Genomic DNA, 57671 nt, shown 5'->3' with positions numbered 1-57671 from the left:
GCTCTACGCCTAGATGAACAAAATCGGGCTCGGGTTTTGACCCTGCCAGTGCGCCAAGTTCTAGCTCTATAAGTTGGCCGACCCAGCCTTTATGGCGTTTAAGGTCTTTAGGCGTTTCAATTTGATGGTGGTTAGCCAATTGTCCGAGTGTTAGTCCTGCCATGGCTTCAGCACGAGACATGAGCTCTTCGAGAGTATCTGGAGGTAGTGTTGATTTTTTCATAGCGCAGATTTTACTTAAGTTTTACCGTTTGGTAAATGTGATTAAAATTTAGTCGGTAGTTTCTAGTTGATCGCGATAGCGCTTAAGCTTGCTGTAACGCAATGAAAATAAAAGGTAAAATGGTTTTACCTGTTACATTGCCATGTAGGTTGTTCAACTTACACCTGTAGTTTCCCTATTTTTCCAACATAGTTATCCACAGATTTATTGGATAACTTCTATTTTTCTCGTGACTACTGCAATGAATGTGATCTGTCAATGCTATTTGATGGCGATTATTTGCTTTTTTTTGGCTCTATATACTTGCACTTGTGAATAACATCATTATCAAACCATGTAAGTTTTACAATTTAAATAGGCTGGTCAAATAGTGTGCAATCGTGACTGGTGGCTAGTTACTTATTAACTTGTTGGTTTTTATCTTGTTGTTTTTAAAGTGTTATCTGTCTGGTTTTAATCTGTGGTTTGAATTTGTTATTGAGACTCATATTGCCGATTTCGAGAGTTTTATTGAGTTTCTAACAGAGATATCCACAGATTCTGTGGATATGATCGCGTTTATAATTATGTGCCTGTTGATAAAGTTTGAGTTTTCTTTGATTTATCCAACGCATATGCGAAACAGAGATTTGCTGCGGCGCAAGCTTTATGAAACAATCAATTCATTAATATTTAATAGTTTGGAGTCCATGTGATTGATAGTGACGGCTTTCGCGCAAATGTGGGCATCATTATCTGTAATCGCTCTGGGCAGGTTATGTGGGCTAGAAGGTTTGGCCAACATTCCTGGCAATTTCCTCAAGGTGGCGTTGACGAAGGTGAGTCAGCGGAAGAAGCCATGTATCGTGAATTATACGAAGAAGTAGGATTAAGGCCAGAACACGTGCAAATCCTCGCATCAACACGGTCTTGGCTTCGATATAGGTTACCAAAGCGATTGATCAGACAAGATAGTAAACCCGTTTGTATTGGGCAAAAACAGAAATGGTTTTTGTTGCAGTTAAAAAGTAGTGAGAACGCCATTGATCTCAACGCGTGTGGTCATCCTGAATTTGATGATTGGCGTTGGGTCAGCTATTGGTATCCAGTGAGGCAGGTGGTTTCATTTAAACGAGATGTTTACCGTAAAGTCATGAAAGAGTTTGCGCCGACAACGTTGCCTTTACAGGTAAAAGAGTCGAACCATAAAAGAAGAGGAATGCGCAGAAACTAGTTAAGAGAGGTTTGCGTTAGTGCTAAAAACACTTAGGGACATCACACAAGTTGTTGCTTCAGCTCGCGATCTTGAATACGCACTGGAGCAACTGGTCACGCAAACAAAACAAGCTATGGCGACAGAATGTTGCTCTGTCTATGTTTTAGAAGAGCAACAACTTATCCTATCAGCGACCGATGGATTGGAACCTAGCGCTGTAAATCGAGTTAAATTACCACTGACCCAAGGATTGGTAGGCTTAGTTGCCCAGCGCGAGGAAGCCGTCAACCTTGCTGATGCATCATCTCACCCCCGCTTTAAGTTAATCCCTGAAGTGTCTGAAGAAGCCTATAATGCTTTTCTCGCCGTACCTATTGTTTACCAAAAGACAGTGATTGGTGTCATCGTTGTGCAGCAAACCCGCGCTCGACAATTTAGTGAAGGTGAAGAAGCTTTTTTAATGACCTTAGCTGCACAGCTAGCTATGGCAATTAAGGGACTTAAGCGTCGGGCGTTAGTTAATCATGGTGCGCTACAGCCTCTTTACTATGAAGGTAAATCGGCATCTAAAGGTATTGCTATCGCTAAAGCACTATTGCTTGGTGGGCAGTTATCTTTTGCGCTAGAAGAGCGTAAAAGTGTCAGCATAGCCCAAGAGGAAGTTCGTCTTCAATTGGCGGTGAATCGATGTAAGGATACCTTAGGTAACTTATCGCAGCGTTTTAATAGAGAAAAGGATGAAGAAGCTGCTTCTATCTTTACCGCACTATTATTGTTGCTTGAAAAAGCAAGCTTAGCTGGAGAGTACATTAAGGAAGTCCGTCTCGGCTGGAGTGCTGAAACCGCAGTATGTAGAGTCTCTAAGCGTTATATCGCTCATTTTAATGATATGGAAGATCTCTATTTAAAAGAGCGCGCAAGTGACATTAAAGATGTTGGTTTGCGTGTCCTTAGGCAGCTTATTGAGCCTGAAAAGATCTTCTTAGAGCCTGAAACGCCCGTAATTTTGATTGTGCGAGAAGCCAGCACGACCTTACTTGCTGAGTTCCCGAGGCAAAAACTTGCTGGAGTTGTGACTGAGCTTGGTGGGGTAAACTCCCATGCTGCTATTTTGGCAAGGGCACTAGGCGTGCCAGCAATTATTGGGGTTAACGGTATTTTGAATGCCAACCTTGATAAGTGCCAAGTGGTTATCAACGCAAATCGAGGCCAGCTATTAGTTGAACCTTCATCGACTATTTTATCTGAATATAGAAGCCTAATCGCGGCAGAGAAAGCCTTGCAACGCCGTTATGCTGCCGAGTTATCGTTGTCAACGGTGACGCTCGATAGCCATCGAGTCTATCTGTATATCAATAGTGGCTTAATCAGTAGTATCGACTCTGATACTGGTTGCGATTCAGATGGTATCGGATTGTACCGCACAGAGATCCTGTTTATGTTAAAACAGTGTTTTCCTGGAGAGGCTGAGCAATTAGAAGTTTATCGAAAGGTATTGAATGCAGCGAATGGTAAACCTGTAGTCATGCGCACGTTAGATGTTGGTGGTGACAAACCACTCGATTATTTTCCGATTGTCGAAGATAACCCCTTTCTTGGTTGGCGCGGAATACGATTGAGCCTAGATCATCCTGAACTTTTTTTAGTGCAGTTAAGGGCGATGTTACAAGCGGCTAGTGATAGTGACCAGTTGCATGTTTTATTGCCGATGGTCAGTAATCTAGAAGAGATCGATCTTGCGTTGGTATACTTTGACCAAGCTCACCAGGAGCTCACTGCCGAACTTGGAAGGTCAATTTTAATGCCTAAAGTAGGCATCATGTTAGAAGTTCCTGTACTGCTATATCAATTAGATGAAGTTGCTAAGCGGGTCGACTTTGTCTCTGTGGGTTCAAATGACCTTACTCAGTATCTGCTGGCTGTTGATCGCAATAACCCTAGTGTGAATGCACTTTTTGATAGCTTTCACCCTGGAGTGCTAAGGGCGCTTAAGTTCGCTATTGAGCGCTGTGATGCGAATCAGTTACCTATCAGTGTATGTGGTGAATTCGCTGGTGAACCTGCGGGGGCGTTGTTACTCGTCGCGATGGGCTATAACCAGCTTAGTATGAACCAAGCGAGTTTATCGCGAATTAACTATTTGCTTAGGCGAGTGTCTAAGAAAGAACTAAGTGTGCTGTTAGATGATGTGCTTAAGCTGACGTCTGCTGAAGAGGTAAAAGCTTTGGTGGCTGAGTATTGCCAAGAGCGTGGCTTAACGGCGCTGCTTAACTAATTTGTTAGTTGCGAATATGCAATACGCCAATTAGCTGTTCTCTAACGCTGTCGATTGCTTTAAGCTTTGGGCAATAACAGACAAAATTAAGGGTGTTGGCGTGGAAACTTGGCTGGTAGTATTTAGCATATGTTTGGCGCTTGGTGCTGTTATTGGCTTTATGGCGGGGTTATTAGGCATTGGCGGTGGACTCATTGCCGTGCCCGCGCTATTACATATCTTACCGGGTGTAGGCATTCCGGCGGAGCACCTACCTCATGTTGCTATTGCGACCTCACTCGCCGCGATTATTCTTACCTCTTTATCTTCTGCACGTGCTCACCACAAACGTGAAAACATTCCGTGGGAGCTTTTTAGATCCATGATGCCGGGTTTTGTTCTCGGGGCTATCTGTTCTGGATTTATCTCTGAGCTAATTGAAGCCAGCTTTTTACAACAGATTTTTGCAATATTTGTTATCTTAATGGCCATTCAAATGGCTTTTCCATTTCGTCCTAACAGCAATCGCTCAATGCCTAGCACTGTGAGTCTATTTTTTGCGGCCGTCATTATTGCTATTATTGCGGGCATGATGGGTATTGGCGGTGGTGTATTGCTTATACCATTCCTGACATGGTGCGGATTACAAATGCGCTATGCGATTGGTTTCTCATCCGCGACAGGTTTGCTGATCGCGTTATTTGGTAGTATTGGCTATACGTTGGCTGGTTGGAATGTTGACACGTTACCTGAAGGAACCATCGGCTTTATTTACTTACCAGCATTAGTGGGGATCGCTACCACATCAATACTTATTGCGCCGTTAGGTGCCAAGGCCGCGACGAATTGGCCTACGGCTAAGTTGAAAAAAATATTTGCAGTTTTCCTCGCCTTTGTTGGTTTGAAGCTGGTATTAACATAAGGCTGCAACAACAATAGAGTCATTTTTATCATCCTTAAACTAACATTCATACGGTTTAAGTTTTAATTTTTATAGGTAATAGTAATGAAACAGTATTTAGAACTTTGTCAACGGATCATTGATGAAGGCACATGGGTTGAGAATAGTCGTACCGGTAAACGCTGCTTGACTGTGATTAATGCTGACTTGGTTTACCATGTAGATAAAAATGAGTTTCCACTGATCACAACCCGTAAAAGCTTCTGGAAAGCTGCGATTGCTGAGATGCTTGGCTATATCCGCGGTTACGATAATGCTGCCGATTTTCGTAACATTGGTGCTAAGACATGGGATGCTAATGCTAACGACAACCAAGCTTGGCTCAATAACCCTCATCGCAAGGGTGCTGATGATATGGGACGGGTTTATGGTGTACAGGGCCGTGGCTGGAGTAAGCCTGACGGTGGTTCGATTGACCAATTACGTAAAATTGTAGATAACCTTTCCAAAGGGATTGATGACAGAGGAGAAATCCTGAGCTTTTATAACCCTGGTGAATTCCATATGGGCTGTTTAAGACCTTGTATGCATACTCATAATTTTTCATTGTTGGGTGATACTTTGCACCTGACTAGTTTTCAACGCTCCTGTGATGTGCCGCTAGGCCTTAATTTTAATCAAGTGCAGGTCTTTACCTTGCTAGCATTAATCGCTCAGATAACGGGTCACAAAGCAGGAACTGCTTATCATAAAATCGTAAATGCCCATATTTACGAAGATCAGCTAGAACTGATGCAAAGCGTGCAATTAAAACGCAGTCCATTTCCATCGCCTCAGTTATCTATTAATCCAGACATCAAGTCATTAGAAGACTTAGAAACTTGGGTGACAATGGATGACTTTGAAGTGACAGGATATGAGCACCATGAAGGGATCCGCTACCCGTTCTCTGTCTAGTTAATCCAGTTTATGACTCGCTTTGGTCGAGATATTCGAAGCGAGTCATTTTTATTAATTGAATAATTACTCACCTATTATAACTGCTCTTTGACCGTTCATAGTCAGCCAGTTCAAATGCTGGCTAAAAATTAGACTTTAACCAACGATTAAACCAAGATTCTGTCCTCATTTTTATTTATGCTCTTTTTTGATTGATATTTAGTCATCTCAAGCTCATACTGGAAACCTCGGATATTCCGATGTTTAACGCTGATGCAAACGATTATTCAGGTTGAGAGTAATCGGCTACACTCGTTACATTGAGATTTTATGGAGCGTAATATGGAACGGGCAATTAGAAATTTTCTAAGCCAGGAGTCAGCAGGCGGCATTCTATTAATGATTGCTGTTGTGCTAGCAATGATTTTAGCAAATTCACCATTATCAGGAATGTATCAAGGTTTCCTCGAGACTGAGATGCAAGTTCGTGTTGGTGGTTTAGATATAGATAAGACATTAATTCATTGGATTAATGATGGGTTGATGGCGCTCTTTTTCATGCTCATCGGTCTTGAAGTAAAACGAGAACTGTTGGAAGGGGCATTGTCGAGCAGAGCACAAGCATCTTTGCCAACTTTTGCTGCTATCGGTGGCATGTTATTCCCAGCAGGTGTGTATTTACTCTTTAACTACTCTGACCCGATTACTCAAGTGGGTTGGGCGATCCCAGCGGCAACAGATATTGCATTTGCTTTAGGCATCATGGCGCTGCTTGGTAGCCGTGTGCCAGTCGCGCTAAAAGTCTTCTTACTTGCGTTAGCAATTATTGATGATTTGGGCGTCGTGGTGATTATCGCACTATTTTATAGCACTGATTTATCGACCATCAGCTTGGTGATTGCAGCTGCGGCTATTGTTGGTTTAATAGGTTTGAACCGCAAAGGTGTTACTGCGCTCGGGCCTTATGGTGTGTTAGGTCTAATCCTATGGATTGCTGTACTTAAATCAGGTGTTCATGCAACGTTAGCGGGTGTGATTATCGCCTTCTGCATACCGTTACGCGCTAAAGATGGATCATCGCCTTCTGAAAGCTTAGAGCATAGCCTGCATCCTTGGAGCACGTTTATTATCTTACCTATCTTTGCTTTCGCAAATGCGGGTGTTGATTTGAGCGGAATGAGCTTAAGCTCGTTGTTATCGCCTGTTCCTTTGGGGATCGCTTTAGGACTATTAATAGGTAAGCCTTTAGGTATTATGTTATTTAGCTTCGTTGCGGTGAAGCTTAAGCTTGCTGTATTGCCTGACGGAGTGGGTTGGAAGCAGATTTTCCCTGTCTCTGTGATGTGTGGTATTGGGTTCACCATGTCGATGTTTATCTCATCACTCGCGTTTCTTGGTGAAGGGGCAATGTATGGTGACTATGCACGACTAGGGATCTTATTAGGCTCTATAGCATCAGCGGTCATTGGTTACTTCTGGTTGTCTAAAGTATTGCCTGAGAAAGGAGGTAATGGATGAGAATAGCCTTATTAATATTGGTATTAGGATTTGGTTTTAGCGCAACGACTTTGGCTTCGCAAATCGAAATTTGCAATGAAGATGTAAAAGATGCACATTGCCAAAACTATCTTGAAGGTGTTGTTGATGGCGCACTGATGTATAAAGGCGCCGCCGTCGGTGAACGTTTAGAGTCGAATGATTATGAGTCTCGGGCGCTGAAATACCGAGGTGGTAAGCGTTTTCAAGAGGCAAATCGCACTTTTTGTCAGAGCCGAATTCCTGATAGAGACGTTTTAGTCGCAGGACTTGCTGAAGCCTTTTCTGTGGGCAAGATTGACAATACAGATGAGCTATCAGCGGCAATGTTCGAGCTTATGGATTGCCAACGTTTAAAGTAGGTAAAAGCCGCATGGGGTGACACTTTTGTCACCCTTTTTTTGTTTTAATAATGGCATATTTCGATGGTAAATCTTAATTATAATCACCTGTACTATTTTTGGATGATCCAAAAAAAAGGCTCGGTAGCTAAGGCGGCAGAAGCCTTGTGCCTGACGCCTCAAACTGTAACGGGTCAGATCCGCGTGTTAGAAGGCAGCCTGAAGGGCAGCTTGTTTAAACGAGTTGGTCGTTCATTAGAGCCTACAGAACTAGGTGAGTTAGTATTTCGTTATGCTGACAAGATGTTTTGCCTTAGCTATGAAATGCTTGATCTACTTAACTACCAGCAAGATGAGAATATTCTTTTTGAAGTGGGGATTGCTGCTGCACTTTCAAAGGCATTAACGAGTCGGGTGTTATTATCTGTGGTACCCAGCGATGGTTCGATGCATCTGGCTTGTTATGAGGCGACGCATGAAAGTTTGATGGAGCGGCTTCGCGGGCATAAGTTAGACATGATCCTGTCGGATTGTGCTGGCGAAAGCTTGAAGTATCCTGAAATTTTATCAAAACAGTTAGGTGAAAGTGGAGTGGCTTTTTTTTCATCGGAAACCTATTCCAAACCTTTTCCCCAATGCTTAGAGCAAGGGAAGCTATTAATTCCGAGCCGAGGGACTTCGTTGGGGCAGCAGTTGGTGCGATGGTTTGATGAGAAAAACCTCAACATCAGTATTCTTGGTGAGTTTGACGATGCTGCAATGATGAAGTCATTTGGTTTTTTTAAGCAGGGGATATTTGTAGCACCGTCTATTTATAAGCAAGATATTTTAGACCGTGGAATGATGTTGCTTGGAGAAACGACCGAGGTAAAAGAGGTTTATCATGTGATGTTTGCTGAACGAATGATCCAGCATCCTGCGGTTAAGCGTTTATTGAACACTGACTTCTCTGAACTCTTTGCGGGTAATGACGTAAAAGTTAAGCAGCTATAATCACATGTTTTGGAAGTAAAGCTCATTTGGGTATACACTAGCCGCACTGTAAAAGATTGGAGTAATAAACTTGTCGGAATCAATGCCAGAACCCATGAAAATTGCAAGAGTACGATGGGCTTGTCGCCGAGGCATGTTGGAGCTTGATGTATTGTTTCAGCCTTTTGTTGAAAAGCACTATGAAGCGATGTCAAATGCGGACAAAACCGTTTTTGTTAAGCTACTTGAATGTGAAGACCCTGAATTGTTTGCCTGGTTTATGGGGCATGAAGTCTGTAAAAATCCTGAATTTGCAGAGATGATAATAAGAGTTCGTGGCCGTCCAGCCGCATAGCTTTAGCCTTTATAGCTCTTTCGGTCAACGGCTATCGTTGACCGTTGTTGCTGCAATCTGTTTTACTTCCTTTTTGATTTGGCCTTATTCCGAATCGCTCCTCTATCTCGTGAGTAAAGCACTCACCTTTTCATTATGTTGTTGTTTTTTTGTTAGGCAGTTTTGGCTGCTTCGACATTGGTCTTGTCAGTTCATACTATCTGCTGATGGCAGTGTGCGGATAGAGCAGCAGTGCTTTGCGCTCAAAGGAAGACCGATAGTGACACCTTTTATGGTGGTTTTTGATATTCACTGTGGCAGTGATGAAAAAAGATTGGTGGTTTGGGCTGATATGTTAAACGACACAAATTATCGCCATTTGTGTCGTTTACTACTGTTATCTTATCGAAATAGGCTTAACTCTGACAGCTAAAAGCAATCATTTCGGTTGTAATATTGTCGGCTTCGGTGATGCTTCTTTCTCTGGGTGATCAATATTGTAATGCAGCCCGCGACTCTCTTTACGCTCCATAGCACAACGAATAATGAGCTCTGCGACTTGCACTAAGTTACGTAGTTCTAACAGATTATTACTGACTCTAAAGTTACTGTAATATTCTTGGATCTCTTGCTGTAACATCACGCAGCGTCTTAGGGCACGCTCTAAACGTTTATCAGAACGAACAATACCTACATAGTCCCACATAAATAGGCGTAACTCGTGCCAGTTATGAGCGATAACCACCTCTTCATCTGAGTTTGAAACTTGGCTTTCATCCCAAGCCGGCAATGTTCCTGGCATTGGAATTTTACCGAGTTGGCTTTCAATATCTTCTGCAGCAGCTCGAGCAAATACTAAACACTCCAGCAGTGAATTACTGGCTAAACGGTTAGCACCATGAAGTCCGGTGTATGCGACTTCGCCTATAGCGTACAAGCCATTGAGGTCGGTTTGTCCATGCAAATCCGTCATTACTCCACCACAGGTATAGTGGGCAGCTGGCACTACAGGGATTGGATCAGTGGTGATATCAATACCGAACTCTAAACAGCGTTTATGAATGGTAGGGAAATGCTTGATGATAAAATCTGCAGGTTTGTGAGCAATATCCAAATAGACACAGTCAGAACCTAAACGCTTCATCTCATAATCAATTGCTCGAGCGACAATATCACGAGGTGCCAGTTCTGCTCTGTCATCAAACTCTGGCATAAAACGACTGCCATCAGGGCGACGTAAAAATGCGCCTTCGCCTCTGAGTGCTTCGGTCAGCAAAAAATTACGCGCATCAGCATGATATAGGCAGGTTGGGTGAAATTGATTAAACTCCATATTGGCAACCCGGCAGCCTGAACGCCAAGCCATGGCGATACCATCGCCAGAAGCAACATCTGGATTGGATGTGTACTGATAAACCTTTGAGCTACCACCTGTTGCTAACGCCACAAAGCGTGCCTTTACTGTTTCGACTTGCTCTAAATCTCGATTCCAAACATAGGCACCTTGTACACGGTTACCAGGTCTGTCTAATTTACGAGTCGTAATCAGGTCGATAGCATTGTAACGTTCTAGCACTTGGATATTAGGGTGGCGGCTGGCTCGCTCTTGTAGGGTTACTTGTACCTCTTTACCCGTTGCATCAGCTGCATGCAAAATTCTTCGATGACTATGGCCACCTTCACGTGTTAAGTGATAAGGCGCCTCTTCAACGCTGCCATCAGCAGTTTCTTCTTTGTCGAAAGCAACGCCACAATCAATCAGCCATTGCATAGATGCACGCGCATTTTCGGCAGTAAACTTGACCACCGGCTCGTCACAAAGCCCTGCTCCAGCGACTAATGTATCGGCGACATGGGACTCAATGGTGTCCTCTTCATCGAAAACTGAGGCTATACCACCCTGAGCGTAATAGGTTGAACCCTCGCTTAAAGGACCTTTGGAAAGTAAAATAACTTTCGATTTTTCAGCGAGATGCAGTGCAAGGGTTAGCCCCGCAGCACCACTGCCAATAACCAAAATATCAGATTGGTGTTCAACTACTTGTTTCATCAGGTATCATAGAGTCATCTGGGAATTCGGACTATGTTAAACCAAGATGCTGTTTATGGATACTTATCAAGTTCGCATATTGCTTGTTGGATCTATTTTTGCTTTAAATATTGTGCAGCGCTATTGGTAAACGCTGCAGTCCCTAAGCCTGCTTTTATTGTGAAATACAACGTGATAAAAGAGGGGGGATTCAGGGATTTTTTGTTCTGATTAAATCAACGAGCAAAAATTAGCACAGGTGAACAGTGTTTTGGTGTGTTATATAAGTATGTTTTCAGGTGAACAGCTTTTTAAAGTTTGTCTCCAAAAAAAAGAAAATGACATATTTGCACATTTTTATAGAACTTTTTTGAAACTCGCTAGTCTACATAAGTGAATATGATTCGAGCGGCTGAGAAATCAGTATTAGATTTAGGAGTAGTCGGCTCGGATGAGTGGACAAATAAGTGATCAACAATTAGTTGAGCGCGTACAGCGTGGTGATAAGAACGCTTTTAACCTTTTAGTGCAAAAATATCAAAACAAGGTCGCGAATCTGATATCGCGTTATGTACGAAATCAGGCCGACGTTGCAGATGTGTCGCAAGAAGCTTTTATAAAAGCATATCGAGCGTTACCGAACTTTAGGGGCGAAAGTGCGTTTTACACATGGTTGTATCGCATTGCAGTTAATACTGCAAAGAATCATCTGGTCGCACAAGGGCGTAGAGCGCCCGCGAATGATGTCGATGCTGAAGAAGCTGAATACTATGATGGCAGCGATGCGTTAAAGGAGTTTGCATCTCCGGAGCGTCTCGTGTTGTCAGAAGAGATTCAAAAGGTCGTTTTTGACACTTTAGACACATTGCCAGAAGAATTGAAGATGGCAATCTCACTAAGAGAACTTGATGGTATGAGTTACGAAGAGATTGCTAATGTCATGGATTGCCCCGTAGGTACTGTAAGATCCCGGATCTTCAGAGCACGTGAGGCGATTGATAAAAAGCTTAAGCCGTTGCTAGAACGCTAGCACCCTTGAACAAAGATAGGTGAACAATGGATAAATTAGGTCAGGAATGGGTATCTGCAGCTGTCGATGGTGAACTCGACGAGCAAACGTTAGCTGAATTAGCAGCTGATGCAGATTCACATGAGCAGTGGCGTGATTATCATATGATTGGTGATGCAATGCGTGGTGAATTACCGCAGACAGTATCTATCGATCTGAGTGCCAGCATCATGGCTGCGATTGATGAAGAACCCGCTATTATTGCGCCTAAGCAAACCACGGTTAAAACCGCCACAATGCCTACTTCCAATAAAGTTGTGCCTCTGTTTAAGCAATTTGGGCAGTATGCTATTGCAGCGACCGTTGCTATGGTTGCAGTGGTTGGTGTGCAAAATTATAACCAAGAAACATTGCTAGACAACTCGCCTTTACCCGTTTTGAACACTAGACCACTCATTGGTAGTGCATCACCGGTAAGCTTGCAGACTGGCGCAGTACAGCAGAATCAAAGCTATACTAATGAACAAGTCGTTGATCAGCGTCGTCGTATTAACTCCTATATTCAAGATCATATGTTACAACAAAGATTGAATAATGGTGTGGTTATAGAGGACAATAGAGAGGTAGATACGATACCTGTCAATCAGTAACAAGGAGTTAGCTTGCGTCTAATCCTACTGGCTATTCTAGCCATGAGTTTTCCCGCGATGGCGCGGGAAGATATGCCCGCCAAAGCTTGGCTTGAAAATATGAGCCAAGCACTGCGCGAACAAGAATTCAAAATTTCCCTAATACAAATTCAAGCCGATCATATTCGTCCTTTGGTTTATATTCATGGCAAGGTTCAAGATCAAGAGGTGGCATTTCTAGAGCACCTTAATGGGCCGCCTAAGAATGCGGTTCGAGTCGGTAATACAGTTACCTTCATAGAGCATGACCAACCTGCCTATAGTGTTCACGCCAAACGTATTCAAGGGGTCATTCCTGCCGCTTTCGCTGATGATATCTCTAATCTAGAAGCGGGATACCAGTTTGTATTAGGTGGTCGAAGCAGAATTGCAGGGCGACCAGGACAATTGGTTCGCATCATTCCCAATGATGATAATCGATATGGTTATCAAGTTTGGCTTGATATGGATACTTTTTTACCGCTACGCTTCGATATGATTAATAACGATAAGCAGCTGTTAGAGCAGCTTATGGTCGTCGAGCTCTTAGTTTTAGAAGAGGTGCCGTCTATCCTGAAAGAGGCGCACAAGCAAGAGTGGCCGGCAGTCATGGCGCAATCTGAACGCGCAGCAGGTGAAGACTGGAAATTTGGTTGGTTACCGGAAGGTTTTAAGGTGCTGGTAAAAGACCAGCACCGTTTAATCGGTAGCAAAGAAGCTGTTGAGTACATTGCGATTAGCGATGGCCTAGCTAGCATCTCTGTTTATGTGGCTAAAGCAGGAGACTCGCCGCTTCCAGATGAATTAGTTACCCGTAACGGTTTATCACTTGCTACAGAGCGTGTTGGTAATGCAGAGGTTGTTGCTGTCGGTAAAGTGCCTGCTGAAACGTTAAGTCGCATAGCTCAAAGCATTATGTTGCAGTAAAAGGTTTATTACCATGATGGAAGAGGTTGCCAAAGTTGTTGCTAACAGCAACTCTGGTTGGGTCGTTGTAGAAGTTGAGATGAAGAGTGCTTGTAATCACTGCGACAGCAGTGATTCATGCGGTACCTCAGCCGTTGCAAAAGCCTTTTCACCAAAGGTTCAGCGTTTTTCTATTCAAACTGAACGTGCTTTTGCAACTGGAGAGCGCTTAAAGCTCGGTCTTCCTGAAAGCGTTATTCTAAAAGCCGCTATGTTGGTATATATCCTGCCGCTAGCCGGTTTTTTCATCGGTGCTTTTAGTGGTAATTTACTAGCAGCAAATATAGACGTGAATCAAGATTTGTTGGCTATTGCCTTTGCATTAGTTGGTGGTGTCGGTTTTTGGGCCTTAGGAAAGAAATTTGCTAAGGCGCTAGAGGAAAAGGCGCAACCAATCATCATAAAATCTCTTGGTAAGCCTATAGATATAGCGCAGTAACCGTAGATACTTGGCCTCTAGAGTAACTTTCCAATTCAAAAGCATGATAAAAATTGGTATTAAAGCCGCAATCGGGTACAATTCTGCACCTTAAAAATTCTTTTCAACTTCGAGTTAAGTCATCCCAGCATAATGAAGCATATTAGAAACTTTTCAATTATTGCCCATATTGACCACGGCAAATCAACACTCTCAGATCGCCTTATTCATGAATGCGGTGGCTTAACCGATCGCGAAATGGCCGCACAGGTTCTCGACTCAATGGATATTGAGCGTGAGCGCGGTATTACGATTAAAGCGCAAAGTGTTACTTTGGACTATAAAGCTAATGATGGTGAGACTTACCAACTTAACTTTATTGATACACCTGGCCACGTCGATTTTTCCTATGAGGTATCACGTTCTTTAGCAGCTTGTGAAGGTGCGCTATTGGTGGTTGACGCGGGTCAAGGCGTCGAAGCGCAAACCCTAGCAAACTGTTACACCGCGCTTGAGATGGATATGGACGTGGTTCCCGTTCTGAACAAGATCGATCTCCCTCAGGCTGATCCCGACCGTGTAGCAGAAGAGATTGAAGATATTGTCGGAATTGAAGCGGCTGATGCTGTGCGTTGCTCCGCTAAAACCGGTGTAGGCATTAAAGATGTGCTGGAAGTGATTGTTGAGCAGATCCCGCCACCAGAAGGTGACGAAGAAGGCCCACTGCAGGCGCTAATTATTGACTCTTGGTTTGATAGTTACTTAGGCGTTGTATCTTTAGTACGTATTAAAAATGGCGTATTAAAGAAAGGCGATAAATTTAAAGTTATGTCTACCGGTCAGAATCATACCGCTGATCGTGTCGGTATCTTTACCCCTAAGCAAACTGATACTCCTGAGCTAAAGACTGGCGAAGTGGGTTTTGTAATTGCGGGCATTAAAGAGATCCACGGCGCACCAGTTGGTGATACGTTGACTCATGCAAAGCATGGTGCACTTGAGCCACTGCCTGGTTTTAAGAAAGTGAAGCCACAGGTATATGCTGGTTTATTCCCTATTTCTACTGATGATTATGAAAGCTTTCGCGATGCGCTTAACAAGCTTAGCTTGAATGATGCTTCATTGTTTTTCGAACCTGAAACCTCATCAGCACTCGGTTTTGGTTTCCGCATTGGATTCTTGGGTCTACTCCACATGGAGATTATTCAAGAGCGTCTAGAGCGTGAATACAACCTTGAGCTTATTACTACTGCGCCTACCGTAGTGTATGAGATCGTCCAGACCAATGGCGAGACTATTTATGTCGATAACCCATCGGACTTGCCTGCGATTAACAATATTGAAGAGATGCGTGAGCCTATCGTTGAGACCAATATTCTGGTACCAAAAGAGTATTTAGGTAACGTGATCACTCTTTGTGTTGAAAAACGTGGTGTACAAACTAATCTGGTTTACCATGGTAATCAAGTTGCATTGACCTACGAATTGCCGATGGCAGAAGTGGTGATGGACTTCTTTGACCGTTTAAAATCAACCAGTCGTGGTTATGCCTCACTTGAGTATAACTTTGTCCGCTTTGAACCTGCAGACATGGTGCGCCTCGATATTCTTATTAACGGTGACAGAGTCGATGCGTTAGCGATGATTATTCATAAAGGGTTGATCCGCTCTAAGGGTCTAGCATTAGTGAATAAGATGAAAGAGCTCATCCCACGTCAGATGTTTGATATTGCAGTTCAAGCAGCAGTAGGTAGCCAGATTATTGCGCGTTCTTCGATTAAGGCGATGCGTAAAGACGTAACCGCTAAGTGTTACGGCGGTGATGTGTCACGTAAGAAGAAGTTATTACAGAAGCAAAAAGACGGTAAGAAACGCATGAAGCAAGTGGGTAACGTAGAAGTTCCACAAGAAGCGTTTTTAGCAGTGTTGAAGCTTAACGATTAAGCTAATTCGTTAAGATTTGTTAATATATCGCTAGACTTTGCGCCGCAGTTTGCGGCGCTTTCATTACTGGCGTATAACCATAGGGACATCGACACATTAGTCGTAACCCAATTATGTTTGGCAGGAGTTAATTAATAATGGCAGCCTATTTTTCGCTAATTTTAGTTTTGGTCACCTTAGGCAGTGGCCTTGTTTGGATGGCAGATGCGTTGGTATTCGCCCCTAAGCGTCGTGAGAAGTTGGCAATGGCTCAAGCGGCTGAAGCTGAGTTAAGTGAAGAGAATGCAGAAGTGATACTGCGTGAGTCGGCGTTTGTTGAAACCTCAAAGTCCATCTTTCCTGTTATCGCATTTGTACTTATTTTGCGCTCTTTTATTTACGAGCCTTTTCAAATTCCATCAGGTTCAATGATGCCAACATTGCTCGTTGGTGATTTTATTCTGGTAGAAAAGTTTAGCTACGGGATTAAAGATCCTGTTTGGCGCACGACCTTAAAAGAGACGGGCAAGCCTGAGCGTGGCGATGTGGCTGTCTTTAAATACCCAGAAAACCCACAGATTGATTACATCAAGCGTATTGTTGGTTTGCCGGGCGACCGTATTGTTTACCGCAATAAGCAGCTTTATATCCAAGCAGCTTGTGCGGAAGGGCAAAGTCCTTGTCCTGAGCTAAAAGCCGTTGAAAGAGTATCAGTTAACCGCGGTGAGTTTTCCCAAGACGGTACGCCATTACTGCGCTTTAAAGAACAAATTGGTGATGTGACGCATGACATCTTAATCAATCCATCACGACCTGACATGATTAACTACTATCACCGCCAAGAGAACGTACCGTTGACTGAGTTTATTGTGCCAGAAGGTCAATACTTTGCCATGGGTGATAATCGCGATAACAGTACCGATAGCCGCTTTTGGGGCTTTGTGCCAGAGCATAACCTCGTTGGTAAAGCGGTTGCGATATGGATAAGCTTTGAGTTTGATAGAACTCCGGCCGATTTTCTGCCAGCTTGGATCCCAACAGGGGTGCGTTTTAACCGTGTAGGCGGAATTGTGTAATATGGAACCGATTAAAAATATCCCTAGACTATGTCGTACCTTGGGCTACGAGTTTGCTGAGCAAGCATTATTAGATCAGGCGCTAACCCATAGAAGTGCCTCTAATAAGCATAATGAGCGACTCGAGTTTTTGGGGGACTCAATCTTGTCTATTGTGATTTCTGACGCGCTATACCATCAGTTTCCTAAGGCGACTGAAGGTGATTTGAGCCGAATGCGTGCCACATTAGTTTGTGGGAAAATGTTGGCTGAGATAGCCATTGAATTCAAGCTGGGAGATTATCTAAAGCTTGGGCCAGGCGAATTAAAAAGCGGTGGATTCAGACGTGAGTCTATATTGGCTGATGCGGTAGAAGCCATCATTGGCGCTATATATCTTGACTCAGATATTGAGAAATGCCGTAAATTGGTGCTCAACTGGTACGCATCGCGCTTGCGAGTGATTGAGCCTATTAACCAGAAAGATCCAAAGACGTTACTTCAAGAGCATTTGCAAAAGTTTAGAAAACCGCTGCCAATCTATAAAGTCGTCCATACTGAAGGGGATGCCCATGAGCAAACCTTCACCGTTGAATGTGTTGTAGAAGACTTGAGACAAGCCGTTGTCGGGGTTGCTAGTTCACGCAGAAAAGCAGAGCAAAGTGCAGCCGCTCAAGTGTTGGAGTTAATTAAGAAATGAGTAACGAAAAAGATTTACCCGAGAGCAATGAACCGAGCCTAGACGACTTACTCGCGCAGATGAATAACCCTTCATCTGCCGTTAAGTACGCGGTAACTTATTGCGGTATGGTGGCGATTGTTGGCCGACCAAACGTCGGTAAATCAACCCTGCTTAACAAATTGTTAGGCCAGAAAATCAGTATTACCTCTAAAAAACCACAGACGACTCGTCATCGTATTATGGGGATCCATACTGACGGTCCACGTCAGGTGGTGTTTATCGATACGCCAGGTCTTCACATGGAAGAGAAGCGTGCGATAAACCGATTGATGAACCGAGCCGCTGCGAGCTCATTGGCTGAAGTCAGCTTGGTGGTATTTGTCGTTGACGGCATGAACTGGACTGCAGATGATGAAATGGTGCTGCGTAAGTTGCAAAGCCGGAATGATGGTCGTAAAACCGTTCTAGCTATCAACAAAGTCGATAATATCAAAGATAAAGAAGCACTATTTCCTCATCTTGAAGAGCTTTCTAAAAAGTTTGAGTTTGATGAGATCTTGCCTATTTCAGCGACACAGGGAACCAATGTGCAGCGGATTTTGGATATGTCCGTTGAATCGGTACCTGAATCACCACACTTCTTCCCTGAAGATTATGTGACTGACCGTTCGCAGAAGTTCATGGCATCAGAAATCGTGCGCGAAAAGCTAATGCGCTTTTTGGGCGATGAGCTTCCATATGACTGTACTGTTGAAATTGAGCAGTTCAAAATGATGGAAAATGGTGTGTATCAGATTAACGCCTTAGTTCTTGTAGAGCGCGAAACTCAGAAACGCATGGTGATAGGCAATAAAGGCGAGCGTATTAAAAAGATTAGCTCTGCTGCGCGTGTGGATATGGAAGTCTTGTTTGATAACAAAGTTTTCTTAGAGATGTGGGTCAAGGTCAAGTCTGGTTGGGCTGATGATGAACGTGCGCTTCGTAGCTTAGGTTACGGCGAAGAGTAACGGCTACAGCCACATCACTTTATAATGCCTCTTTTTAGCAATAGAAAGGGGCATTTTTGTAAGCGACTCCGGTTACGGATTTTTACTTTATTGGTATTAGGACTGAATTGGTTTTATGATGGTTACCCTTAGTGTTATCAATTTAATAAGCGGATTAGAATAATCATGGAGCGTGGCTACGTTCTTCATACTAGGCCCTTTCGCGAATCGAGTGTGCTGGTCAACCTGTTGGTTGATGGCAAAGGGCGTGTTGATGCTGTTGCACGCCTTGGTAGCAGTAAGAACTCAATCCGTAGCATAGTGCAGCCTTTTCAGCCGCTTATTTTTCAGCTGCAAGGTAAGTCAGATCTAAAGAATTTAAAACAAGTTGAAGCAGCTAGTCCTGCAGTGCCGCTAACAGGGAACTGCCTGTATTCGGGGCTCTACCTCAATGAATTGCTTATTCGCTGTTTGACTGTGCAGCATAGCGCTGAGAATCTGTTCTTTAACTATCATCAAACGCTAATTGCAATGGCCAAGGAGTTTAACCAAAGCCAGTTACGCTATTTTGAGCTGGCATTGCTACAAGAGCTAGGGACTATGCCGTCTCTTGAATATGATCCATCGGGGGCAGCTATGACTGCTAGTGGATTTTATCGTTTAGAGATAGAGCATGGCTTTATGCCAGTTATAGCAACTCAATATAATCAGCATAAGTTCTTCACTGGGGAGATGCTGTTTGCGCTTAAAAAACAGTCTTTATCGGCTACACACTTTGCTGAAGCTAAGAAGTTGATGCGACAATTGTTAGCACCCACGTTGGGAGATAAGCCGCTGCATTCTCGTAATCTCTTCCTTAAAAAAATGCCTGCCACCAAGCCTGAACAGCCCAAAGACTAACTGGGTCCCAGTCAAATAATTCAACGATGTATGGCTGCTCACTTGCTGGCTAAACGTTAAGTCTCACAGTACAATGACGGTTTTACATTTTCGATTAATCAAGGAATACACATGAGCCGGATCCTACTGGGCGTTAACATTGACCACATTGCCACATTACGCCAAGCTCGCGGTACAAACTATCCCGATCCTGTTCATGCTGCTGCGGTTGCCGAACATGCTGGCGCCGAAGGGATCACTATTCATCTACGTGAAGATCGCCGCCATATCATCGACAGAGATGTATATACGCTGGCAAAGACACTAAAGACACGTATGAACTTTGAGATGGCTGTAACGCAAGAGATGCTTGATATTGCTTGTGAAATTAAGCCTGCTTACGTGTGTCTAGTGCCTGAGAAACGTGAAGAGCTTACAACCGAAGGTGGCCTTGATGTAGCGGGTCAGCAAGATAAAATTGCTGCTGCGGTTACGCGCCTATCGAAAGAGGGCATTAAGGTGTCACTCTTTATCGATGCCGATAAAGCACAGATTGATGCAGCTGTTGCAGTTGGGGCACCAGTCATTGAAATCCATACTGGTTGCTACGCTGATGCTGAAACCGATGCCGATGCTACTACTGAGCTTAATCGTATTAGTACCATGGCCACGTACGCGCATAGCAAGGGGCTTGTCGTGAATGCAGGTCATGGCTTGCACTACCATAATGTTAAACCGATAGCGGCTATTCCCGAGTTATATGAGCTGAATATTGGTCACGCTATTATCGCCCGCGCCGCGATTGACGGTTTAGCGACAGCGGTACGTGATATGAAACAGTTGATGGTCGAAGGTCGCCGAGGCGAGTAAGCCACCGATTGTTAATGTGATTTAAAAAGCCGAGCATGGCATGTAGTTATGCTCGGCTTTTGTTTAGTTAAAAAAGGTAATTTATGATTGTTGGTTTGGGCACAGATATTGTTGAAATTGCGCGCATAGAGACTCGAATTTCTGAAGTAGTCGAGAAGGAGCTACAAACTAATCGTTTAGCTAAAAGAGTGCTAACGCCGTCAGAGCTTGATATTTTTATCAAATCTTCCAACCCAGGCCGGTATTTGGCTAAGCGCTTTGCTGCAAAAGAGGCAGCTGCAAAAGCGCTAGGTACTGGTATTGGACGCGGTGTGTCATTTCAACATATTGAGATCAGCAATAACGAAAATGGTGCTCCAATAGTAACGTTTAGTGCTGGTGCGGCAGAGCGGCTAGCAGCACTTGGCGGCGTTAAAGGTCACTTATCGATTGCTGATGAGAAACACTATGCGACCGCGACGGTGATCCTAGAGTCATGAGCAGATTGATGATTGTGATTCCTCTGCAGAATGGTACATTTAATCAAATTAAACTCGCGGGCAACATTTATTAGTCAGCTATTGAAGGAGTTATTATGACATCTAGAGTCTACGTATTAGCACAGTTTCAAGCAAAGGAAGGTAAAGAGGCCGAGTTATTTGAGGTACTAAAGGCACTAGAGCCAGACTCTTATCGAGAGCAAGGTTGCATTCAATATATGCTGACGCGCCAAATAGACCACCCGAGCGCTTCAAGAACAGATTACTCCATCGTATTTAATGAGATCTGGCAAGATGCCGACTCATGGGCTGCTCACGGTCGCAGAAAGCAGATCCAACACTTTTTTGAAACTCAGGTTAAAGCGGACAACGGCTTAGTAAAAGATGCAATTGTCACCGCTTATACCGATGAAGGCTATGAGTACGATAAGCCTATATTCGAGTAAGTAACATTAATCGCGTTAACAATGGGGACTATGAGTTTTAAGCTGCTGTCGTTGTTTGGTAGTATTTGGGGCGCTAGGTAACTTGTTTGTACCTCAAAGCGATTCGATTTATCGCGCTGCGCCTGATACTTAAGAAAACTCAACGTGGTTGCTTTGCCCATTATTCTAGTCAGGAGTTTAGAGCCGATCTAAGGGGCAAAGTGCTTGCCCCGCTGTTGAATCCATAAGAATCAATCTCTGTACAAAACAGAACCGAGAGTGTGTGCTTTTATAACCCGGTGCGGATACGACTGAGGGGCTTCGGTTTCAGGGAGTAAACCGCAGAGCAGCCATGGCAAATTCTGTCCCATACAGAACTTGGCATTTCGTCCTTGGAGGTCAGACGGCGTAAAGCGTTATTCAGCAGTATCAGCATATACGCCTACCGCAGACTATTGGAACCACATTTGCTTAACGTTTACTCGTGCCCATAGCAACTTAAAGTGCGTTATCTATATTTCTATCAAGCGTACATGGGTTTAATACTGGTCTGAATATTTGCTCTATTAATAGTGGGTAAAATCCTTTAGGTTAAGGATAAGTTAAATATAACTATAATTATACCAATTGCATTAAAAGTTTGACCATTCAGCGGGAATTCAAAACGCTGCAGGCAAGTAGTGGGATTTGAGCTAATAGTTATTCTATATCCAAATCCCATAGCGAAGCATACAGCGTTTTGAAACCCGCACTACGTGAGACCCTCAGTCTTTCCACTTCTGCTTTGCATCGGCTTAAAAGGGAATAACCATTTCTTTACCGATGCGCTTTAAATTGAAAAGACTGGGGGGCTTTGAACTGGCCAAATACTTAATGCAATTGGTATTAGACTTGATTAAGTATGGAGATACTCAGATGAAATCCGCCGTAGAGCAGCTGTCGACCTATAAAAGTGTTCACTTAAATCCGAGCAATATAAAAACGCATTTCTTTGGTGTGCCGCTGATCATCTGGTCGGCATTTGTAGGCTTAAACCTTATCCCAATCGACTTTGCGGTATTTGATGACCCCGTTATTCACTTTAACGTGGCGACTGTTTTTGCCCTAGTGGTATTGGGGTATTACTTTATGTTGCATGCAAAATTAGCCTTCGGTCTAACCTTGTTCATTATTCCAGTGCTTTATACTTCTAGCGTTGTTGCTCAATATGCTGGTGCGGGCTATCTCGCGATAGCTACCTTTGTTGTTGGCTGGATCATTCAGTTTATTGGTCATAAATATGAAAAGGCAAAACCGGCTTTTGTTGATGACTTGAATCAGTTATTGATCGGGCCGTTCTTTTTGATGGCGGAAGTTTATTTTAAGCTTGGTTTTGAAAAAGAGCTGTTAGCAGAGATTACGCCAATCGCACGGGATAAACGCCGAGCGCTAGAAGCTGCGAAGAAAGCCAAATAAATGATAACAAAAAAACGCTAACCGATAGGTTAGCGTTTTTAATCAAGCTTTAGGTTGCGCATAGTGCTGGGGCAATACTCGCACCGTTTTCACCATGTTATCGCCTAGCTCTATTACCTCAATGGGGTAGCCTGCAATTCGCATACTGGTTTTGACCGTTGGGATCTCTTCAAGATGTTCCAATATTAAGCCGTTAAGGGTCTTTGGGCCATCAATTGGAAACTGCCAGTCCATCTCTTTATTAAGCTCTCGAATGTTGATGCTTGCTTCAATCAGGAAGCTACCATCTTGTTGTTCATTAATATCTTCACTCGGTGTGGTGATCATCGAGGTCGTATAATCGCCAACAATCTCTTCCAGAATATCCTCTAGTGTCACTAAACCTTGAATATCACCGTATTCATCAACAACCAGCCCAATACGCTCTTTATTTTGCTGGAAGTTACTCAACTGCACATTCAGTGGCGTACCTTCTGGGATGAAGTAAAGCTCCTTAACGGCACGTAGAAGCGAAGACTTACTAAATTGTCCTTTAGATTGCAGACGTAGTGCATCGCGCAGGTGAACAAAACCAACTGCATCATCAACAGTATCACGGTATAGCAGCACTCGAGTATGAGGGCTCTGAATCACCTGTTTATTAATACTCTTAAACTCGTCATTGATATTAATGGCGTAAAGTTCCGAGCGTGGCACCATCACATCTTCTACGGTGACTTTTTCCAAATCCATAATTGACAACAGCATCTCTTGGTGACGTCTCGGTATCAATGCTCCAGCCTCGTGTACTACTGTGCGCAACTCTTCTTGGCTGAGTGCATCTGAGGTCTTTGTCGAGCGAATACCAACCATTTTTAGCACCGCAGAGGTAATAAGATTGACGGCTTTTACAAATGGAAGCAGCACTATCAGCAGCAAGCGCAAAATGTGGCTAGAGGGAAATGCGATACGCTCTGGGTGCAGCGCCGCGAAGGTTTTAGGCGTTACTTCGGCGAAAACCAGTACTACCATCGTTAATACACCGGTAGAGATCGCAATTCCCACGTCGCCAAATAAACGCAGGCCTATAATGGTTGCTATAGAGGAGGCGAGGATATTGACCAGATTATTACCGATCAAAATCAGTCCTATCAGCCTATCTGGACGCTCAAGTAACTTTGTCGCGCGAATAGCACCTTTATGGCCGCTAGATGCCAAATGACGTAAACGGTATCGATTCAGGCTCATCATGGCTGTTTCAGACCCTGAAAAATAGGCTGAAAGTAAAATCAAGACGAACAGAACAGATAACAGTACGCCAGTGGATATTTCGTCCAAAAGTTGGAGCTCCGCTGTGGGTGAATTAAAGCCGTAAAAAATTAGTAATTACAGATATTTCGAAAACATGTCAAGTTTGGCTCAATACTGAATTGATTGAGCCAACTGACGAGAATGGGACTAACCGAGGATTAACTCTTTCACAATGCGGGCACCAAAGTAGGCGAGTGATAGTAAAACTCCGCCAGTTAAGGTATACGCAACGGCTGTTCTAATCTTACAACCGACCCAATATTGCTGCGCTAGCATACCTATATATACACACCATGCAAGGATAGACAAAATCGCTTTGTGGCCTTTACCCTCTTCGAACATGTCATCAAGGAATATGAAGCCGGTTGCCAGTGCTAAACTTAATAGAATGACACCAACAATCACTAAGTGATAAAGCTGTTTTTCAACTGTCATTAATGGCGGCATCGCTGAGGTCATTACCAGTTTCTTGTTTTTTAGCTTGCGTTGAATGATGGCTAATTGGATAGCATAGAGCGCCGCAATCATTAAGGCGCTGTATGCCATTAGTGACAAGACAACATGCACTAACACATCTGGGTGGATCTCAAAGTGAGTGATGTATTCAGGTGGAACAAGCCATAAAAGGGCGACGGAGATCACCGAGCAGGCATAGACCACAGGAACAACGACGATAACCTTGAGACGAAACAGCAATATGGTAAAGCTAAAGGTGATAATCCAATTCACCAAAGAGATGACGTTGGTCAGGCTAAAATTTTGCCCATCACCAGTAAACACCGCTTGTGACAGAGCGGCTGCATGCAACACAACACCGATGGCTGCAACGCCTGCAACTAATTTCCTGTTTGGTCCATCTGCGTGAAAAAGACGAGTCGCGACGAGAACCAAAGCAATACTGTAAAAAAACATGGCTGAAGCTGAAAAAATAACCATTGAGTATTAACCTATTGTTGTGAGCTAATTGTTTTATTAGCTTGTTGGCCCTAACCAAAAGTCAAAGCAGACTTATATTAACTTGATTCAATCAGAAGTTAAATTACTGAATCACAAATCGTAACCTACCAAGTTTCTATTCTAAAGTCCTTGGATTTGAATCACAGAAACCCAGTGGTTAGATTAACATGAGCTTGGGTTATTTGGGCAGTGACATTGGTTGCAAAAATAGGCTGAATCTATGTCTTAGGTCAGTTTTTTAATAAAATGTCTTCGATAGGACTACTGTAAGGCAAGTTACTTGGCTCATTGAGTAGCATAATATCTGGGCATCGCTATAATACTGCCCATCAATATCAATTTAAAACGGTAAAGAACTGGATAATGTTTGAGAACTTAACTGACAGATTGTCACGTACACTGAAGAATATCAGTGGCCGTGGTCGCTTAACGGAAGAAAACGTTAAGGAAACTTTGCGCGAAGTTCGTATGGCCCTACTTGAGGCCGATGTTGCTTTACCGGTTGTGCGCGAATTTGTTAATAGCGTAAAAGAGCGTGCTGTCGGACAAGAGGTTTCTAAAAGCCTAAGCCCAGGTCAGGCGTTTATTAAGATTGTCCAGAGTGAGCTAGAAAATGCGATGGGCGAAGCCAATGAGGCTTTGGATCTATCAGCTCAACCTCCGGCAGTGATTATGATGGCTGGCCTGCAAGGCGCGGGTAAAACAACCAGTGTCGCTAAGTTGTCTAAGTTTCTGCGTGAGCGTGAAAAGAAATCAGTACTGGTGGTGAGTGCTGACGTTTATCGCCCAGCGGCGATCAAGCAGTTAGAAACTTTAGCAACAGAAGTGGAAGTAGAATTCTTCCCATCTGATGTGAGCCAAAAGCCGGTTGATATAGCTAATGCAGCGATTGCACATGCAAAGCTTAAGTTCATTGATGTAGTGATTGTCGATACGGCAGGTCGCTTGCACGTTGATGAAGCTATGATGGACGAAATTAAAGACCTTCACGCTACAGTAAACCCAGTTGAGACATTGTTTGTGGTTGATGCCATGACAGGTCAAGATGCGGCTAACACAGCTAAAGCCTTTAATGAAGCATTACCACTAACGGGTGTTGTACTGACGAAAGTCGATGGTGATGCTCGCGGTGGTGCAGCGTTATCGATTCGTAATATTACCGGTAAACCGATTAAATTCTTGGGTGTAGGTGAGAAAACCGACGCGCTAGAAGCTTTCCATCCAGATCGAATCGCTTCGCGTATTCTTGGTATGGGCGATGTATTATCGCTTATTGAAGAAGTCGAGCGCGGCGTCGACCAAGAAAAGGCGATGAAGCTTGCCTCTAAGGTCAAGAAAGGCGGTAGTTTTGATCTAGAGGATTTCCGAGAGCAGCTGCAGCAGATGAAGAACATGGGCGGCATGATGAACATGATTGAGAAGCTGCCTGGTGTTGGTCAACTGCCACCAGAAGCGCTTGCTCAAGTTCAAGACGGTAAGATGACGGGGCAAATGGAAGCCATTATCAACTCAATGACTCCTGGTGAGCGTCAACGTCCAGACATTATTAAAGGATCTCGTAAGCGTCGTATCGCTATGGGTTCTGGTACACAAATTCAAGATGTAAACCGTTTGCTTAAACAGTTTACTCAGATGCAGAAAATGATGTAAGATATAATGTCATCTAAAGGCGGCATGAAAAAGTATGATGCGTGGTATGAGCGGTATGTTACCACCTGGTATGAAATGCCGGGCCGCTAGTCTATTATTAATCGTCCTGTACAAAATTTTACAGGCTAGAGTGAGTTTTCATTCTAGCCTGTAAATCGTTTTTGGCGTAATAAACGTCGATTACGGTTGCATTCGCCGGTCAGTCAGGTAAAATCTGCCGGCTTTCTATCTGGGGCTCTCCGCGAACACGGAGTTTCAGTTTTTATTTTTGCTTGATAAAAAGCAAATCATTAGAGGATACAAAACGCATGGTTACCATTCGTTTAGCTCGTGGCGGCGCAAAAAAGCGTCCATTTTATAACATCGTTGTTGCTGACAGCCGTAACGCCCGTGATGGTCGTTTCATTGAGCGTGTTGGCTTTTTTAACCCATTAGCTCGTGGCCAAGAAGAAGCTCTACGCTTAGATCTTGACCGTGTTGAGCACTGGGTTTCTAACGGTGCTGCTACATCTGATCGTGTAGCAAAATTGATCAAAGACGCTCGTAAAGCAGCTGCTTAATAGCGTTAAGGTATAGATTGATGAGCAGTAAACAAGAACCCGTCGTACTTGGGAAATTAGGTTCAAGTCACGGCATTAAAGGTTGGTTGAAGATCACTACCTATACCGATTCTGTTGAAGGTATTTTTGATTATTCTCCTTGGTTGTTAAAAGAGCAAGGTGAATGGCGTGAGGTTAAAGTCCTCCAGTGGCGTATGCAAGGTAAAGCGGTAGTCGCTTGTCTTGAAGGCGTAGAAACACGGGATCAGGCTCAGGCACTTACAAATTGTGAGATTGCCGTCACCCCTGAACAGATGGAAGTTTTGCCAGAAGATGAATTCTACTGGCGAGATCTAATCGGATGTGAAGTGGTGAATACCAAAGGCTATAACATGGGTAAAGTTCAGGAGATCGTGGAAACAGGATCAAATGACGTACTCCTAGTTAAAGCTAACGCAAAAGATGGCTTTGGCAAAGCGGAACGAATGATCCCCTTTGTTACCGAACAGTTCATCCAAAAGGTGGATTTGACGGCAAAACAGATTTTAGTGGATTGGGATCCGGACTTTTAAGTCGAGGTAGAGCAGATGTGGTTAGGGGTAGTAACCCTGTTTCCGGAGATGTTTCGTGCCGTAACAGACTTTGGTGTAACGGGTCGTGCAGTTAGTAAAGGATTACTAGAGATGCAAACGTGGAATCCTCGTGATTTCACCCATGATAAACATAAGACAGTGGATGACCGCCCATACGGTGGTGGCCCTGGCATGTTAATGATGGTGCAACCTCTACGTGATGCCATCCATGCGGCGAAAGCTGCAGCTGGAAAAGAGGCAAAGGTGATCTACCTTTCTCCTCAAGGCCGTAAGCTGACACAGCAAGGCGTTGAAGAGTTAGCCAAATCATCCAGTTTGGTCTTAGTGTGTGGACGATACGAAGGTGTCGATGAGCGCATTATACAAACTGAAGTGGACGAAGAGTGGTCAATTGGAGATTACGTGCTTTCGGGTGGCGAACTTCCTGCGATGACTTTGATTGATTCAGTATCGAGACTTGTTCCTGGCGTGCTAGGAAAAAAGGCTTCGGCAGAGCAGGATTCTTTCTCTGACGGTTTACTGGATTGCCCCCACTATACGCGTCCTGAAAGTATGGATGGGCTGGATGTTCCAGCCGTGTTACTAAGTGGCAACCACGAACATATTAGACGCTGGCGTTTGCAACAAAGTCTCGGAAGAACTTTGTTAAGACGACCAGAATTACTTGAAAATCTAGCTCTGACTGGCGAACAAGAGCAGCTTTTAGCTGAATTTGTTGACAGCATCAAACAAGATGCTTAGTCGAAGCGCAGTTATTACTAGTATGGAGTTTATTTAATGAATAACATCATCAAAATGCTCAACGAAGAGCAAATGAAAACCGACGTACCAGAATTTGGTGCCGGTGATACAGTAGTTGTAAAAGTACGTGTTGTAGAAGGCGGTAAAGAGCGTCTACAGGCGTTTGAAGGCGTTGTAATCGCTAAGCGTAACCGCGGCGTTCACTCTGCATTCACAGTACGTAAAATCTCTAATGGTGAAGGTGTTGAGCGTGCGTTCCAGACTCACAGCCCAATCATCTCTAGCATCGAAGTTAAGCGTCGCGGCCGTGTTCGTCGTGCTAAGCTTTACTACCTACGTGAGCGTTCAGGTAAGTCTGCACGTATCCGTGAGAAGCTTTCAACTAAGTAATTACTTTTTTGTAATTATTAGTTCGGCTAAAAAAAGATGCAGTGTTCGCACGAGAAACCGCCTATATGGCGGTTTTTTGTTGGCTGCGATTTATGAGCCTTTCTACTTGCTATTCTTATACTGATTGGTATTAGAGCCAAAATAACAACAATAATTTTCATTATTTAAATTTGCTGCTTGATCTTAGTCTTGCTCGCTGGCATAGTGCTCTCAAGGTGTAATGGTGTAGCAGTACGGCGTTACAGTTGAAAAGCTAAACTAGCGGTTAACTCAGGCAAATTGGTTTGCAAACAGTAGTAGACTTTAATCAGGTGATGAGCATGCAACAAGATACAATTAACAACGTACATATTAGTTCAGAAAAAGTGTTGGTGACTCCAGAGGAGTTGAAGCGTGCTTTGCCATTATCTGCTCATGCTAGTCAATACGTGATTAATGCGCGTAAAACCGTATCCGACATCGTCCACAAACGAGATAATCGAGTGTTGGTGATCTCTGGGCCTTGTTCAATCCATGATATTGATGCCGCTAAAGAGTACGCGCTTAAACTTAAAAAGCTGCATGATGAGTTGGGTGACCAATTTTACGTGTTGATGCGCGTGTACTTTGAGAAGCCACGCACCACGGTGGGTTGGAAGGGGATGATCAATGATCCTGATATGGATGAGTCATTTGATGTTGATAAAGGCTTACGTAAAGCTCGCGAACTGATGATTTGGCTTGCTGAGCTTGAGCTGCCGGTTGCTACTGAAGCGCTTGATCCTATTAGCCCCCAGTACATGTCTGAATTGATCACTTGGTCAGCTATTGGTGCTCGTACGACTGAATCACAAACTCACCGTGAGATGGCATCGGGCCTGTCTATGCCAGTTGGCTTTAAAAATGGTACAGATGGCAAGCTAGGTGTTGCAATAAACGCATTAGAATCGGCCGCTAGCAGCCACCGCTTTATGGGGATTAACCAAAAAGGTCAAGTTGCACTGTTGCAAACTGCGGGTAATCCAGACGGGCATGTGATTTTGCGTGGCGGTAAATCGCCAAACTACGACGCAGCGAGTGTCGCTGAGTGCGAGCAGCAGTTACATGCAGCCAATTTGAATGCGCGCTTGATTGTTGATTGTAGTCACGGTAATTCTTCAAAAGATCACAATAAGCAAACGCCAGTATGTGAAGATGTCTTTAATCAAATTCTTAACGGCAACCAGTCGATCATAGGTGTGATGCTTGAAAGCCACCTTAATGCGGGCAAGCAGAGTAGTGATTTACCGGTAGATGAACTTGCTTATGGGGTGTCTGTTACCGATGCATGTATCGATTGGCAGACAACCGATACATTATTGCGCAGTGGAGCTGCAGACTTAGCTTCAGTATTACCAACAAGGTTTGATATGCTGAAAGTAGCAAACGGCTGATGGAAGAGAGAGTAATGAACGAGAAGACCACTGCAGAGCTTGAAAACCTAAGAGGGTTGATTGATGGCGTTGACCAGCAATTACTGCACCTACTTCGGAAACGTTTAGATTTAGTGGCGCAAGTAGGCGCTGTTAAGCACGGTGCAGGGCTTCCTATCTATGCGCCACAGCGCGAAGCGAAGATGTTAGCTAAACGGCGCGCAGAAGCACAAGCTATGGATGTTGCGCCGCAACTTATTGAAGATATTTTACGTCGTTTAATGCGCGAGTCTTATCTTAATGAAAAGGATGTTGGCTTCAAACAGGTCAAAACTGATTTAGGACATGTGGTCATTGTTGGTGGTGAAGGTAAGCTTGGCGGGTTATTTTCGCAGATGCTTACTTTATCTGGATATGAAGTTAAGTCGTTAGATAAAGATGATTGGCTCAATAGCCAGACTATTTTTGATGGCGCTGGTCTTGTCATTGTTACCGTGCCTATCAATATCACCTGTGAATTGATTGCCAGTAAGCTGACACAGCTACCGAGCAACTGTATTCTTGCGGACTTAACCTCGATTAAGACTGCGCCAGTTGAAGCTATGTTAGCTGCGCATAGTGGGCCGGTTTTGGGGTTACACCCGATGTTTGGCCCAGATGTGGGTAGCCTTGCTAAGCAAGTTGTTGTGGTTTGCCATGGTCGAGGTGAGTCTGAATACCAGTGGCTTATCGAGCAGATAAAAATTTGGGGCGCACGCATTGTTGAGGCTGAGCCGGAAAAACATGACAAAGCGATGCAACTGGTGCAAGCGATGCGTCATTTCTCCTCATTCGTTTATGGGCTTAACCTTTATAAAGAGGAGGCTGATATTGAGTCGTTGTTGCAGTTTAGCTCACCTATTTATCGTTTAGAATTGGCGATGGTAGGGCGCTTGTTTGCTCAGAGCCCTGAGCTATATGCCGACATCATTTTTGCTCAAGAGGAAAGTTTAGTTGCTATCAGTGATTACCTTGATAATTACTCACAGGCATTACAGATCCTAAAATCTGGCAATCGAGAGGCTTTTGTTAAGCAGTTCGAAGAGGTTGCGCAGTGGTTTGGTGATTTTGCACCTCAGTTCCAACGTGAAAGCCGCGCAATGTTGCAATCGGTGAATGATATGAAAACTGGCTAGTTGAGTTTGAAGTTGTTTATCGAGAATAAAAAGGAGCTGCGGCTCCTTTTTACGTTTTAGTTCCAGTCATTATCTTTAGCCAAGGGAGATGTTCAACTTTACAGCTTAGCAGTATTTTCTATTGCAAAAAGACACACTAATGCTGCACATACTTAACTAGAAAACTCCTTTTTGGCCATTAAATCCAATCTTTCATGCATTAATCAGAAGCAAGAATGAGAGGCGTTATCAGGCTCATTTTCATCTATTGCTGATATTCGTCATTTATTGGACGATTTTTATTCTTTAGCTGTCGCTTAAGGTGATCTCTTTCATAGTTTTTACTTTCAAGCTTAGAAAATGCTTTTGCAATTTTTCAATCGGCGTAGACTTAATTTTAAAGATGCAAATTATATGCATGTATTAAGTATTAGGAGTAGTGTCGTGTTTTGTATTCAATGTGAGCTTACTATAAGTACGCCTGCGGGCAATGGCTGTAGTTATACACAAGGTATGTGTGGTAAATCGTCTGATACATCAGACTTACAAGATCTGCTGATTTACATTCTTCAAGGGGTATCAGCATACGCTGTTCGTGCACGTGAAGTCGGAGTTGTTGACCACGAGATTGACACGTTTGTGCCAAAGGCATTCTTTGCGACGCTAACCAATGTTAACTTCGATGATGACCGTATTATTGAATACACAGCGCAAGCAAACACTTTCCGTAGCCGTTTACAAACAGCTTATGAAGCTAAATGTGCTGAGCTAAATGTTGAGGCAAAAACACCAACAGCGACAATGCAGCTAGTATTGGGTACAACTAAGCCCGAGATGCTAACACAAGCTCTTCAAGCTGCGCCTAACCGTGGTAAAGATGAAGTTCATGAAGATATCATGGGTTTACGTTTACTTTGCTTATATGGCCTTAAGGGCGCTGCAGCTTACATGGAACATGCTCGCGTTCTTGACCAAACTAACGATGAAGTTGCTGGTGAATTCCATGAGATCATGGCTTTCCTAGGTGAAGACTCTGTTGATGGTGATAAGCTATTTGAAACCGCAATGCAAATCGGTCAGCTAAACTATCGCGTCATGGCAATGCTTGATGAAGGCGAGACTCACGCATTTGGTCACCCAGAGCCGACTCAAGTGAACACCAAATCTGTAAAAGGTAAAGCGATTTTAGTGTCTGGTCACGACATGAAAGATCTAGAGCTTATCTTGCAACAAACTGAAGGTAAGGGCATCAACGTATTCACTCACGGTGAAATGCTACCTGCGCTTGCTTACCCTGAATTGAAAAAATACCCGCACCTTGTAGGTAACTACGGTAGTGCATGGCAGAACCAACAGAAGGAGTTCGCCACATTCCCTGGTGCAGTTGTAATGACTTCTAACTGTATTATCGACCCTAATGTGGGCGATTATTCAGACCGAATCTTCACTCGTAGTATTGTTGGCTGGCCAGGTGTTAGTCACATCATCGGTGATGATTTCAGTGCTGTTATCGCTAAAGCTGAGGCTTTAGAAGGTTTTGCTTATGATGAGATCCCCCATCTAATCACTATAGGCTTTGCTCGTAACGCACTTATGGCTGCGGCACCAACCGTGATTGATAATGTGAAAAGTGGTGCTATTAAGCATTTCTTCTTGGTTGGTGGTTGTGACGGTGATAAAGAGGAGCGTGGCTACTTTACTGATATAGCCACTCAAGCGCCTGATGATTCACTCATCCTGACTCTAGGTTGTGGTAAGTACAAATTCAATAAGCTTGAGTTTGGCGATATCAACGGCATCCCACGTTTACTGGACATTGGTCAGTGTAATGATGCTTACTCAGCAATCCAGCTTGCAATTGCACTTTCAGAAGCATTTGAGTGTGACATCAATGAGCTTCCTTTGACCTTGGTATTGTCTTGGTTTGAACAAAAAGCGATTGTGGTATTGCTTACGTTACTGTCTCTTGGAGTGAAGAACATTCTAACTGGCCCAACGGCGCCAGCGTTCTTAACTGCAAACCTAGCTAACGTATTAGAAGAGAAGTTTGGACTGCGCACTACAACAACTGTAGAAGCGGATCTTAATCGCATTCTAAACGTGGCGTAACAGCCCGCTTAGGCGGTGATGAGTTAGTAAAAATGGCCACTCATATGTGGCCATTTTTATGTCGGTAATAGGGTAAAGAGAAATGATGAATAGTAGGAATACACCAGTTAATGCCCCTTTCACTGCAGAGCAGTGGCAAGCGGGTGAGCATCAATTGGTTTGTGTGGAAAAATGGCATGAAACTCATGATGTAATCAGTTTTCGTTTCCAAGGTGTGAAACCAGTAAAGTTTCACTTTAAACCGGGACAGTTCCTTACATTATTACTAGAGATAAATGGTGAGAAAATCGGCCGCAGTTACACCATTAGCTCATCACCATCTCGTCCATTTTCAATCGTATTGACTGTCAAGCAGATTGAAGGCGGTAAAGTCTCTAACTTTCTTGCAAATAGTCTAGAAGTTGGTCATGTAGTACGAGCGCTAGGACCGGATGGTGCATTTAACCTGATCGATATCGAAGCTGACAAGTATCTGTTTTTGAGCGCGGGTTGCGGCATTACGCCTATGTACTCTATGTCTAGATGGTTAGCCGATACGCAAATTGGCCCTGATATCTCTTTTTTACATAGCGCTAAGTCTACTGAGGATCTGATTTTCAAGCAGTCGCTTGAGCAAATGGCTGATCGCAGTGACCAGTTTAAGCTTAACTACCTGTTAGAGAGTCTAGATAGTGAGCCATGCGCTTATGTAGATGCTGAAGCAGGACGATTATCTGCTGATAATTTGAAGCGCCTTGTTCCGGATTTTCAGACCCGCACTGTATTTGTGTGTGGGCCAGAGCCTTATATGGAGGCAGTAAAAACACTACTTGAATCATTAACCTTTAATATGGCGCAGTTTAATCAAGAAAGCTTTGGCTCGTTCAAAGGCGATCTTGGCGAACTTGCTGCAGCAAAAGAGGCTGCAGCTAGTGATGAAATGAGCGGTTTTATGCTGCAAATTGGTGACAGAACCCGGACTCTTTCTAGTGAACAAACGTTGCTAGATGGTGTTGAGGCCGAAGGTCTACCTATTATTGCAGCATGCCGTTCAGGTGTCTGCGGTGCGTGCAAATGCAAGGTTGTAGAGGGTGAAACTGAATCAACCAGTCAAATGTCATTGACAGCAGATGAGATAGCGCAAGGCTACGTATTAGCTTGTTCAACTAAGTTGAAGTCTAACGTTACGCTAGAACTTTAAGTCATGCTATGTAAAGAATGTTAAGTAATTCCAAATAAATCAGTAGTGAAAGTTGCGAAACTCACAATGAGAAAGTAAGGTTAAAGGCAGGTCGTAATGTAAATTACGCCTGCCTTTTCTTTATTGGTGGAGTGGAATATGGTATCAACAACGCATACTGAAGCTTTACCTTTAGAAGACAAAAGTCTTGCTCATATGCTCTATGGGCTAATGGCCTGCTTCCCTATCGTGTTACTCCCCGCGGTATTAAGCTTATGTATTAACTTAAACCAACGTCCAAATACCCTAAGCTCTATGCTTGCATCCCACCTTAGGTGGCAGCGATGGTCGATTATCAGTATGTTGCTGGTTATGGCTGTCGGTTACTTAAGCAATCAACCTTGGCTTAGCGCAACGCTCTATGTTGCTGCTTCAGTTTGGTTTAGTGGTCGTATATTTAAAGGCTGGTTGAGCCTCATTGAAGGCCGTTGTATATAACTCCATCTATCGCTTGGCCTTAACTAATGAGTACTGCCCGTGACCAGTTATGAAATCCTCTGTCTGCTATCTGCACTTTCTTTGGTTATTTCGTTAATATCTTCTCGCCTACATCGATGGCAAGAAACCATTACCATCACAGCATTAGCTTTATTGTTAAGTTTACTCATCTTGGCGGCAGGAAAGATCTTCGGTGTATCAGTTTATTCAAGCTTAGTGACCGATCTTGAACAGCTCGATTTTAAAGCTTTATTACTTAACGGTATGTTGGGTTTTTTGCTGTTCGCTGGGGCGCTGCAAATCAAACTGCAGGTACTTAAAAAGCAGCGTTGGGAGATATTCATCCTCGCCTTTGTGGGTACGCTTATCTCAACGGCTGTTATTGGCGGTGTACTTTATTGGGTTTCTGGCTTTTTAGGCTTACCACTTCAACTTAGCTACTGTTTGTTGTTTGGGGCTCTCATATCACCAACCGATCCAATAGCGGTGCTGGCTATCATCAAGCAACTCGGTGCGCCTGAAGATATTGCGACTCAAGTTGAAGGTGAGTCATTGTTTAATGATGGTATAGGCTTAGTGATTTTTGTTGCAATCTCACAGGTCGCCTTTTCCACTGAGCCATTGACGATTACGGGTATTGCGAGTCTATTTTTGCAAGAAGCGGTTGGTGGCGTCATTTATGGTGTTATTCTCGCCGCTGGCTTACATTTTATGTTGGGCTTCTCCGAAGACAAAACCCAGTATTTGTTGATGACGCTATTGCTACCGACTGCTGGTTATGTGGTTGCAGATATGATTGGTGTTTCAGGGCCTTTAGCAATGGTGACTGCTGGGATTATCGCTGGTAATTTAAGCATTCCTAAGCTGCTAAAAATGAACGAATGTATAACTCTAGAGAGTTTTTGGGGGCTGATAGAGTCATTCTTTAACTCACTGCTGTTCTTGCTACTAGGCCTGCTGTTGCTGCTTATCGATTTCGATGCTGAACTTTGGTGGTTTATGCTGCTATCAGTTCCGATTGTGCTGCTCGGCCGTTCACTGAGTGTTTACTTGCCATATTTGGTTTTTCGCCAAGTAAAACATTACAACTCTTTTGCAGAAAAAATTCTTGTTTGGGGTGGGCTGAGAGGTGGCTTAGCACTAGCGATGGCGATGAGCTTACCTACCGGTGTGATGTTGGTGACAGGGAGTAATATTGATTTAAGAGAGCTATTGATGGTGATGACCTACGCTGTGGTAGTATTTTCTATCCTAGTTCAGGGGACAACGATTCCTCGGCTCATTGACAAGAGCAATGCTGAAGATAAAGGTTAATAAACAACGGCCGCGGACTCAAAATAGCTTGCGGCCGTTAATTAGCTAAGATTAGCGATATAGGTTGTTGAGTAGATCGTTAAGTAGCGTTTTTTGCTCCTCGCTATTGCCCGCTTGTTCAACGCTGGCGATATTGACGACAATACCATCACCGCCAAGTTGCTTAATCGCTGTGCTAAATCCTGCTAGTTGTTCAGTTTCTACTGCATAGCTAGGATTAACCAGTACAGGCAGATGGCTAGCGGTTTTAAGCTGTACTAACGCCGCTAAATCGAGTGAAGGCTTGCCTGAATTATTCAGCGTACTTACACCTGATTCGCATAGCGCCAATTGTTGATTGCCTTGACTCAATACCACCTCAGCAGCATCTAACAAGTCATCAATACTCGCCATGGTATTTCGTTCTATTATGACAGGCAGTAACAGTGAGCCTAACTGCGTGAGTATTGCTTGGTTATACATTTGAGTTCCAGACAATATAATCGCATCAGCTATCTGAGCGGTTACAGCTAAGTCGGTTTCATGCTCAACCATTAAAATACACACGAGTCCAAATTGATCTAAGGTCTTTTTAAATTGAGAGAGTGATACAAGTAGTTCACTTTGTTGACTTAAACCTTGGATCACTACCGCTTGGAACCCTGCTTCTTTTAATGTTTTTGCGCGTTGCTCAAATTCAGTCGTTTCAAAAGGCAGATGCACTTGAGCAATTGCGGCTAAATGATTGTTACCTATGTTGAGTTGGCCACAAACGATTTCTGTTGCCTGGATTTTATACTCTTTGCTATAGCGCTTCTCTTTGGTCGATGTGGTGCTAGGTACTGTGCTTACTTTTGATGTACTAGGTTCAATCATTAATTGGCTATTGGTCAGCTGTGTAGGGTTAACCGTTTCACATGGGTAGCATCCCAATACTTTGATAAAGCGCGTCGTTCTTTCTAGCTCTTTTAATGCTGCTTGCATTGGCTCGCTGGAAAGGTTCGCGTCGATGTCCAAATAGAACATTTCTTCCCATGGTGTACCGGGAATTGGACGCGATTCGAGTTTACTCATATTTAGGTTTCTAGCCTTTAGCACTAATAAAGCTTCGACCAAGGCACCGGGTTTTTGTCCTGTGGCCATAATCAAGGTGCATTTTGCAGGTAACTGTTCAGGAACATCAACGGCTTTACGGGCGACAACGATAAAGCGACTTTGGTTGATTTTTTGATTAGCTAGACCACTCTCAATAGCCTCAAGTTGATATAAAGCACCACCCTCACTGCTACCAATAGCTGCTACGCTGTTGTCTTGAGCATTACAGACCATATCCATTGCTTCAGCACTACTAGAGCAATACTCTAGCTTGAAGTTACCATGTTGGCTTAGATAACGACTGCACTGACTAATGGGTTGTGGGTGAGCGTACACCGTTTTTACATCATTGATGTTGGTGCCGCTTTTCGCTAGCAGGCAGTGTCCAACTTCAATGGTTGTTTCGCCGACAATGGCTAAACTTGTGTGTTGCAGTACATCGTATACTTCGTTGATTGAACCTGAAGAGGTGTTCTCTATCGGCAGGAAACCATAATCTGCATGGCCAGACTCAACCGCTTGCACTATCTCATCAAAACTCTGACAGCCTAAATCCTGCATTTCAACTTGTCGTCTGTCGCAGTAGCGACTTGCCGCTAAATAGGAGTATGAGCCTCTGGCACCGAGATAAGCGACACAGTACTGTTGCTGTTGAGTTTGTGGATTAGCGCGGCCATGTAAGTAGGCTTGCTGGTTAAGTACTGAATCTTCAATAATGCTTTGATAAAGCGAGATAACATAATGCGCATCTAAGCCTTGCTCGCGACCTTGCTTAACAAGCCGGGCTAGCAGTTCTTTTTCGCGGATAGTATCGCGTATAGGCCTAATATCTACTTCTTTACTACGAGCAACATCTAAACTTAATTCGCGGCGTTTAGCCAGCAGAGCTAAAAGATCATTGTCGAGAGTCGTTATTTGCTCTCGAGTGTGGTTTAAAGGTTGTGGTTTGCTCATTAGTGCCTCTACATCTTATTTAGCGCGCTTAGAATTAAAAAAGCCTCCCGTGTGGGAGGCTTTGGAATTTTCACTTTCGTTTTTACACCGAAATTCCGCCTCCGAGGGTGGGGGGCATAAAAAAGAAAGTAAAAAACGCAGTTAGGATTTTGTTCATGGATTAAAACTAAAGCGGAGTCGGTTTACTGTCAATCAAAACTTGGGCTATTTGAAAATTATGTAAGAAAAAGCGCACCTGAGGTGCGCTTTTGGACAAAAGTTAATAATAAAATCAAGCTGCGTATTCCTCCTCTATGTTATCGTCAAAGCCTTCATCAATGGCATCATCTTCTCTTTTAAGTGTTGCGTGACGTTGGCTTTCTGGTTTGTGTGTTAGGCGATTTAGCTGTTTCTCCAGCTTTTGTCCCATTGCATTGATTGCTGCATATAGGTCTTCATGTTTCGCCTGGGCAAATAACTTGGCACTTGGAATGCCGACAGAAGCTTCAATCTTAAAACCTTGTTTCTCCTGTAGTATGATTACGTGTGGATTAATAAGCTGCACATCGTGTCGTGCTAATTTTGCTAATCTTGCTTCAATACGTTCGCGGATAGATTCAGTAACTTCGAAGTGCTTGCTAGTAATCTTTATCATATGTCGAACCTTTTGTTGTTTCCTTGAATTCAGACTAACAATCTCACTAACGAAAGTCGTGATCTAAATCACGTTTTACAGTGTCTTTTAATTCGTTCGCTTTTTATTTGATCACTTAGACAAATATAGTCAATAACTGCCAAAATTTCCTTGAAAACCCTGAGAAACAGGTTCATATTTGAATGGATAAGAGCTCACTCAATTAGCTGTTTTTCAAAAATCCTCTGCATAAATAACCCCATAGCTCTTACCCTCAGCTCAATATATAATGCTCACAAAAGACCAATTAATTTGTGAGACTGAACATTCATGACGCAAAACACTGTCAAAGTTAAAGTATGGGACATTCCAACAAGGCTCTTTCATTGGGGGATGTTGTGTTTGCTTGGTGGTTTATGGTGGACTGCGGAGTCAGGAGAGATGGAGTGGCACCAACTACTGGCATACAGTTTAATGATTTTACTTGCCATGCGACTGCTTTGGGGCTTTATAGGCAGTGATACTGCACGCTTTAGCCATTTCGTTCGCTCCCCTAAAACGGTGTTTAACTACCTTAAGCAAACTAAGCAGCATGGGATTTCTGCGAGTGTTGGGCATAATCCCGCTGGTGGCTATATGGTTGTCGCACTAATCTCACTTGTTTGTTTGCAGCTAGTGAGTGGGCTTTTCGCAACGGATGACATTTTTACCGAGGGGCCACTATATAGTAGTGTGAGTAGTGATACTGCTGCATGGCTAACTTGGCTGCATAAAAAGAACTTTGATCTGATTTTGATATTAGCTGCGATACATGTTTTGGCTGTCGGTGTGCATATGATTAAAGGTGATAAAATTATAATGGCGATGTTTAGTGGTTATAAACGTCTTCCAGAAGTTCAAGCGCCGTCTTTAGCATTTGCATCTGTATTAAAAGCAATTGTAATCGTGCTGGTGGTTGGGGCATTGGTGTTGAACTACTTGATGTTACCTATTATCGATATGTTGTAGGTGATCTAAACAGTGAAATGATAGAGCCAGCTTGAACTAAGCTGGCTCTTTTTATTTAATCTTTTTTGTAAGCGTCGTGACAACCTTTACAGCTTTTACCTGTGTTCATAAAGGCTTTTTTGATCTCTTTCTTGTCGCCTTTCTCTGCAGCTAAAGCAAGCACGGCTGCATTCTCTTGGAAGGTCTTCATTTTTGCATCAAAATCAGTTTTATCACTCCAGATCTTTGCAAGTGCTTCAGTTTCACCTTTATCAGAACCACTGATAAAACCTTCAAGTGGCAGCTTTGAAAGCGCTGCAACATTGGTCGCACGCATGGCGAATACGTTAGCGTCGTAATCTTTTTTGCCTTTTAGCATTGCGCCCATGTCACCAAAGTTATAGGCAATCATCCCAAAAGCAGATTGACGATAATGAATGGCATCATCAGCGTCATCAAAATTATTAGCTTGCACACCGGTGGTAATAGTTGCTGTCGCAGCGAGTGCGATTAGACTCATCTTTAATGATTTTCTCATGGTTACTCTCACGTTTTTATTATGTTATGTGACTTGTTTCCCACTATTGTACCTACTTTTAGCTAGTTGACTCCATTCGTTTTTTATTAAAATTACGCTTAGTTACAATTAAGTGGGATACAGCACTTAAATATCTTATCTCAAAATACGTGACTGGAAATTGAATCCTGATAAACTGAGCGTAATGATGCACTAGTACACCATTGAGGCAGAAATGCGCGCAGAGTGGGATTTAGTTTTAGATAAAGTCATGGCACAAAAGGATCATAGCGCGCTTGTAACGCTGTTTGAACTGTTGTTGACTGAAGAGGAGCGCAGTGCCGTAGCTGGGCGATTAAAGGTTTTTCAAACCCTATTACATAAAGAGATGAGCCAGAGACAAATTGCTCAGGAATACCAGATTAGTATTGCAACCATTACTCGGTGTTCAAATTATCTCAAGCATATGACTGAGGAGGAGCGTGAGCAGATAAAGCAGCTAACGCTGTAAGGTTTGTTTATATGCATTAGCGATAAAAACCTTGTGTTTACGGTAACCGACTCTTAGAAATAATATGTAGAGAGCAAAGCTGCATAGGCAAAGAGCCAAAACCGGTGCGACCTTTGAATTGTGTTGACTTAGTAATATGCCACCGAGAAAACAGAGCGCTGGAATATGTTCATATATCGAGTTGGGTATCCAACCTTTCTTGCGTCGTTTTTTAGCATCAGTGCGTCGATTAGTAGAGCGTAGAGAATAGATTCTGCTCCCCCATAAGTAGACTATTACCGCTAAGCATTGCGCAAAAGCTTGATCGAACAATAATATTACTAGGCTAGCTATAACGACGTAGCTTAAGGGTAAGGCTTCGTAAAGTGGTTTTGATAGCATTGGCAAATCCTTTTGCACAGAAATGATGCTATTGAGTGTAGAACAGAAAAAAAACGCGCTTCATTATTGTAATGAAACGCGCCTTAAATCAGTCTAAAGAGCTAGGTTGCTTTAATGTCTGCAACCACAGCCACCGTTGCCATCGCAACCCTCTTTAGCTTCTTTGGTTTCGTCTTCACTGCAACAACCACCTTCGTGGCTGTGCTCATGTTCGCCACCACAACATCCACCTTCATGAGAATGTTCGTGTCCGCCACAGCTAGAACCTGCCGCGTGAATGTGACCGTGAGCGACCTCTTCTTCTGTAGCAGTGCGCACTTCAAGAACTTCAACGTTAAAGCTCAGTGTTTGGCCTGCTAAAGGGTGGTTACCATCTACGATAACAACGTCATCTTTAACTTCTGTCACTTGAACAGGACGTTGCCCCATTTCTGTTTCTGCGATGAAACGCATGCCAGGTACGATATCTTCGATGTCACCAAAAGCTGATAATGGGACTTCTTGGCATAGACCATCATGGTATGCGCCATAGCCTTGCTCTGCATCTACAGTTACATCAAGTACGTCACCTTGCTCTTTACCTTCAAGAGCAGCCTCTAGGCCTGGGATCATATTTTCTGCACCATGCAAATATAGCATCGGCTCGCCTTCAAAAGAGCTTTCTACAAGCTGGCCTTTTGCATCTGATAATCGGTAATGGATGCTTACTGCACATTTTTCGGTGATTTTCATACTGGCTCCAATCGGTAATTTGCGCGCATTCTAGCTTGGATTGTGTCAATTTGCGACAGCTTGGATCGACTTATGCTACCTAAGCCACATCTTTATTAGGAATCGAATTGGCCTAATAAACGTGATTGGCTACCACTTATAGCTAAATATCATAATTAGTGCTTTTTAATTTTATCAGTAACTGCGCTGGATTCTTGCTTAGGCCTTTGGGGCTAAAATGTAAAAATGAGCCTTGGTTATAACAGTTGATTATTACCCATAGCGTTAATCCGTATTGATTTTTGCAGTATTTTAACTCGGTAAAATGTGTTAATTAACAATGGTATATGTATTGGTAGTGTTTATGTTTACGTTAACGTAACATTTGGGGCTGCAAAGGAGTATTAACGACTACTTATTAAAATTACCATTTATAGCGCTTTATTGCTGTTTAATCGAGAAAATGGCCATTAATAGCAATAATGATAATTTAGGGGTTGACACTTCTAGGTTAAAAAGCAATTCTGTTAGCACACAAATTATTCCAATTGGATTAAACCTAATTTATATGTCTAGCCATCAGTTAATGATCACCACGATTATTACAACCACCACGATTACCAACGTGGGGGCGGGCTAAGCACAACCTGATATAAGTTAAATATCAAGCCCGCTCCCCACAAAGGAGCGGGCTTTTTTGTTTCTTAACGTGGCGCGGCACAAGGAGTTTTCGATGAAAGTAATGAAATTTGGTGGAACCTCGCTCGCAAATTGGCAGCGATTTAGAACTGCAGCCGATATTGTAATCCAGTCGGCAAAAGCTGAGAGTACAGCGGTGGTATTATCTGCGCCAGCAACGGTGACCAATGGTTTAATTGAAATGGTAGAGGTCGCGGTAAAAGGCGGCGACTATAAAGTTGTATTAGCTAAAGTTGAGCAAGTGTTTAATGCTTTATATGCTGAGGCTGCGAGCTCTTTAACTGGCGAGCAAAATCAACACTTAGCCAATCGATTGCAGCAGCAGATGAGCTTTTGGAGCGATAAGCTTGCCGGTATGAGCCTGCTCAATGAGTGCCCTGAGAGTGTAGAGGCTGCTGTGTTAGTGGGCGGCGAGAAACTGTCTTCTGCATTAATGGTTGAGGTGATGAAGGCCGCTGACTATTCGTCAGCGATATTGGAACCAGAATCGCTGCTGGTAGGCCATGGTCCGCGGTTGGAGTCTGTGGTTGATATTGAAGCGAGTAAGCTACGGTTCGGCGCGTTAGATCTGAGCGCTGCTCATGTGTGGGTTATGCCTGGTTTTACCGCTGGAGATAGCGACGGTAAGATAGTGACTTTAGGTCGTAATGGCTCCGATTACTCCGCAGCGGTACTATCAGCGTGTCTACAAGCAAGTTGTTGTGAGATCTGGACCGACGTCGATGGTGTTTACAATACGGACCCTCGAGTGGTCACCGACGCCAAGCTTCTTTCACAGATGAGTTACCAAGAAGCGATGGAAGTTTCTTATTTTGGCGCAAAAGTTTTACACCCAAAAACAGTAGCGCCCATTGCTCAATACCACATTCCCTGCTACATCCGAAATACGTTAAATCCTCAAGCCGTTGGCACCCTAGTGTCTAATGAGCCAGATGAAACCGGGCTAAATGTAAAAGCGATCTCAAATCTCGATGATCAAACTATGTTTGATGTTTCTGGGCCTGGTATGAAAGGTATGGTGGGGATGGCGAGTCGTACATTAGGTGCTATATCTCGTTCTGGGGTGTCTGTATCACTGATTACACAAAGCTCATCTGAGTACAGCATTAGTTTCTGTGTGGCTACCGAAGACGCTGCTAAAGCCAAATATGCGTTAGAGCAGGAGTTCGATCTAGAACTTAAGAGTGAGCTACTAGAACCTATCGAGATGCGTCATCAATTAGCTATTGTCTCTTTAATTGGTGATGGCATGCGTACTCATAAAGGCGTTGCAGCCAAATTTTTCCAAGCACTGGCGCAGGCGACGGTTAATATTGTTGCTATTGCACAGGGCTCATCGGAACGTTCTATTTCTGCAGTTGTAGAGCAGCGAAAAACCAAGCATGCGATATCTGCTTGTCATCAATCATTCTTTGATGTTCAGCACTATTTAGATGTATTCCTCGTTGGCTGCGGTAATGTTGGCGCGGGTTTACTTGAGCAGATTAAACAACAGCGTCAAATGTTAAAAGAGCAGCATATTGCTGTACGTGTTTGTGGTATTGCCAACTCTAAACAGATGCTATTAGATGCACAAGGTATCGACTTATCTAACTGGGAAGGGTTATTAGCCGAGACAGAGCAGGCAGCTAATATTGAAGAGATGCTGCTGTGGGCTAAAGAGCAACAGCTGCTAAACCCAGTGCTTGTGGATTGTACCTCTAGTGAGTTTATCTCTGATCAATATCTGACAGTAATGAATGCCGGACTGCACGTTGTTACACCGAATAAGAAGGCTAATACTCGTGACATGGATTACTACCGTTCGCTGCGACAAACGGCGTTAAAGCAGCGCCGTCAATTCCTTTATGAAACAACCGTTGGTGCAGGGCTGCCAGTTATCGACAACCTTAAAAAGCTACTGTTTGCCGGTGATAAACTACTCCGTTTTAATGGCATCTTGTCGGGCAGTCTATCGTATATTTTTGGTATGTTAGATGAGGGGATGACGCTCTCTCAGGCCACTAGTATTGCCAGAGATAAGTGCTTTACAGAGCCAGACCCTCGCGATGATTTAAGTGGTATGGATGTTGCGCGAAAAGTCCTAATTTTGGCTCGCGAAGTGGGTATGGAGCTTGAGTTATCGGACATAAATGTGGAATCAGTATTACCTGAGTCATTTGATGCATCTGGCGATGTTGATGCATTTATGTCGAACTTGCCCTCTGTTGATGCTGTTATTGCACAGCGCATCGAGGCGGCGAAAGCCGAAGGGAAAGTATTGCGTTACGTCGGACAGATTGATGATGAAGGCTGCAAAGTAAAAATAGCGGAGGTGGATGCGAGTGATCCACTTTATAGCGTTAAAGGTGGCGAGAATGCGTTAGCATTTTATAGCCGCTACTATCAACCGATCCCATTTGTATTAAGAGGTTATGGTGCTGGTACTGATGTCACTGCGGCAGGTGCTTTTGCTGACATTTTAAGAACATTAAACTGGACGCGTGAGGTGGGTGTATGAGCGTAACTATCTATGCCCCGGCCTCGATGGGCAATGTAGGGGTGGGCTTTGACTTACTTGGCGGTGCGTTAGCACCTGTTGATGGTAGCTTACTGGGTGATAAGGTCACTGTAGAGAGCGCAGAGCAGGGGCTTGAACTCGTTGTGGTGGGTCATTGGGCTAACAAGCTTCCTGCCAATCAAGATGAAAATATAGTGTATCAATGTGCTGTGTTTTTCCTTGAGCATTTAGGACAAGAGGTAGGGCTTAAGCTGACGCTGGAGAAGAACCTACCTGTTGGTAGTGGTTTAGGCTCTAGTGCTAGCTCAGTTGTTGCTGCATTGATGGCACTAAATGAGTATTTTGATCAACCATTTTCCGAGCTGCAAGTACTCAAACTTATGGGGGATTTTGAAGGTCAGATTAGTGGTTCTGTACATTACGACAATGTGGCTCCTTGTTTTCTAGGCGGTATGCAGTTAATGCTAGATACCCCACAAGCTATTTGTGAACCTATTCCGACTTTTAAGCAGTGGTATTGGGTGGTCGCTTACCCTGGTATTTCGTTATCAACAGCACGTATGCGTGGCTTGATGCCAGAGCATTATTCAAAGCAAACGACCATCGATTTTGGTCGCTACTTAAGTGCGTTTGTACATGCTTGCTATAAGCAAGATGACAAACTTGCTATTGCGGTACTAAAAGATGTGCTTGCAGAGCCATATCGCGCTGCTGAAATCCCACAATATCAGCAAGCAAAATCTGCACTGAATGAGTTAGGTATGTTAACCACAGGAATTTCTGGTAGTGGTCCAACCCTGTTTACCATTACTGATGATGCTGAAACTGCGCAAGCTGCCAAGCAGTGGCTAGATGAACACTACATCGATCCACAGTTGGGTTTTTCCCATATTTGTCAAATTGATGATTTAGGGGCGCGTCGCGTCTAAATAGATTTTTACGCTTTTGCCTAGTGCAGCGCAATCAGCGAATAGATATAAAGAATTAAAGGAAATAGTCATGGAATTGTACAACCTAAAGCACCCCTCACAAGTCGTGAGCTTTACCGAAGCTGTCAAACTGGGACTTGGAAAAGATCGTGGGCTTTTTTTTCCAAAAAGCATCCCTAGCTTAGAAGATATCGACAGTATACTTGCCTTGCCGTTTGTTGAGCGCAGTAAAAAAGTCATTGGGGCTTGGCTTGCGTCAGAATTGGGGCAAGAGACAGTTGACCGACTCGTTGAGAAAGCATTTAATTTTGAACTGCCTTTGGTACAAGCAGACAAAAACCTTTATAGCTTGGAGCTTTTTCATGGTCCTACGTTAGCCTTTAAAGATTTTGGCGCTCGTTTTATGGCGCAATGTCTAAATGAGTTAGCTAAAGATGAGAAGATAAACATTCTAACCGCGACTTCAGGGGATACTGGCGCCGCGGTTGCTGATGCATTTTACGGACTTGATAATATCAATGTTGTCGTTCTGTACCCCAAAGGCAAAATCAGTCTATTGCAAGAGAAGATGTTCACGACATTAGGTGACAATATTCATACTGTCGCAGTTAACGCTGACTTTGATGCTTGTCAGACCTTGGTAAAGCAATCATTTGAAGACAGTGATATCCGTGACGGCTTGCACCTTAACTCTGCAAACTCAATCAACATTAGCCGCTTACTAGCACAGATTTGTTATTATTTTGAGGCGGTTGCGCAGTATAAGCAAAGTAATAATGACGATCCCGTTATCGCAGTGCCAAGTGGTAACTTTGGCAATCTAACTGCTGGTTTATTTGCTAAAGCGATGGGGTTACCTGTTAAGCGTTTTATCGCTGCGACGAACAGTAATGATACGGTGCCGCGCTATCTAGATAATGGTGAGTGGTTGCCGCAGTTAACGGTGGCAACCATGTCTAATGCAATGGATGTGGCAGAGCCAAGTAACTGGCCAAGAGTGGAAGCAATTGTTAAGGCGATGAATTGGTCTTTGGCCGACATCAAAGGTGTTGGAGTCTCTGAAGCTGATACAAGCGATTCAGTTAAAGCGCTACATGATGTGGGATACCTATCTGAACCCCATGCGGCAATTGCAGCTTTTGCATTGAATCAATCAATGTCTGTAGATGAAAAAGGGATCTTCCTTGGCACTGCACACCCTGCTAAGTTTAACGAAGTGGTCGAGCAAGTGTTAGAGATAGAGCTAGCACTTCCGCTAGCGCTTGAAAACGTAGTCGCTAAGACTATTTTGTCGACAGAACTGACGGCAGATTTTGATGTCCTGAAGGCCCACTTATTTGATGTATTAGACAAGTAATTTTATTGATTAAACTTAAATGAGATAAAAGAGAAGCTGTTATGGTTTCTCTTTTTTTGTGGTTGATATGTACACTGTCTGTATTTTTATGCACTTTCGTGTATAGCTGTTGTTGTGTATTTACTAGAAAAGTTTTGCGTGTTTACAGGTGATTCTAAATGTATCACCTAAATCTCTCTTAGTGTTATTTGTACCATTTTTTTTGCTAAACATATTCTATATTATTGCGCGCAGTTTTCATTTTGGGTGCATATCGGTGTTACGTTTCTTTGTCAGTATATTATTAGTTACTCTATTAAGTGGTTGCGCAAGCGAAGAGTTTCAGCTTTACCATAGAATAAATGAAGCATACGACTTTGAAGTGACTCACTGCGATAGCTTTGCCATGGTTACTGGTGTTGGACGTGGCGAAAATGCGCTGGCTGATGCTAAGCTCAGCGCTATCAAACAGGGTGAGGAGATCCAAGGCACGCATATAGTGTGGTTGCAAATTGATCAGGGTGAACCAACGAGAGTTGTTGCGGTGATCTATAAGTGCTTACTTTAGCTCCGCTCCTTCCTGCTTTTTTATTTTGGCACTAAGCTACGTAGCCAGTTAATTTCAGCCGCCCATAGATCGGCGTCTGTCGTTTCTAAAATCAGTGGGATCCCTTTTACTGCTTCAAGCGTCATTAAAGTTGAAAATGCCTCTGCGCCTATTTCCCCTTTTCCTAATGATTCATGGCGATCTACTCGACTATTAAGCTTAGTCTTGCTGTCGTTTAGATGCATTGCCTTTAAATAGCGGTTACCGACAACTTTATCAAACAGATCAAATGCTGACAGACAGCTCGCTTGACTGCGAATATCATAGCCCGCCGCAAACATATGACAAGTATCAATGCAGATGCCAACTCGTGACTTATCTTCAACCCCATCAATTATCTGCGCCAGCTGTTCGAAGCTATGGCCTAGGTTAGAGCCCTGACCTGCAGTATTTTCGATGACAGCAGTGACTGTAGTTGACTGCGATAGTGCAAAGTTTATCGATTCACTAATACGCGATAAGCACTTGTCTGTGTCTATCTGCCTCAGATGACTGCCAGGGTGAAAGTTAAGCAGAGTTAAGCCTATCTGTTCGCACCTTGCGATTTCGTCATAGAAGGCTTCTCTCGACTTTGTAAGCAACTCATCATCGGGGTGGCCTAAGTTTATAAGGTAACTGTCATGGGGGAGGATCGCATCCATTGAGATATTAGCTTCTGCACAGTTTTGTTGAAACAGTGCAATCTGCGCTTCATCTAAAGGTTTACTTACCCATCTACGTTGATTTTTGGTAAAGAGTGCAAAAGCATTGGCACCGATGGAAGCGGCGTTTAGTGGCGCATTTGCTATTCCGCCTGAAGCGCTGACATGGGCGCCAATAAGGTGATGTGGTTGCATTATGGCGTTTTCCTGTATTTGTGTTGCTAGGCAGCTTGCGGCTTAACCGTAATGAAAATGAGCCTCGTTCTTTTATTATTGACTTAAGGCAATAGAGTAAGTGATTGTAACATAGTCTAATTTTGTTGATCTCAATCACGAACAGATTGATTATCATTTTGTTATAGTTGGGTGTTATTCGTACGGTTTACTAATATTGTATCTAGTGGGGGTTAATTCGGGTGGAGAAAACTATGCTAGCCAGACTCATGCACGATCACAAGCATATTGGTATTTTGCTTAAGATTTTAAAGACCAAACACATTAAGCTAGCGGCCGGTGAAGGGATTAATTACAACTTGGTTCGCGACATTGTTGAATATATGCAGAGCTATGCTGAACACAGCCACCATCCGCTGGAGGAGGTGATCTCTGAGTTTTATTGGAACAAGTTAGGCAGGGCGCATATTAACGAAACGCTCACATCAGAGCATAAGAAGCTAGTTGATGCATCAGCCTCACTAATGGCTACTCTGAATCTTATTTTAAGCGATGTTGTGGTTTCTAAAGAGCAGCTAGTCAGTGATTTAGTCAGTTATGTCGATATACAGCAGTCGCATATGGATTTTGAGGAATCAACAGTCTTTCCTAAATGGGAGAATGTAATAACCGAAGCGGATTGGCAAACCGTTGTGCAGATGTGTGATGCAAGACTTATTGATGACCCGCTATTTAGTGAGAGCGACAATGTGCTGTTTGAGGAGTTGAAAGAGTATATTGAGGCTGATGAGTAGTTATATTGTGTGTGGAAATGAGAAACAAAAAAGAGCGTCTAAACGCTCTTTTTTTATGGTTACATCAGGAGGGTGTCCAATTCACCTTCAAAGCTGGTGTCAATATCTTGAAGTTCTTTAAGTAAGCGGTGCTTTTCCTTTAGAGCTTCAATTTCACGCCACTTCCGCTTTTTGTTGGAGCTTCTCGAGCGGCTTGGCTTCTCAACTATACTATCTAGCGCACTACCATAATCTAGTCGATTCATGGCAACCTCCTGTTGTTTATTTTGTCATCAAATAAATAGCATGTTTTTCAAGCATGGTGCAACATAAATGTTTCATTTATGTTAACTAACTATGAAGTTTTAATGTTGAGCAGGAGGCGTTAATCTGGATAAACTTGAATTTTATTCATGTTTATTTGGGGATGTTGATGATGAAAATCAAAAAAGCCAGTCGAAACTGGCTTTTTTAGTATATTTAACTATTAAACTGAATGGTTAAATTTTATTCTGTCTGAATAGATTTATTAACGCATTACTTGAGGTATCTAAATCTGTTGCATCAGCTTGGGCTGTTAATCTGTCTAACACATCATTACCCAACTGTTTACCTAACTCTACACCCCATTGATCAAAAGAGTTGATCTGCCATATCGCACCTTGAACAAAAGTTCTGTGCTCATACAGCGCAATTAGGGCACCTAATGTTGTAGGCGTAAGCTTGTCCATTAGCAGTGTATTGCTCGGTTTATTACCTGGCATTACTTTGTGTTGCGCAATAAGTTGCTTTTCACTATCTGGTAATGAACTAGTGCTTAATTCAGCTAAAGCTTCGTCGAAGGTTCTTCCTTGCATTAATGCTTGGGTTTGGCCAAAGCAGTTTGAGGCTAGCTGAACATGGTGCTCACCAATTGGGTTATGACTGTTCAATGGCATAATAAAATCGGCTGGGATAAGCGCCGTACCTTGGTGAAGTAGCTGGTGGTAGGCATGCTGTCCATTCGTGCCCTCACCGCCCCAGATCACAGGTCCAGTGCTGTAGTCTACATCAGTGCCATTTAGCGTGACTGATTTTCCGTTACTTTCCATATCAAGCTGTTGGAAGTATGCAGGCAGGCCACGTAAGTAGTGATCGTATGTCAGTACGACGTGAGATTGTGCATTAAAGAAATTACCGTACCACAGAGAAAACATGCCCATGATCACCGGCATATTGCTTTCGAGTGGAGTCTCAAGGAAGTGATTATCCATTTCGTGGGCGCCAGCAAGCAACTCACGAAAGTTGTCCATACCAACAAGCAGTGCAATAGGTAAACCAATTGCTGACCATAGTGAGTAACGTCCGCCAACCCAGTCCCACATTGGGAAGATGTTATTAGCATCAATACCAAATTCAGTGGCTTTAGCAACATTAGAACTAACAGCAACAAAGTGCTTAGCAACATCTGATTGCGTAGCTCCCTGTGCTAAGAACCAATCTTTAGCGCTTAATGTGTTGGTCAGTGTCTCTTGAGTACCAAAAGACTTAGAGGACATCACAAATAAGGTTGTCTCTGCATTGAGTCCCTTAAGCTTTTCAATAATTGATGTGCCATCAACATTGGCAACAAAGTGACAATTTAGTTGGCCAGTCCAATATGGACGCAGCGCTTGGGAGACAATTTTTGGACCTAAAAATGACCCACCAATGCCAATACTCACAACATCTGTAATGGTTTTGCCTGTATAGCCTTTCCAATCACCTGTTGTAACCGAGCCTACAAAGCCTTCCATTTTGTCTAAGGTTTGCTGAACTTCAGCAACAATGTTGACGCCTTCAACATCTATGACCTTATCTTTTGGCGCTCGAAGTGCAGTGTGCAATACCGCTCGTTGTTCTGTATTGTTAATGGTGCTACCAGCAAACATTGCTTTGATTTTTTCTTCAAGTTTAGATTCCTTTGCCAATGCAAAAAGCAGTGACAACGTTTCTGTTGAAGCTCTATTTTTAGAGTAATCTAAAAGCAATCCACATGCCTTGGTAGACATATCGTCAAATCGCTGTGGCTGTTGCTTAAACAGCTCGCGCATGTGCGGCACGGTTTTACTGTGCAGCGCTAGTGCTTGCCAACTGGCAAGCTGAGTCAGTTCGGTCATTTTAGTAGTCCTATTCCTTTAAGACGATAGCTCTGCTTTTAGCATGACTTCAAGTTTACCTTGGTCTACTGCAAAGTTACGGATCCCTTCAGCTAGCTTTTCTACCGCCATTGGATCTTCATTAAATTCCCAACGGAACTGTGCTTCAGACATTGCAGGCTGTGCCGCAATCGTTTCTGTTGCTGGTAGCAATTTTTGTATGATAGGCGTATTGCTGTTTGATAATTCTTCTAACAGCGCTGGGCCAATGGTCAGTCTGTCACAGCCAGCTAATTCGATGATTTCACCGGTGTTACGGAAACTTGCGCCCATGACTACAGTGTTAAAGCCATGACGCTTATAGTAGTTGTAGATGCTTGTGACAGATACAACACCAGGATCTTCTGCTGCTGAGTATTCAAGACCTGTATCTTTCTTATACCAATCTAAGATACGGCCTACAAATGGAGAGATCAGGTAAACCCCAGCTTCTGCGCAAGCTCGAGCTTGAGCGAAACTAAATAGTAGCGTTAAATTACAATTGATACCTTCTTGTTCAAGCTCTTTAGCTGCGCAGATCCCTTCCCATGTAGAGGCAAGTTTGATCAAAATACGTGATTTGTCTATGCCCGCTTCTTTGTACAGCTGGATAAGTTTGTGTGCTTTTGCGATAGAAGCCGTTTTATCGAAAGATAGGCGCGCATCAACTTCGGTAGAGATGCGACCTGGAACAATTTTAAGGATCTCTAAACCAATATTTACCGCAAGTTTATCGCCAGCATCTTCAATTTGCTGTTCAAGATCGTCACTTTGGCTTTTTGCCCAATTAATGGCATTCTCGATGAGGTCACTGTATTCAGGAATTTGTGATGCTTTTAGAATGAGTGATGGGTTTGTTGTCGCATCTTCTGGCTGGTAACGTTTTATGGCTTCAATATCACCGGTATCCGCCACGATTGTAGTGATGGGTTTAAGTTGTTCTAATGTGTTGGCCATGTGAATTACATCCTTCTCAATGAGCAGCATAAGTTTGATGGTTAATTAGCAGGTATTAAAAGCCATTTTAATGATCATTCCAACTAAATATGAAAAAAAATTACAGAAAAGTTGCAAAAAATCAGTAAAACAGCTTTTTTTGGTAATATTGCTACCAATGTTAACGTTTCATTCTTGCAGTCTGATGAAATTCCTGTGCTACAGACTGCTAAAACAAAAATATTGAGTAATGAGCTAAACCTTAGTTGTTGAGTATAGTGGCTGCAACAATTAAACAAAAAGCTCACAGCCATGAAAAGCTGTGAGCTCGTTTAAATCATCTAACGAATACTATAGCAAATACTATCGAAATAATAAGATCGACAGTTGTGTTGCTTGATCGTGTTTACTTAAGCACTGGTACTTTTTCAGTACCGCTTACATGTGCTTCAATACGGCGGTTAGCTTGGTTAGCCTCTTTAGAGCTACCCTCAATTAGAGGTTGGGTTATACCATAGCCTTTAGATGATACTCTTGCTGGCGCAATGCCGTACTCATTGATAAGAACATCTGCAACGGCTATCGCACGACGTTCAGATAGCGCCATATTGTAATCCGCTGCGCCAGTATTTGAGGCGTGACCAGCTATGACGACTTCTGAATTTGGGTGCTTACTCATGTACTCGGCTAAATCTTTAATGTCACTGTAAGATGACTCTTGTACAATGGCAGAGTTAGTGGCGAATTTAGCTTCAATCTCAAATTTATCTTCGGCGTCTTGATAGATAGTACAGCCATTACTATCAACTTTGTGAGTGGCTGGTGTATCCGGACATTGGTCCATATCATCATTAACGCCATCGTTATCAGCATCTCCAACCACAACCGCTACAGGTACTATTGGTTTGGACTTGCTACCGAAGCGATAGCTTAACTCAAGCCCCCAATAATTGCTCTCCATCTCTAGTGTTTTCCACTTATCTTCATCAAGATTTTCATAACGACGATACTTAGCTTGTAGTTTTAGGTTATCAGTAATGTTATAGCCGATACCTGCACCTATGTAAGGGGCTACGCCGCTATCGCTATAGTATTCGCTGCCGTAATTCTTGTTGTTGGAGATGAGGTAGTTCAATGCGCCTGCTTCTGCCGATAAGCTCCAGCGATTGGCAAATGGCCAAAATGCGACTAAACCTAGGTTCATGCCTCGAGCGCCAACGTCATTAAGCTTGTCTGAGTAGTCTACCCACTCAGCGCGGCCTAAGTCGCGATAGCCTAACTCAACGCCAAAGTAGTCGTTAAATAGATAACCAGCAAATACATCCCACGCATATGGGTCATCATCACCACAGGTTTTCATGGTTTTTTGATCGCAATTGGGCTCGTAGTTATTGATACCGACACCGCCACCAACGTACCAAGGGCTCATACCATCAGCTGCGTTAGCAACAAAAGGTAGCATTGAAGTCAGCAATACTGCTTGTAGAGTTTTGTTCATCATTCGTAGTCCTTATGTTTTATTTATAAAACTCCTCCGCCTACTTAATACCTAAGTAGCGCCAGCACTTATCACGGAGATCCTTTGGTTTTGTAGCTAGGCAACACTATTATCTGTCGTAAATGTAACATTTTCCACTTTATTGTTAATGCTTGTAGCGATAACTTGAAACGAAAAAAGGTGCCTTCTTGCGAAGGCACCTTTTAATTTCAGCTAATTTAAAGAGTGCTTATCGTGTCCACACCCAGTTTTCGATGCTTACTGGGTCAACGCCATTGGCTTTGATGTAGTTTCTGTGGTCGACCAAACGTTGCAGCATGTCTGTGGTTAATGCGACGTGTTGCGTCTCATCAATAACGCCTTGCTGGAAGAGTTTGTAGGCCATATCAATAACAAGGTGGTAGCGTGAAGTACCGTTACGAACACCCATATCAAATGGTGTTGTTGTTGAACCTTCTTCTTCGTAGCCTTTGATTCTGAAGCGGTCGCTGCCTTTGTAGTCAAATACGAGTTTCTTAATTGTATTCGGGTAGCCGTGGTAATTGAATACTACGCCTTTATCCGCTGTGAATACTTCGTCCATTAACCATGGCTTGCTTTGGAAGTCTAAGCTACCTAGGCCGCTGCTGGTAAGTTCTGTGACACTGACAAAACGAATACGTACACGTGGCAATAGCTCTCTAATGAGTACCAGTGCAGCCATCGCTTCTTGAGTCACGTAGTCACCACAACCTACGAGGACCACATCTGGATTCTCATCAGATGCGAAATCCCAAACCATGACACCGTCTTTAGCTTGTTGACGCGCTTCATCAAGTGTTAGCCACTGTGGTAGATCTTTCTTACCAGCGACAAGAATGTTCAGCTTGTCACGATCAGCATAAGCGCGTTCGGTGTAAACCAAAGTACTGTTACCATCAGCAGGTAGGTAAGCAGAGATAATCTTTGGATGCTTTTCTAGCATCGCACCGAGGAAAGATGGATTCTGATGAGAGTAACCATTGTGATCTTGGCGCTCAAGCAGTGACGAAAGTACTACGTTACATGCTGGAACAGGTTTTCTGAAATGTACACCTTGGCTAGCGTATACGTATTTACAGTATTGGTCGGCCATAGACGATACAACTTGTGAGAAAGCTTCATAAGTTGGGAACATCGCGTGACGACCTGTTACCGTGTAACCGTGTAGCATACCGAAAAGTAGGTTTTCAGATAGCAACTCAATGACGCGACCATCACGAGACATATCTTCGTCCCAGCTTTCAATAGGCCACTGCCATGCACGGTCAGTTTCTTCAAATACAGCTTGTAGCTGGTTTGAATAGGTTTCATCTGGGCAGAATATACGCAGGTTACGTTGGTCACGGTTAAGTTTAAATGCATCACGCATCCACTCACCCATCTTGAACATGGATAGACCACGCTGACCACGAGGAGTCTCAGGGCCGTAAGCTAGCTTCTCAAGATCTGGGTTTGTTAAAGCGCGAACTACTTCACCACCGTAACTTAAGTGCTGACGGCCACAAGATAATTCTTTAGGTGGAATAAGAGACTGAATGTCTTTGTCGAAAATCAGCTCACCTTGTTCGTTAATGCTGTAAAGCTCGTTAAATTTGTAGCTAGCAAGCCAAGTGTTTAGTGCGTCAAGGTGACCTTTATCAGTTGCACACTTGTTGACAATAACTTGGTGAGATTCGCAGTTACCTTCAAGCTTCTTACCATTATATTCTGAAGTACCGGTCCAACCTTTTGCTGTGCGCATTAAAATAACAGGCCAGCGTGGTTTAACAACGTCTTCGCCCGCTCTCGCGCGAGTTTGTATGTCGTTGATCATCTCATAAGATAAGTCCATTGCGGCAGTCATCTGCTCATAGACATCCTGTTCTAGCTCATCATCAACAATGATTGGGTGGTAACCAAGACCACGGAATTCTAGATCAAGTTCTTCATGGCTCATTCTTCCCATACGAGTAGGGCCTGAAATCTTGTAGCCATTAATGTGTACGATAGGAAGTACAGCGCCATTGTTCTTAGGTGATACCAGACGGTTTGCATACCAAGAAGCCGCAAGAGGACCTGTTTCAGACTCGCCATCACCAATTAGGCAAGCTGCGATTAAATCTGGGTTATCGAGAACGGCGCCCCACGCAACTGAAAGTGAATAACCAAGTTCACCACCTTCTAGAATTTGACCTGGTGCTTCAGGGTTGGCATGAGAAGGGTAACCATACGCTGCAGAGAACTTCTGGCAAATATCGGTGATACCGTCTTCGTTGTATGGGATTGTGTCAGGGTAAAAATGACTGAGTGAACCTTCCATGAAAAGGTTAGCTTGTACTGCTGGGAAACCGTGACCAGGACCGACAAGGTATACAAATGAACGGTTATGCTTGGTAATCAGTCTGTTAACGTTCGCGTATACGAAGTTGATACCCGGGCATGTTCCCCAGTGCCCCAATAGCCTTGGCTTAATATCAGCGTGTGCTAAAGCGCGTTTATGCAGTACGTTTTGCTTTAGGTAAATTTGTGATGTCGCCAAAAAGTTAGTTGCTCTAACGAATTTCTTTAAGGAGACGATCTCTTGTTGATGTGACATAAATAACCCCATTTACGTAATCAGAAAGTTAAACAAATTTGATGGGAACTACTATATTTGTAATTTTATTACAAAAATGTGTCCTGTATCTTATTTATAGAAAGTAATTTGTACTGATAAATGTAGTAAAACTAGATGTGAATGGTATGTTATGTTGGTTACTCTAGTTCGATATGTTTAATAGTTCCTGTGATTCGGATGTCAGCTAAATGATGATGTGTGATCTGTATCACTCAGGGTTAAAGCAATGCTATGCTATTTTGCAGCGCGGAATGCGGCAGGCGTGACAGTAATTTAATCACGTATGGATAATTCAAAAAGAAAATCTGTCGACATTTAAATACATTAGGAAGGATAAACACAAGCCAAACCTAATCCAGTGTCACAACGCTCGATTATGTTTGTCGTGGGGATAAATAATAATTATGTTCGAACCGTTAATAAATGCAGTTGAATCTACAATCAATGCCGTCAATGGTGTGTTGTGGGGAAGCTTACTGATCTATGTTCTAGTTGCCGCAGGCGTACTGTTTACACTTCGTTTAGGTTTTATACAATTTAGATTGTTTGGTCATGGGGTGAAGTTAGTGCTCCAGGGGCGTGAAAAAGTCAATGGTATCTCCTCATTTCAAGTATTTTGTACCTCAATGGCTGCTCGTGTTGGTACCGGTAATATGGCTGGTGTTGCTGTTGCGATAACAGTAGGTGGTGCAGGTGCTATTTTCTGGATGTGGCTCATTGCACTTCTTGGTAT

General features: G+C 43.3%; 54 protein-coding genes, 1 pseudogene and 1 other annotated feature (2 of these 56 only partly in view). Of the genes and pseudogenes, 41 read left to right on the top strand and 14 right to left on the bottom strand.

All coding sequences use genetic code 11. The features are described 5' to 3' along the window. On the bottom strand, positions 1-223 hold the 5' end (the start) of the coding sequence (gene mutH, locus SWP_RS16935) for a DNA mismatch repair endonuclease MutH (protein WP_044556038.1). It extends 449 nt beyond the left edge of the window; only the first 223 of its 672 coding nucleotides appear in the window; its start codon is at positions 221-223; its stop codon lies off the left edge, out of view. Between the two features lie 691 nt (positions 224-914). On the opposite strand from mutH, the gene rppH reads away from it, so the two are divergent. From rppH to SWP_RS24520, 9 genes are all read left to right on the top strand, one after another. After that, positions 915-1436, top strand: a complete 522-nt coding sequence (gene rppH / locus SWP_RS16925; protein ID WP_020913819.1) for an RNA pyrophosphohydrolase — start codon at positions 915-917, stop codon at positions 1434-1436. A gap of 19 nt (positions 1437-1455) precedes the next feature. Continuing rightward, positions 1456-3693, top strand: a complete 2238-nt coding sequence (gene ptsP, locus SWP_RS16920) for a phosphoenolpyruvate--protein phosphotransferase (RefSeq protein WP_020913818.1) — start codon at positions 1456-1458, stop codon at positions 3691-3693. Between the two features lie 100 nt (positions 3694-3793). Then, positions 3794-4594, top strand: coding sequence for a sulfite exporter TauE/SafE family protein (locus tag SWP_RS16915; RefSeq protein ID WP_020913817.1), 801 nt, complete (start codon positions 3794-3796; stop codon positions 4592-4594). An 84-nt stretch (positions 4595-4678) separates the two neighbouring features. After that, positions 4679-5530 carry a thymidylate synthase gene (locus SWP_RS16910; RefSeq protein WP_020913816.1) on the top strand — a complete coding sequence of 284 codons (852 nt, stop codon included), beginning with the start codon at positions 4679-4681 and terminating at the stop codon, positions 5528-5530. Between the two features lie 324 nt (positions 5531-5854). Further along, on the top strand, positions 5855-7030 hold the full coding sequence (nhaA, locus tag SWP_RS16905) for a Na+/H+ antiporter NhaA (protein WP_044556036.1): 1176 nt from the start codon (positions 5855-5857) through the stop codon (positions 7028-7030). Further along, positions 7027-7410 (top strand): hypothetical protein, encoded by a 384-nt coding sequence (locus SWP_RS16900; protein WP_020913814.1) that lies wholly within the window; start codon positions 7027-7029, stop codon positions 7408-7410. The genes nhaA and SWP_RS16900 overlap by 4 nt, the downstream gene beginning before the upstream one ends. A 63-nt stretch (positions 7411-7473) precedes the next feature. Beyond that, positions 7474-8382, top strand: coding sequence for a transcriptional activator NhaR (gene nhaR, locus SWP_RS16895; RefSeq protein WP_044556035.1), 909 nt, complete (start codon positions 7474-7476; stop codon positions 8380-8382). Between the two features lie 82 nt (positions 8383-8464). After that, positions 8465-8716, top strand: coding sequence for an FAD assembly factor SdhE (locus tag SWP_RS16890; protein ID WP_044556034.1), 252 nt, complete (start codon positions 8465-8467; stop codon positions 8714-8716). Beyond that, positions 8697-9128: a protein YgfX gene (locus SWP_RS24520; RefSeq protein WP_020913812.1), complete on the top strand. Its 432-nt coding sequence runs from the start codon at positions 8697-8699 to the stop codon at positions 9126-9128. Before SWP_RS16890 ends, SWP_RS24520 begins: the two co-directional genes overlap by 20 nt. Positions 9129-9134: 6 nt before the next feature. Here the strand turns inward: SWP_RS24520 and nadB are convergent, their stop codons facing one another. Further along, entirely contained in the window at positions 9135-10745 is a 1611-nt protein-coding gene (gene nadB, locus SWP_RS16885) for an L-aspartate oxidase (RefSeq protein WP_020913811.1), read from the bottom strand. Between the two features lie 430 nt (positions 10746-11175). On the opposite strand from nadB, the gene rpoE reads away from it, so the two are divergent. From rpoE to SWP_RS16820, 13 genes are all read left to right on the top strand, one after another. Further along, positions 11176-11754 (top strand): RNA polymerase sigma factor RpoE, encoded by a 579-nt coding sequence (gene rpoE / locus SWP_RS16880; protein ID WP_012154289.1) that lies wholly within the window; start codon positions 11176-11178, stop codon positions 11752-11754. 26 nt (positions 11755-11780) lie between these two features. After that, the gene (locus tag SWP_RS16875) at positions 11781-12383 is read left to right on the top strand and encodes a sigma-E factor negative regulatory protein (protein WP_020913810.1); all 603 of its coding nucleotides are present in this window, start codon (positions 11781-11783) and stop codon (positions 12381-12383) included. A gap of 12 nt (positions 12384-12395) precedes the next feature. After that, positions 12396-13328 carry a MucB/RseB C-terminal domain-containing protein gene (locus SWP_RS16870; protein ID WP_044556032.1) on the top strand — a complete coding sequence of 311 codons (933 nt, stop codon included), beginning with the start codon at positions 12396-12398 and terminating at the stop codon, positions 13326-13328. Positions 13329-13341: 13 nt separating this feature from the next. After that, on the top strand, positions 13342-13806 hold the full coding sequence (locus SWP_RS16865; RefSeq protein WP_044556031.1) for a SoxR reducing system RseC family protein: 465 nt from the start codon (positions 13342-13344) through the stop codon (positions 13804-13806). A gap of 132 nt (positions 13807-13938) precedes the next feature. After that, entirely contained in the window at positions 13939-15729 is a 1791-nt protein-coding gene (gene lepA, locus SWP_RS16860; RefSeq protein ID WP_020913807.1) for a translation elongation factor 4, read from the top strand. A 137-nt stretch (positions 15730-15866) separates the two neighbouring features. Next, complete coding sequence (gene lepB / locus SWP_RS16855) at positions 15867-16784, top strand: signal peptidase I (protein ID WP_020913806.1); 918 nt, start codon at positions 15867-15869, stop codon at positions 16782-16784. Between the two features lies 1 nt (position 16785). Next, the gene (rnc, locus tag SWP_RS16850) at positions 16786-17463 is read left to right on the top strand and encodes a ribonuclease III (RefSeq protein ID WP_020913805.1); all 678 of its coding nucleotides are present in this window, start codon (positions 16786-16788) and stop codon (positions 17461-17463) included. Further along, a complete protein-coding gene (gene era / locus SWP_RS16845) occupies positions 17460-18452 on the top strand; it encodes a GTPase Era (protein WP_020913804.1) in 993 nt (330 codons plus the stop codon). Before rnc ends, era begins: the two co-directional genes overlap by 4 nt. Positions 18453-18617: 165 nt before the next feature. Continuing rightward, positions 18618-19331, top strand: coding sequence for a DNA repair protein RecO (gene recO, locus SWP_RS16840; protein ID WP_020913803.1), 714 nt, complete (start codon positions 18618-18620; stop codon positions 19329-19331). Between the two features lie 111 nt (positions 19332-19442). Further along, positions 19443-20180, top strand: coding sequence for a pyridoxine 5'-phosphate synthase (gene pdxJ / locus SWP_RS16835; protein ID WP_020913802.1), 738 nt, complete (start codon positions 19443-19445; stop codon positions 20178-20180). 83 nt (positions 20181-20263) lie between these two features. Then, positions 20264-20659, top strand: a complete 396-nt coding sequence (acpS, locus tag SWP_RS16830) for a holo-ACP synthase (RefSeq protein ID WP_020913801.1) — start codon at positions 20264-20266, stop codon at positions 20657-20659. Positions 20660-20754: 95 nt separating this feature from the next. Next, positions 20755-21105: a putative quinol monooxygenase gene (locus SWP_RS16825; RefSeq protein ID WP_020913800.1), complete on the top strand. Its 351-nt coding sequence runs from the start codon at positions 20755-20757 to the stop codon at positions 21103-21105. Positions 21106-21999: 894 nt separating this feature from the next. Beyond that, positions 22000-22539: an Mpo1 family 2-hydroxy fatty acid dioxygenase gene (locus SWP_RS16820; protein WP_020913798.1), complete on the top strand. Its 540-nt coding sequence runs from the start codon at positions 22000-22002 to the stop codon at positions 22537-22539. Between the two features lie 42 nt (positions 22540-22581). Here the strand turns inward: SWP_RS16820 and SWP_RS16815 are convergent, their stop codons facing one another. Beyond that, entirely contained in the window at positions 22582-23856 is a 1275-nt protein-coding gene (locus SWP_RS16815) for an HlyC/CorC family transporter (RefSeq protein ID WP_020913797.1), read from the bottom strand. 120 nt (positions 23857-23976) lie between these two features. Next, entirely contained in the window at positions 23977-24765 is a 789-nt protein-coding gene (locus tag SWP_RS16810; protein WP_020913796.1) for a cytochrome C assembly family protein, read from the bottom strand. A 384-nt stretch (positions 24766-25149) separates the two neighbouring features. Between SWP_RS16810 and ffh the strand changes: the two are divergent. From ffh to SWP_RS16755, 11 genes and pseudogenes are all read left to right on the top strand, one after another. After that, positions 25150-26590, top strand: a pseudogene (gene ffh / locus SWP_RS16805) (signal recognition particle protein). Between the two features lie 154 nt (positions 26591-26744). Then, on the top strand, positions 26745-26996 hold the full coding sequence (gene rpsP, locus SWP_RS16800; RefSeq protein WP_044556030.1) for a 30S ribosomal protein S16: 252 nt from the start codon (positions 26745-26747) through the stop codon (positions 26994-26996). 20 nt (positions 26997-27016) lie between these two features. After that, entirely contained in the window at positions 27017-27547 is a 531-nt protein-coding gene (gene rimM / locus SWP_RS16795; protein ID WP_020913793.1) for a ribosome maturation factor RimM, read from the top strand. Positions 27548-27562: 15 nt separating this feature from the next. Beyond that, a complete protein-coding gene (gene trmD / locus SWP_RS16790) occupies positions 27563-28309 on the top strand; it encodes a tRNA (guanosine(37)-N1)-methyltransferase TrmD (RefSeq protein ID WP_020913792.1) in 747 nt (248 codons plus the stop codon). A gap of 36 nt (positions 28310-28345) precedes the next feature. Beyond that, positions 28346-28699, top strand: a complete 354-nt coding sequence (gene rplS, locus SWP_RS16785) for a 50S ribosomal protein L19 (protein ID WP_020913791.1) — start codon at positions 28346-28348, stop codon at positions 28697-28699. A gap of 320 nt (positions 28700-29019) precedes the next feature. Beyond that, positions 29020-30111: a 3-deoxy-7-phosphoheptulonate synthase gene (locus SWP_RS16780; RefSeq protein ID WP_020913790.1), complete on the top strand. Its 1092-nt coding sequence runs from the start codon at positions 29020-29022 to the stop codon at positions 30109-30111. 14 nt (positions 30112-30125) lie between these two features. Then, positions 30126-31265 carry a bifunctional chorismate mutase/prephenate dehydrogenase gene (gene tyrA, locus SWP_RS16775; protein WP_020913789.1) on the top strand — a complete coding sequence of 380 codons (1140 nt, stop codon included), beginning with the start codon at positions 30126-30128 and terminating at the stop codon, positions 31263-31265. 423 nt (positions 31266-31688) lie between these two features. Next, the gene (gene hcp, locus SWP_RS16770; RefSeq protein ID WP_044556029.1) at positions 31689-33353 is read left to right on the top strand and encodes a hydroxylamine reductase; all 1665 of its coding nucleotides are present in this window, start codon (positions 31689-31691) and stop codon (positions 33351-33353) included. Between the two features lie 82 nt (positions 33354-33435). Next, entirely contained in the window at positions 33436-34533 is a 1098-nt protein-coding gene (locus SWP_RS16765; protein WP_044556028.1) for an FAD-binding oxidoreductase, read from the top strand. A 138-nt stretch (positions 34534-34671) separates the two neighbouring features. Next, positions 34672-35010, top strand: a complete 339-nt coding sequence (locus tag SWP_RS16760; RefSeq protein WP_020913786.1) for a hypothetical protein — start codon at positions 34672-34674, stop codon at positions 35008-35010. Positions 35011-35049: 39 nt separating this feature from the next. Next, positions 35050-36324 carry a cation:proton antiporter gene (locus SWP_RS16755; protein WP_020913785.1) on the top strand — a complete coding sequence of 425 codons (1275 nt, stop codon included), beginning with the start codon at positions 35050-35052 and terminating at the stop codon, positions 36322-36324. 51 nt (positions 36325-36375) lie between these two features. On the opposite strand, the gene pheA is transcribed toward SWP_RS16755, so the two are convergent. Together pheA and hpf are read right to left on the bottom strand one after the other, a co-directional pair. Then, complete coding sequence (pheA, locus tag SWP_RS16750; protein ID WP_020913784.1) at positions 36376-38352, bottom strand: prephenate dehydratase; 1977 nt, start codon at positions 38350-38352, stop codon at positions 36376-36378. A 33-nt stretch (positions 38353-38385) separates the two neighbouring features. Then, positions 38386-38504: a sequence feature (Phe leader region), on the bottom strand. 119 nt (positions 38505-38623) lie between these two features. Then, complete coding sequence (gene hpf, locus SWP_RS16745; protein ID WP_020913783.1) at positions 38624-38986, bottom strand: ribosome hibernation-promoting factor, HPF/YfiA family; 363 nt, start codon at positions 38984-38986, stop codon at positions 38624-38626. A gap of 309 nt (positions 38987-39295) precedes the next feature. On the opposite strand from hpf, the gene SWP_RS16740 reads away from it, so the two are divergent. Then, a complete protein-coding gene (locus SWP_RS16740; protein WP_044556027.1) occupies positions 39296-39973 on the top strand; it encodes a cytochrome b/b6 domain-containing protein in 678 nt (225 codons plus the stop codon). Positions 39974-40028: 55 nt separating this feature from the next. On the opposite strand, the gene SWP_RS16735 is transcribed toward SWP_RS16740, so the two are convergent. Beyond that, entirely contained in the window at positions 40029-40472 is a 444-nt protein-coding gene (locus tag SWP_RS16735) for a c-type cytochrome (protein ID WP_143711256.1), read from the bottom strand. Between the two features lie 232 nt (positions 40473-40704). Between SWP_RS16735 and trpR the strand changes: the two genes are divergently transcribed. Continuing rightward, on the top strand, positions 40705-40980 hold the full coding sequence (gene trpR / locus SWP_RS16730) for a trp operon repressor (RefSeq protein ID WP_020913780.1): 276 nt from the start codon (positions 40705-40707) through the stop codon (positions 40978-40980). Between the two features lie 492 nt (positions 40981-41472). Here the strand turns inward: trpR and slyD are convergent, their stop codons facing one another. Beyond that, the gene (gene slyD / locus SWP_RS16720) at positions 41473-42093 is read right to left on the bottom strand and encodes a peptidylprolyl isomerase (RefSeq protein WP_020913778.1); all 621 of its coding nucleotides are present in this window, start codon (positions 42091-42093) and stop codon (positions 41473-41475) included. A 712-nt stretch (positions 42094-42805) separates the two neighbouring features. Here slyD and thrA point away from each other — a divergent pair. From thrA to SWP_RS16700, 4 genes are all read left to right on the top strand, one after another. Then, positions 42806-45271, top strand: a complete 2466-nt coding sequence (gene thrA, locus SWP_RS16715) for a bifunctional aspartate kinase/homoserine dehydrogenase I (RefSeq protein WP_020913776.1) — start codon at positions 42806-42808, stop codon at positions 45269-45271. After that, the gene (thrB, locus tag SWP_RS16710) at positions 45268-46200 is read left to right on the top strand and encodes a homoserine kinase (RefSeq protein ID WP_020913775.1); all 933 of its coding nucleotides are present in this window, start codon (positions 45268-45270) and stop codon (positions 46198-46200) included. The genes thrA and thrB overlap by 4 nt, the downstream gene beginning before the upstream one ends. A gap of 70 nt (positions 46201-46270) precedes the next feature. Then, entirely contained in the window at positions 46271-47557 is a 1287-nt protein-coding gene (gene thrC, locus SWP_RS16705) for a threonine synthase (protein ID WP_020913774.1), read from the top strand. 256 nt (positions 47558-47813) lie between these two features. Then, positions 47814-48104, top strand: coding sequence for a hypothetical protein (locus SWP_RS16700; protein ID WP_044556026.1), 291 nt, complete (start codon positions 47814-47816; stop codon positions 48102-48104). Between the two features lie 20 nt (positions 48105-48124). On the opposite strand, the gene nfo is transcribed toward SWP_RS16700, so the two are convergent. Next, positions 48125-48979 carry a deoxyribonuclease IV gene (gene nfo / locus SWP_RS16695; protein ID WP_020913772.1) on the bottom strand — a complete coding sequence of 285 codons (855 nt, stop codon included), beginning with the start codon at positions 48977-48979 and terminating at the stop codon, positions 48125-48127. 233 nt (positions 48980-49212) lie between these two features. On the opposite strand from nfo, the gene SWP_RS16690 reads away from it, so the two are divergent. Beyond that, positions 49213-49752 (top strand): hemerythrin domain-containing protein, encoded by a 540-nt coding sequence (locus SWP_RS16690; protein WP_020913770.1) that lies wholly within the window; start codon positions 49213-49215, stop codon positions 49750-49752. Positions 49753-49811: 59 nt separating this feature from the next. Here SWP_RS16690 and SWP_RS16685 read toward each other — a convergent pair whose 3' ends face one another. From SWP_RS16685 to SWP_RS16665, 5 genes are all read right to left on the bottom strand, one after another. Further along, positions 49812-49997 (bottom strand): DUF3545 family protein, encoded by a 186-nt coding sequence (locus SWP_RS16685; protein ID WP_020913769.1) that lies wholly within the window; start codon positions 49995-49997, stop codon positions 49812-49814. A 234-nt stretch (positions 49998-50231) separates the two neighbouring features. Beyond that, positions 50232-51869, bottom strand: a complete 1638-nt coding sequence (pgi, locus tag SWP_RS16680; RefSeq protein ID WP_020913768.1) for a glucose-6-phosphate isomerase — start codon at positions 51867-51869, stop codon at positions 50232-50234. Between the two features lie 18 nt (positions 51870-51887). Continuing rightward, on the bottom strand, positions 51888-52844 hold the full coding sequence (gene tal / locus SWP_RS16675) for a transaldolase (protein ID WP_020913767.1): 957 nt from the start codon (positions 52842-52844) through the stop codon (positions 51888-51890). A gap of 385 nt (positions 52845-53229) precedes the next feature. Beyond that, positions 53230-54324 carry an OmpA family protein gene (locus SWP_RS16670; protein WP_020913765.1) on the bottom strand — a complete coding sequence of 365 codons (1095 nt, stop codon included), beginning with the start codon at positions 54322-54324 and terminating at the stop codon, positions 53230-53232. A gap of 226 nt (positions 54325-54550) precedes the next feature. Continuing rightward, on the bottom strand, positions 54551-56917 hold the full coding sequence (locus SWP_RS16665) for a phosphoketolase family protein (protein ID WP_020913764.1): 2367 nt from the start codon (positions 56915-56917) through the stop codon (positions 54551-54553). Between the two features lie 425 nt (positions 56918-57342). On the opposite strand from SWP_RS16665, the gene SWP_RS16660 reads away from it, so the two are divergent. After that, positions 57343-57671, top strand: partial view of an alanine/glycine:cation symporter family protein gene (locus tag SWP_RS16660; protein WP_020913763.1) — the start only. It continues 1114 nt past the right edge of the window; 329 of the gene's 1443 nt are visible here — the first part of the coding sequence; the start codon lies at positions 57343-57345; its stop codon lies beyond the right edge, outside the window.

Source organism: Shewanella piezotolerans WP3, from assembly GCF_000014885.1.
GTDB lineage: Bacteria > Pseudomonadota > Gammaproteobacteria > Enterobacterales > Shewanellaceae > Shewanella > Shewanella piezotolerans.
This window is presented reverse-complemented; position numbering and strand designations above follow the sequence as displayed.

Excerpts from the sequence above, each read along its gene's own strand:
- nhaR (WP_044556035.1), top strand. The coding sequence starts at position 7,474 with ATGGTAAATCTTAATTATAATCACCTGTACTATTTTTGGATGATCCAA.
- rpsP (WP_044556030.1), top strand. The coding sequence starts at position 26,745 with ATGGTTACCATTCGTTTAGCTCGTGGCGGCGCAAAAAAGCGTCCATTT.
- trpR (WP_020913780.1), top strand. The coding sequence starts at position 40,705 with ATGCGCGCAGAGTGGGATTTAGTTTTAGATAAAGTCATGGCACAAAAG.
- tyrA (WP_020913789.1), top strand. The coding sequence starts at position 30,126 with ATGAACGAGAAGACCACTGCAGAGCTTGAAAACCTAAGAGGGTTGATT.
- trmD (WP_020913792.1), top strand. The coding sequence starts at position 27,563 with ATGTGGTTAGGGGTAGTAACCCTGTTTCCGGAGATGTTTCGTGCCGTA.
- nadB (WP_020913811.1), bottom strand. The coding sequence starts at position 10,745 with ATGAAACAAGTAGTTGAACACCAATCTGATATTTTGGTTATTGGCAGT.
- SWP_RS16670 (WP_020913765.1), bottom strand. The coding sequence starts at position 54,324 with ATGATGAACAAAACTCTACAAGCAGTATTGCTGACTTCAATGCTACCT.
- nhaA (WP_044556036.1), top strand. The coding sequence starts at position 5,855 with ATGGAACGGGCAATTAGAAATTTTCTAAGCCAGGAGTCAGCAGGCGGC.
- SWP_RS16780 (WP_020913790.1), top strand. The coding sequence starts at position 29,020 with ATGCAACAAGATACAATTAACAACGTACATATTAGTTCAGAAAAAGTG.
- acpS (WP_020913801.1), top strand. The coding sequence starts at position 20,264 with ATGATTGTTGGTTTGGGCACAGATATTGTTGAAATTGCGCGCATAGAG.
- rimM (WP_020913793.1), top strand. The coding sequence starts at position 27,017 with ATGAGCAGTAAACAAGAACCCGTCGTACTTGGGAAATTAGGTTCAAGT.
- pheA (WP_020913784.1), bottom strand. The coding sequence starts at position 38,352 with ATGAGCAAACCACAACCTTTAAACCACACTCGAGAGCAAATAACGACT.
- era (WP_020913804.1), top strand. The coding sequence starts at position 17,460 with ATGAGTAACGAAAAAGATTTACCCGAGAGCAATGAACCGAGCCTAGAC.
- pgi (WP_020913768.1), bottom strand. The coding sequence starts at position 51,869 with ATGACCGAACTGACTCAGCTTGCCAGTTGGCAAGCACTAGCGCTGCAC.
- recO (WP_020913803.1), top strand. The coding sequence starts at position 18,618 with ATGGAGCGTGGCTACGTTCTTCATACTAGGCCCTTTCGCGAATCGAGT.
- SWP_RS16690 (WP_020913770.1), top strand. The coding sequence starts at position 49,213 with ATGCTAGCCAGACTCATGCACGATCACAAGCATATTGGTATTTTGCTT.
- thrA (WP_020913776.1), top strand. The coding sequence starts at position 42,806 with ATGAAAGTAATGAAATTTGGTGGAACCTCGCTCGCAAATTGGCAGCGA.
- SWP_RS16875 (WP_020913810.1), top strand. The coding sequence starts at position 11,781 with ATGGATAAATTAGGTCAGGAATGGGTATCTGCAGCTGTCGATGGTGAA.
- pdxJ (WP_020913802.1), top strand. The coding sequence starts at position 19,443 with ATGAGCCGGATCCTACTGGGCGTTAACATTGACCACATTGCCACATTA.
- SWP_RS16865 (WP_044556031.1), top strand. The coding sequence starts at position 13,342 with ATGATGGAAGAGGTTGCCAAAGTTGTTGCTAACAGCAACTCTGGTTGG.
- nfo (WP_020913772.1), bottom strand. The coding sequence starts at position 48,979 with ATGCAACCACATCACCTTATTGGCGCCCATGTCAGCGCTTCAGGCGGA.
- SWP_RS16825 (WP_020913800.1), top strand. The coding sequence starts at position 20,755 with ATGACATCTAGAGTCTACGTATTAGCACAGTTTCAAGCAAAGGAAGGT.
- thrB (WP_020913775.1), top strand. The coding sequence starts at position 45,268 with ATGAGCGTAACTATCTATGCCCCGGCCTCGATGGGCAATGTAGGGGTG.
- SWP_RS16910 (WP_020913816.1), top strand. The coding sequence starts at position 4,679 with ATGAAACAGTATTTAGAACTTTGTCAACGGATCATTGATGAAGGCACA.
- lepB (WP_020913806.1), top strand. The coding sequence starts at position 15,867 with ATGGCAGCCTATTTTTCGCTAATTTTAGTTTTGGTCACCTTAGGCAGT.
- rplS (WP_020913791.1), top strand. The coding sequence starts at position 28,346 with ATGAATAACATCATCAAAATGCTCAACGAAGAGCAAATGAAAACCGAC.
- rpoE (WP_012154289.1), top strand. The coding sequence starts at position 11,176 with ATGAGTGGACAAATAAGTGATCAACAATTAGTTGAGCGCGTACAGCGT.
- SWP_RS16665 (WP_020913764.1), bottom strand. The coding sequence starts at position 56,917 with ATGTCACATCAACAAGAGATCGTCTCCTTAAAGAAATTCGTTAGAGCA.
- SWP_RS16760 (WP_020913786.1), top strand. The coding sequence starts at position 34,672 with ATGGTATCAACAACGCATACTGAAGCTTTACCTTTAGAAGACAAAAGT.
- hpf (WP_020913783.1), bottom strand. The coding sequence starts at position 38,986 with ATGATAAAGATTACTAGCAAGCACTTCGAAGTTACTGAATCTATCCGC.
- SWP_RS16900 (WP_020913814.1), top strand. The coding sequence starts at position 7,027 with ATGAGAATAGCCTTATTAATATTGGTATTAGGATTTGGTTTTAGCGCA.
- SWP_RS16685 (WP_020913769.1), bottom strand. The coding sequence starts at position 49,997 with ATGAATCGACTAGATTATGGTAGTGCGCTAGATAGTATAGTTGAGAAG.
- SWP_RS16810 (WP_020913796.1), bottom strand. The coding sequence starts at position 24,765 with ATGGTTATTTTTTCAGCTTCAGCCATGTTTTTTTACAGTATTGCTTTG.
- tal (WP_020913767.1), bottom strand. The coding sequence starts at position 52,844 with ATGGCCAACACATTAGAACAACTTAAACCCATCACTACAATCGTGGCG.
- thrC (WP_020913774.1), top strand. The coding sequence starts at position 46,271 with ATGGAATTGTACAACCTAAAGCACCCCTCACAAGTCGTGAGCTTTACC.
- SWP_RS16820 (WP_020913798.1), top strand. The coding sequence starts at position 22,000 with ATGAAATCCGCCGTAGAGCAGCTGTCGACCTATAAAAGTGTTCACTTA.
- rnc (WP_020913805.1), top strand. The coding sequence starts at position 16,786 with ATGGAACCGATTAAAAATATCCCTAGACTATGTCGTACCTTGGGCTAC.
- SWP_RS16740 (WP_044556027.1), top strand. The coding sequence starts at position 39,296 with ATGACGCAAAACACTGTCAAAGTTAAAGTATGGGACATTCCAACAAGG.
- slyD (WP_020913778.1), bottom strand. The coding sequence starts at position 42,093 with ATGAAAATCACCGAAAAATGTGCAGTAAGCATCCATTACCGATTATCA.
- lepA (WP_020913807.1), top strand. The coding sequence starts at position 13,939 with ATGAAGCATATTAGAAACTTTTCAATTATTGCCCATATTGACCACGGC.
- SWP_RS16765 (WP_044556028.1), top strand. The coding sequence starts at position 33,436 with ATGATGAATAGTAGGAATACACCAGTTAATGCCCCTTTCACTGCAGAG.
- SWP_RS16735 (WP_143711256.1), bottom strand. The coding sequence starts at position 40,472 with ATGAGTCTAATCGCACTCGCTGCGACAGCAACTATTACCACCGGTGTG.
- SWP_RS16890 (WP_044556034.1), top strand. The coding sequence starts at position 8,465 with ATGCCAGAACCCATGAAAATTGCAAGAGTACGATGGGCTTGTCGCCGA.